Here is a 43,853-nt window from a genome sequence, read left to right as displayed (position 1 = left end):
GGGCCCGGCCGCCCCGCCCCGGACCCACCCACCCCGGACCCACCCGTCCCCGACCGACGCGAGCCGGACTCCCCCGAGGAGGGCGAGGCCCGCGAGCGCGTAGAGCACGTACCGGTCGACGTACCAGGGGTGCACCAGCGAGACCGCGAGCAGCAGGCCAGGCGGCAGCAGCGTGAGCGGCAGGGCCGCGCGTACGAGCTCCCGCGCGGCCCCCCGGGCGAGGAGCAGCGAGGCGGCCGCGAGCACCCCGTACGCCGCCCAGTCCTGCCAGCTCGGCCGCCCTAGCCAGCCCAGCTGCTGCTGCGCCTGCCTCGCGCTGACCAGGGCGAGCGGCAGCAGTCCGGCGACCACCGCGCAGCCCGCGAGGCGCCAGCCGCGCGAGCGCCAGGCGGTGAAGGCGTGCGCGGGCAGGGCCAGTACGGCGAACTCGTGCAGCCAACAGCCCAGCAGCAGCACCGCGGCGTACGCGGCCCAGCGCTCGCGCAGCATCAGGTACGTGGCCCAGATGACGGCAGCGCTGACGAGGGCGTACGAGCGCCCCTCCTGGGCGTACATCTGCACGGGCGGGAGCGCGGCGTAGCCGAGCCCGGCGATGAGCGCGGCCCGCTCCGGCCGCTCCCCGGCCAGCCGGTGCGCGAGGGCGGCCACCCCGGCCGCGGCGAGGGCGGTGGCGGCCACGGACGGCAGCCGCAGGCTCCAGAGGCTGTCGCCGCCGACGGTGAACACCGCGCGCATCAGCAGGTAGTGGAGGCCGTGCACGGCGTCGACCCGGCCGAGCAGTTCCCACAGCTCGCCGGTCGGCCGGTGGGCGACCTGCCAGGTGACGGATTCGTCGCGCCACATGGAGCCGCCCCGCGGGAGGCCCCAGAGGCCGAGTGCGAGGGCGGCGAGCGGCGGCAGCCAGCGCCAGGGGGCGAAGCGGCTGATGTCTGCCTCCGGGTTCTATCCGTGCGGGTGGTGCGGACTCCATACTCGGGGTTCAGCCGGATACCTGCGGGGGTGGGGCGTGCGAGCACGTGGATGGCGAGTCGGTCTGATGGCCGCGACCGCGGCCCTGGCCTTGGTCCCCGCCTTGGGCGGATGTTCGTCGGACGGGCCCAAGGACGGGGCTTCGCCGGGGGCGACGGCGAGTCCGGACTCCGGGGCGAGCGCGACCGCGAGCGCGACCGCGAGCGACGGATCCGGGACGCCCTCGGCGACGACGGCCACGCTGTCCCCGGGCCCCAGCCAGAGCCCGACCGGCCCCGCCCCGAACCCCTCCGCGAGCGCCTCGGCGTCCGTGCCCGCGCCGTCGGGCTCGGAGCCGGACACCGGCGCGACGCTCCTCGCGGTCACGCGCAGCGGCGGGATCGCGGGCAAGACGAGCACCCTGGTCATCAAGGGCGACGGATCGTTCCTGCGGCTCGACTCGAAGGCCGTCACGGTCGACCGCGACAAGCTCTCGCCGGCCGCCCTCGCGAAACTGCGCACCGCCCTGCGGAACGCGGACTTCCCCCATCTGCCCCGGATCTCGATGCCCGACCGGCCGGTCATCGACGCGTTCACCTACGCCTTCCGGCACGACGGCTACGAGGTGGCCGCCGCCCAGACCACGGTGCCGGAGCCGCTGCAGGACGTCCTGGCCGCCCTGCCGGCCTTCGAGCCGCGCTGAAGCCCGTCCCCGCCACCGTGATCTCCCGCAGCCTCCGGTCCAGGTGCCCGCGCAACAGGACCACCACGTCCAGGACCCCGGCGCCCGGCACCCCGGCACCCCGGCACCCCGGCACCCCGGCACCCCGGCACCCCGGCACCCCGGCACCCCGGCACCCCGGGAAGATCCAGTCCCGCCCGCGTTTGTGGCGGAAACCTCACATCCGGAACCCGTCATAGCCGCAGGCCGACCGCTCCTCTACGCTGCACCCCTACCACGCGGGATCTTCAGGGGCGGGACATGGAACAAACGCACACCACCACCCACAACGGCGCCGCCACCCCCGGCGCGCAGCGCCGGGTGCTCGTCGTCGAGGACGACCACACCATCGCCGAGGCCATCGCGGCCCGGCTGCGTGCGGAGGGCTTCCAGGTGCAGACGGCTGCCGACGGCCCGGCCGCCGTCGCCGCGGCCGAGAGCTGGCTGCCGGAGCTGCTGGTCCTGGACATCATGCTGCCGGGCTTCGACGGCCTGGAGGTCTGCCGCCGGGTCCAGGCCCAGCGGCCGGTCCCGGTGCTGATGCTGACGGCCCGGGACGACGAGACCGACCTGCTCGTCGGCCTCGGCGTCGGCGCCGACGACTACATGACGAAGCCCTTCTCGATGCGCGAGCTGGCCGCACGGGTCCACGTGCTCCTGCGGCGGGTGGAGCGGGCCACCCTGGCCGCCCACGCCCCGCGCGGGGCCACCCTGCGCCTGGGCGATCTGGAGATCGACCACGCGCAGCGCCGGGTGCGGGTGCACACCGAGGACGTGCACCTGACGCCGACCGAGTTCGATCTGCTGGTGTGCCTGGCGGGCACGCCGCGGGCGGTGCTCTCGCGCGAGCAGCTCCTCGCCGAGGTGTGGGACTGGGCCGACGCGTCGGGTACCCGTACGGTCGACAGCCACATCAAGGCCCTGCGCCGGAAGATCGGCGCCGAGCGGATCCGTACGGTCCACGGCGTCGGGTACGCCCTGGAGACCCCGGCGCAGCCTTGAGCGGGCACCGGGCACCGGGGCAGCGGCCTCCCGGGGGGCTGCGGCCCTTCTCGCCGTTCTCGATCAAGACGAAGCTGGGCACGCTCGTCGTGGTGTCGGTGTTCATCACCACGGGCCTGCTGATGGTGGCGATGCGCACGGCCACCGAGGTCCGCTTCATCACGGTGTTCTCGGTGATCGCCTCGATGCTGATCACCCAGTTCGTGGCGCACAGCCTGACGGCGCCGCTGGACGACATGACCACCGTGGCGCGGGCGATATCCCACGGCGACTACACCCGCCGGGTGCGCGGGGCCGGCCGCCGCGACGAGCTGGGCGACCTGGCCTCCACGATCAACCTGATGGCGGACGACCTGGAGGCGGTGGACCGGCACCGCAAGGAGCTCGTGGCCAACGTCTCGCACGAGCTGCGCACCCCGATCGCGGCCCTGCGCGCGGTCCTGGAGAACGTGGTGGACGGGGTCTCGGCCGCCGATCCGGAGACCATGCGGACGGCCCTGAAGCAGACGGAGCGGCTCGGCCGGCTGGTGGAGACCCTGCTGGACCTGTCGCGGGTCGACAACGGGGTGGTGCCGTTGCGGGCCCGCCGCTTCGAGGTGTGGCCCTACCTGTCGGGGGTGCTGAAGGAGTCGGGGCTGGCGGCGGCCGGCCGGCCTGGGCTGACCTCGGGTTCGGGCGGGCACACCCGCAACGACGTCCACCTCCACCTGGACGTGTTCCCGGCCGACCTGACGGCGCACGCGGACGCCGAGCGGCTGCACCAGGTGGTGGCGAACCTCATCGACAACGCGGTCAAGCACAGCCCGCCGCACGGCCGGGTCACGGTCCGGGCGCGGGCGGGTGAGGCTCCCGGGGGCCTGGAGCTGGAGGTCCGCGACGAGGGTCCGGGCATCCCGGAGGAGGAGCGCCACCGGGTCTTCGAGCGGTTCAACCGGGGCAGCGCGAGGGGCGGCGACGGCGGGACCGGCCTGGGCCTGGCCATCGCCCGCTGGGCGGTCGGGCTGCACGGAGGGCACATCGGGGTGGCCGAATCGTCACGGGGGTGCCGCATCCTCGTCACGCTTCCGGGCAGCTCACAGGCGCCGGGTTGACGTAGGGTTCGAGTGGGAAGGACATGATCTCGGCCACATTCGCCGGGATCCGTCAGGGGTGCGAAGCCAAGGGGGCCGCAACCACGGTGCCTCCTGCCCGAACCACGCTTGTTTCCCGCCATTCCAAGCGGTGAAACCCGCCGTTCGATGTGACCTGCGCGACGGAAGTCCCGCCCGGTCTGCATCTCACGGCTCGGGAGGCGTAGCCTTTATTCCCGCTGTCCATACCTTGTGAAGCGGAAGAGGGCGGTTGCCGCCGTGTCGCCACAGTCCCCCAGTAACTCGAGCACCACGACCGAAGCAGGAGAAGGCGGGAAGAACCCTGCCCCAGGCTTCGGCGCCAATGAGTGGCTCGTCGACGAGATCTACCAGCAGTACCTCCAGGACCCGAACTCGGTCGACCGGGCCTGGTGGGACTTCTTCGCCGATTACAAGCCGGGCGGCGCCGCCGCTCCGGTGAAGGCGGATAAGCCCACGGATCGGCCCACTCCCCCCACCGCGACGACGGACGGCGCCTCCGCACAGGCCGCCGCCCCCGTCACCGCCGCATCGCCCCAGGCGTCCGACGCCGCCGCCACGGGGGCGGCGAGCGCCACGCCCGCGGCTCCCGGCGCCGAGGCCACCACGCCTGTGTCAGCTCCTGCCCCTGTACCTGCCACCCCCTCTGGTGCCCCTGCTGTGACTGTCACCTCCCAGGCCCCGGCCGCCGCACCGGCCGCGCCTCCCGCCGCAAGCGTCGGCTCCACCGGAGCGGCTCACGCCGCGCCCTCTACCGGGGCTCCGGCTGCCCCGGCCGCCGCCCCCTCCCCCGTAGCCCAGAAGGCCGCGCCCACCACCGAGGCCCCTGCCGGCCCCGAACTGGTGACGCTCCGCGGCCCGGCGGCGGCCGTGGTCAAGAACATGAACGCCTCGCTGGAAGTGCCGACGGCCACGTCCGTCCGCGCCGTGCCGGTGAAGCTGCTGTTCGACAACCGCATCGTCATCAACAACCACCTGAAGCGTGCCCGGGGCGGGAAGATCTCCTTCACCCACCTCATCGGCTACGCGATGGTGCAGGCCATCAAGGCCATGCCGTCGATGAACTACTCCTTCGCGGAGAAGGACGGCAAGCCGACCCTGGTCAAGCCGGAGCACATCAACTTCGGTCTCGCGATCGACCTGGTGAAGCCCAACGGCGACCGCCAGCTCGTCGTCGCGGGCATCAAGAAGGCCGAGACGCTCAACTTCTTCGAGTTCTGGCAGGCCTACGAGGACATCGTCCGCCGGGCCCGCATCGGCAAGCTGACGATGGACGACTTCACGGGCGTCACCGTCTCGCTGACCAACCCCGGCGGCCTGGGCACCGTCCACTCCGTGCCCCGCCTGATGCCCGGACAGTCGGTCATCATGGGCGTCGGCTCGATGGACTACCCGGCCGAGTTCCAGGGCACCTCCCAGGACACCCTGAACAAGCTGGGCATCTCCAAGGTCATGACCCTGACCTCGACCTACGACCACCGGGTCATCCAGGGCGCGGCCTCCGGCGAGTTCCTGCGCGTCGTCGCGAACATGCTGCTCGGCGAGAGCGGCTTCTACGACGACGTCTTCGAAGCGCTGCGCATCCCGTACGAGCCGGTCCGCTGGCTCCGGGACATCGACGCCTCGCACGACGACGACGTCACGAAGGCCGCCCGCGTCTTCGAGCTGATCCACTCCTACCGGGTCCGCGGCCACGTCATGGCCGACACCGACCCGCTGGAGTACAAGCAGCGCAAGCACCCCGACCTCGACATCACCGAGCACGGCCTCACCCTGTGGGACCTGGAGCGCGAGTTCGCGGTCGGCGGCTTCTCCGGCAAGTCGATGATGAAGCTGCGCGACATCCTCGGCGTGCTGCGCGACTCGTACTGCCGCACCACCGGTGTCGAGTTCATGCACATCCAGGACCCGAAGCAGCGCCGCTGGATCCAGGACCGCATCGAGCGTCCGCACTCCAAGCCGGAGCGCGAGGAGCAGCTGCGCATCCTGCGCCGGCTGAACGCCGCGGAGGCCTTCGAGACCTTCCTGCAGACGAAGTACGTCGGCCAGAAGCGCTTCTCGCTGGAGGGCGGCGAGTCCGTCATCCCGCTGCTCGACGCCGTCATCGACTCGGCCGCCGAGGCCCGCCTCGAAGAGGTCGCGATCGGCATGGCCCACCGCGGCCGGCTGAACGTCCTGGCGAACATCGTCGGCAAGTCGTACGCGCAGATCTTCCGCGAGTTCGAGGGCAACCTCGACCCGAAGTCCATGCACGGCTCCGGCGACGTCAAGTACCACCTGGGCGCCAACGGCACCTTCACGGGCCTGGACGGCGAGCAGATCAAGGTCTCGCTCGTCGCGAACCCCTCGCACCTGGAGGCGGTGGACCCGGTCCTGGAGGGCGTGGTCCGCGCCAAGCAGGACATCATCAACAAGGGCGGCACGGACTTCACGGTCCTGCCCGTCGCCCTGCACGGCGACGCGGCCTTCGCGGGCCAGGGTGTGGTCGCCGAGACGCTGAACATGTCGCAGCTGCGCGGCTACCGCACCGGCGGCACCGTGCACGTGGTCATCAACAACCAGGTCGGCTTCACCGCCGCCCCGGAGTCCTCGCGTTCCTCGATGTACGCGACCGACGTGGCCCGCATGATCGAGGCGCCGATCTTCCACGTGAACGGCGACGACCCGGAGGCCGTGGTCCGCATCGCGCGGCTCGCCTTCGAGTTCCGTCAGGCGTTCAACAAGGACGTGGTCATCGACCTCATCTGCTACCGCCGCCGCGGGCACAACGAGTCCGACAACCCGGCGTTCACGCAGCCGCTGATGTACGACCTGATCGACAAGAAGCGTTCGGTGCGCAAGCTGTACACCGAGTCGCTCATCGGTCGCGGCGACATCACGCTGGAAGAGGCGGAGCAGGCGCTCCAGGACTTCCAGGGCCAGCTGGAGAAGGTCTTCGCGGAGGTCCGCGAGGCCGCCACGCAGCCCGCGGACCACGCACTGGTGGCGCCCGCCCAGACCGCGCAGGAGTTCCCGGTCGCCGTGGACACCGCGATCTCCCAGGAGGTCGTCAAGCGGATCGCCGAGGCCCAGGTCAACATCCCGGACACGGTCACCGTCCACCCGCGTCTGCTGCCGCAGCTCCAGCGCCGCGCGGCGATGATCGACGAGGGCACCATCGACTGGGGCATGGGCGAGACGCTGGCCTTCGGCTCGCTGCTGATGGAGGGCACCCCGGTCCGGCTGTCCGGGCAGGATTCCCGCCGCGGCACGTTCGGCCAGCGCCACGCGGTCCTCATCGACCGGGAGACCGGCGAGGACTACACCCCGCTGCTGTACCTGTCGGAGGACCAGGCCCGCTACAACGTCTACGACTCGCTGCTCTCCGAGTACGCGGCCATGGGCTTCGAGTACGGCTACTCGCTGGCCCGCCCGGACGCGCTGGTCCTCTGGGAGGCCCAGTTCGGTGACTTCGTCAACGGCGCGCAGACCGTCGTCGACGAGTTCATCTCCTCGGCCGAGCAGAAGTGGGGCCAGACGTCCGGCGTCACGCTCCTCCTCCCGCACGGTTACGAGGGCCAGGGCCCGGACCACAGCTCGGCCCGCCCGGAGCGGTTCCTGCAGATGTGCGCGCAGGACAACATGACCGTGGCGATGCCCACGCTCCCGTCGAACTACTTCCACCTCCTGCGGTGGCAGGTCCACAACCCGCACCACAAGCCGCTCATCGTCTTCACGCCGAAGTCGATGCTGCGCCTGAAGGCCGCGGCGTCGAAGGCGGAGGAGTTCACGACCGGTTCGTTCCGTCCGGTCATCGGCGACTCCACCGTGGACCCGAACGCGGTCCGCAAGGTCGTGTTCTGCGCGGGCAAGGTCTACTACGACCTGGAGGCCGAGCGGGAGAAGCGCGGCATCACCGACACGGCGATCCTGCGCATCGAGCGGCTGTACCCGCTGCCGGGCGCGGAACTCCAGGCGGAGATCGCCAAGTTCCCGAACGCGGCGAAGTACATCTGGGCCCAGGAGGAGCCGGCGAACCAGGGTGCGTGGCCGTTCATCGCGCTGAACCTGATCGACCACCTCGACCTGGCGGTCGGCGCGGACGTCCCGGCCGGCGAGCGCCTGCGGCGCATCTCCCGCCCGCACGGCTCGTCGCCGGCGGTCGGTTCGGCCAAGCGCCACCAGGCGGAGCAGCAGCTCCTCCTGAACGAGGTCTTCGGAGCCTGACCGCTGCGCCGACCCGAACGGTGTGAAGGCCCGGTCCCTTCGGGGGCCGGGCCTTCCGGCGTCCACCGGAGGTCAGCCGCCCGTGAACGGGGCCAGGTTCGGGTGCGCCGCACACCAGGCCTGCCGGGTGCGTTCCACCGCCTCCCCGGCCACCGCGTGCTGGCCTCCGGGGGGCAGGACCCCGTCCATGGCCCGTTCGGCCGCCACCATCGAGTCCACGAACACCCGGCCCGCGCCGGTGAGTTCCGTACACCCCTGGAGCACCGGGAGCGCCGCCGCCACCTGGGAGCGGATCCGCGCGTGCTGCGCCCAGGCGCCCCTGGCCCCGTAGAGCGCCGCGCGCTGCCAGTAGCCCGCCAGCGCCAGGTGCGCGTACGCACCCCGCAGGAGGCCTTCCAGCGGCCGTGGATCGTCCCTCCAGGGGGCCCAGTACCGCGCGGAGCGGTCGGCGGTGTGCAGGGTGACCGCTTCCGCGAGGGCGGCGAGCTTGCCGTGCTGTACCTCGTGGACGAGGGTCGCGGCGAGCGCGGGCGGCGGCTGGGCCCGCGCCAGTACGGAGCCGGCCGCCGCGGGCAGGGTTCCGCCGGTGGCGCGGGAGCTGCCGGAGAGCGGGACGAGGGAGCGCAGGAGCCGGCCGGTCTCCTCCGCGCGGGCGGTGTCGTAGCGCCGCATCAGGGTGAGGGCGCCGGCCCACTGGGTGTCCCAGCGCTTGTGGCCCTTGGGCGTGAGTCGGCGGGCGGCGTGGTCGGCCGCCGAAGCCCGGTACGGGTCGAGGTCGTCGAGTGCGGTGCGCCCGCCGGGGAGCGCGTGCAGGGCCAGCACGGCCGGGTCCCCGGGGTCCCAGGAGCGCTCGGTGAGGGCGAAGGGGCCGGGGCGGGGCGGGCGCAGCAGCCCGAGGGTGGGCAGGACGAGGCGGCCGTGCAGGGGCCGCAGGGTGACCTTGAAGCAGATCCCGGCCCGCAGCCCCGCGGCGGCGGCGAGCGCCCCCAGGTGCGCCACGTCGGCCGGCGGCCCGTAGGGCGCGCGCAGCCGGCGCAGGGTCTCCTCGGCCCACATCCCGGTGGCCGGATAGTGCACCACGTCGGCCACCGCGCCGGGGTCGCGGCGGCCCGCCTCCTCCAGGAGGGCCCGGTACTCGGCGGCCTCCCCGCCGGGTACGGCGCCCTGGACGGCTTCGAACACCTCGCCCATCAGCTCCAGCCGCCGGGTCCGCCGTATGCCGCGCACCAGTGCGGTCCCCTCGGCGGACGGCTCGGTGGAACCGAGCTCCCGCAGTACGCCGTCGCTCGGCTCCGGGTGCCTCATCGCCTCACCTCCCGCCGTGGACGCTCCATCCCTGCCCGGGGGACGAGCTCCGCGAACGGCGGAAAGCGGTCACGTCCGTGTCCGCCCGCCGGGCGGATTATCCTGGCTGGAAAGACCCGACCACCGCACGGAGCCCGACTTGTACTTCACCGATCGCGGCATCGAGGAGCTGGAGAAGCGGCGCGGCGAGGAGGAGGTCACCTTCGAGTGGCTCGCCGAGCAGCTGCGCACCTTCGTCGACCTGAACCCGGACTTCGAGGTCCCGGTGGAACGCCTCGCCACCTGGCTGGCCCGCCTGGACGACGAGGACGACGACGTCTGAGAGCAGGTCCCGCGCACGACGAAGGGGCCCGACCGCCGATGCGGTCGGGCCCCTTCGTCATCGTCCCCGGGGACAGGGAGGACAAGGGCGCACTCAGGCGGCCTTGGTCTCCCAGAAGATGCGGTCGTTCCCCTGGGGGCCTGGTCTAGGTTTCCGTGACCTGCGGAAATGTCGATGACCAGGCATTTCCTAATGTCAGGATCTTGCAGCAACTAGCAGAAGCTAGGACGGCGCCGGGGGAACTATCAGGCACCGACTCGGAGTCGGTGGTCATGCCCCAGACTCCGCGCGCTTAACCGGCTTCCCACTGAGTGGGAAAAGTCATGACCCACCCCACCCCGGGGACCCCTCCCCTGGTCAGCGGCAACGCGGAACAGGACACTCCGGGCCTGGCGAGAAGGTGCGTGCACGCGACTCGAATTCGAGCGCGCCTCAGCCAGACTTCGAGCCACTGAGCTCCCGCGCTGCTGGCCAGAAAGAGGCAGGGACTCCCGGGTCAGCAGAGCGGGTGATCCCAACGCAGGGCCGGGTAGTCGCCGATCCAGTAGGTGTGGGAGCGCTCGGTCACGCGGAGGTGCACCTCAGTGATACCGGGCTGGCCGATGCCGTCCCATGCGCGGAGCGCCTGCTCGACGTCGTCCCACAGGGAGATGGGCCCGCCCTGACGTACGAGCCACTCGTCGCCGTCCTGCACGAGCTCGGCGAAGCTCTCGCGGTCCGGGTCGAAGAGGTAGACGAGAGCCCCGCCATCGCTGGTCTGGGCCCGCAAGACCTGGGCTGTGGGTGCTGCCAGCTGGGCCAGGAAGGCCGGCATCGGCTCGTTGAGCTCGGTGGGGGCCACGAGGGCCCGCCGCTCATTGTTGGGGTACGCCACCCGGGAGGACAGGTCTCCTGCGATCGGGGTGGCAGCCTGGGAACGCGCCTGCATGAAGTTGGCGTGGGACACGAACCGTCCCTCGGCCGTACCGTCCTGGCCGACCGTGACCTTGGCGAGGCCGGTCCCGGTGAGCAGTGACCCGACGGTGGCGAGGATGATGCCCCCGGGGCGGGTCTGCCGCACCCATGTGTAGGGGATGCGCAGGACACCGCAGGTGGCGATCACCCTGTCGTACGGGGCGCGGCGGGGCAGGCCGAGGAGTCCGTCCCCGGTGACGGTCCAGGTGGAGAAACCGGCAGTCTCCAGGGCCGCGTCGGCGCGGGCAGCGACTCCCGGGTCAACCTCGATGGTGGTGACGTTGTCCTCGCCCAGACGGTGACACATCAGGGCGGTGGAGTACCCCGTTCCGGTGCCGATCTCCAGCACCCGATGTCCGTCCTCGACCTCCAGTTCCTCGATCATCTCCAACACCAGCTGCGGAGCCGTGGACGATGAGGTCGGGATGCCTGGCACCGGGTCGGGGACCTGGTCGGCGGTGAGCTGGTTGTCGAGCTGTGTGACGAGGGACTCGTCGGAGTACGCGGTCCTGGTCCACTCCGCCGAGTCCGTGCCGGCGGTGGTCACCGGCCTCCAGAGCGTGCCAGCGGGCAGGAAGACGCCGGGGTCCAGAAACAGTTCGCGGGGGACGGCCTCGACGGCCTTCCGCCACGCGGGCGTCCGGATGGCGCCTGCGGCTTCGAGCCGGTCGGCGAGGGCCTGCCGCTCGGGGCTGGTATCGATCAAGGGGTTCCTCCTTGGGTGAGCAGGTCGGCGAAAGCGGCCGACATTGGGAGCCCAGTGCGCTCCTCCAGCCAGCCCCATTGGCCGTTCGGGTTCAGTTCCAGGAGCCAGTACGTTCCGGCGCGGTCGACTGCGAGGTCGAAGCTTCCGGACGCGAGGCCGAAGGCGTCGAGGAAGGCGAGTAGCGCCGATTCCAGGGGGGTGGGCAGGGTGATGACCGAGTACGCCAGGGCAGAGTAGTCCCGCCGCCAGTCCAGGAGATCGGACTCGATGCGCACGGCGAAGACGCGGCGGCCCACGATCAGGACGCGGACGTCGCACGCCTTGTCGACGCGTAGCTGGAAGAGGTGCGGGGCGACTCGGACCCGGTCGTCGATTTCGTCTGCGGTGACCTGCTCCGCCCACGACACCACGGGGATGCCGTCGCGCTGGTAGGACGTTGCCCGCAACGTCTTGTGGATCACTGCGGGGTGAGCTGCGACGAACTCGCGCGCCTCGCCCGGGTCGTTGGTGATGAGGGTGGCCGGCACGGCGAGGTCAAGGCGCTCGGCGTGCGCCAGCTGGTGGGGCTTGTAGTCGGCCTCGGCGTTCCTCAGGGGGTGATTCACCCACAGCGGATCAGTGAGGGCGTGCAGGACGCCACCGAGTCCGTATCGCGTCTGCGCGGCGGCGAATCGGGCGTCGTCGGGGCTCAGGTGCGGGAAGGTCGGCCAGGTGGGCCGGCGCCAGTACACGGACCGCACGTCATCCAAGCGGGCGGCTCTCGACGGGGTGAGCATCCGCCCGGCCGCGTGGGCCGGGCGGATGCCGTACCGAGCCGAGACCGTCAGGCTGTCGCCGATGTCGGCGGGGTTGAACCTGACTACCGGCACACTTCGCCGGTTGAGTTCGGTGATGACCATGTCGGCGGTGACATCATCCGCCTCGGTAGCCACCAGGACGGGCCTCTCCTCGGTTGTACGCATTAGTCCTGCTGGTCGTCCTGGTCGCTGCCCTGGTCGGTGGTGCCCGGCCCTCCGTCGGGGCTGGTCTGCGTCGTGGTTCCCGTGGCGCTGCTGGTGCCGTGCTGGCCCATCTCGACCACCTGACCGTTGCGGTCGCGGAAGACGCCGAGCTGAGTGGCGGGGTCGATGGTGACGGAGGCCTGCGGGACCTGCACGATGGTGGTGTAGGGGGCGAGACGGCTGCTTCCCCACGGGGTCACGGGCGCAGAAGACATGATGGACATGGGACTCCGATCGGTAGATGAACCCGGCCCCGGACGGGACCGGGAAGTCAGAGGGTGTCGGCGATGTCGCCGAGCTTGACGCGCGCGGCCAGGAGCAGCGGCGCCATCTGGGCCAGGCGGTCGGCCAGGGCCTCCTCGCCGGGGCCGCAGTCCAGGAAGCGGCTTCGCCGCCAGCACTGGAGCGGGTCGTGGTGGACGGTCCAGGCGGAGCCGCAGAGCCGGCAGTCGGCCATGGGGCCGCCGTACTTGACGGCGATCGGCGCCAGCAGGCCGCACCCGGCGCACCGCATGTATGCGAGGGTGCACACACCCTCGGGGTGGGCCTCGGAGGTCTCGACCGCCAACGTCAGGCGGGAGAGGTCGAAGGCCTCGCGCTCCATACGGTCCGGGTCCTCCCTCATCACCCCGCCTCCCGGAAGATCCCGACGACGAGGGCCGCCGCACCCGCGAGGACGACCAGCACGTAAACCGCCTGACGTGCGCGCTCACCCATGGGACGCCGCCTCCTTGGCCGGGGCCGGCGGGGGGACTTCGGCGGCCTCGGCGAGCCGGGCGGCCCCGACGCGGACGAGGAGCTGGACAACCGCGGTGCGGCAGAAGTACGACCCGGAGGCGGGCAACGCGGCCCAGTAGATCGGCCGGTGCGGGGTGGCTCGGACGAGGCTGGGGCCCGGCACTCCGAGATGCGTGCCGGGGCCCAGACACTCGACGCCCGCCCGGATTCTCCAGCGATCCTTCGTTCCGGGCGCGACGAGGGCGTAGTGGTTCCGGCCCCGCGAGTCGTGGATGACGGCCCCCTCCACGGCCCAGGTGAGGGCGAAGTCAACGACGGCGTCCTCGGCGCTCCCCATGGCCGCGTGGACGATGGCATCGGGGATGCGGACTACCTCAAAGCGGCCGAGTCGCAGGAGGGCAAGCCCGTGGTCCTGCCATTCGTTCTCGGCCTGGTTCGGCTCGGGGTTGCTGGCTGCGAGCCACCTATGGAAGTCGTGGTTCACGGGGTGGCCTCGGGCTGGTGAGCCGCGGACTGGCCGACAAGATGGTCCCGCAGGGTCCGGGCCTCGCGGCGGGTCAGGACGAGCTCGCTCGCGCCCTGGTGGACGTCCACGTCGAACAGGTCGATCGGGACCCGCACTTCCCCGGTCTCGGTGTCCGTCTGGGGCTGTGTGTCGCGCGTCAGTGAGGCGTGCCAGCCTCGAACCATCGTGCACCTCCTGGGTGATGACGTGTCGTCACCGTATGGGTGCACACAGCAAGGTAGGGGGACAGCTTGCCCCCCTACCCCAGGTTGTCCCTGCCTAGGCGGTGGCGATGCCGACGGCCTCCGCGAGGGTGCTGGCTTCGGCTCGCAGCGCGCGCGGAGCCTCTCGCCACAGATCCAGGACCGCCGTGCGGGCGGCCGGGGTGTAGGCCACGGTCTCCGAGCTGATCTCGTGGGCGATCTGCATGACATGCAGCGCGGCCGTACGGTCCCCCCTCTGGATGTGCCCACGGGCCACCTCGACCCAGAGCCGTGAACGTCGCTCGCGCGACGGCATGGCGTCCGGGTCCACCTCGTCGGCGAGCGTCAGGGCCTGGCGGGAGGCGGACAGGTCGGTGGCGACGCTGATCTGGTGGAAGTCCACGTTCGCCCTACCGAACATGGTGGAGGCGTGGACGTAGCCGGGGGCGAGGGACTTGGCGACTTGGTCGCCAGCGTCCCAGTACCGCCAGGCGTCACCGGCACGGCCGGCGCGGGCGGCGGTGACGGCCGCATGCAGCTGGAGCGCGCCGTAGATCCCTCTCCAGTCGGCCGGGGCGCCGTCGAGGTGGGGGCGGAGCAGGGACGCGGCGTCCTGTACGAAGGCCAGGGCCTCGTCGGCGCTCGCGGTGCTGCGGAGGATGTTCCCGAGGCTCCATGCTGCGGCGGCGATGGCGGAAGGGTCGTCAGAGGCCTGCGCGGCGGCCAGAGCCCGGTCCGCGACGACCCAGGCCATTTCGGCGGGGGCGATGTAGGCAGTGGCCTGCCCGGTGAGCCGGTACGTCTCCGCCAGGGCGACGTAAGCCGAGCGGCGCCGATCCCCTTCGAGGGAGCGGACTGCCGTCTCGGCATCCCGGATGAGGGCGGGCAGGCGCGCCCCGACCTGCGTACGGTTCCGGTCGGATTCGTGCCAGAGCCGCCAGGCTTCGTCCACACGGTTTTTGAGTGCGGCGGGGTCCGGCGGCGTCTCTGGGAGGTCCCAGAGCAGCGGCCGGGCCATCACGGCTTCCCAGACGGCGGGCATGGAGGAATGGGCCAGCCGGCCGCCGCCGATGACCGGGGTGGCTACTTCTGCATCGCTGCCCGTAAGGAGCTGGAGGTCGTCGAGCTGGAGCGCGCCGGCCAGACGCATCAAGAGGGCATGCGAGCGGAGCTCACGCTCGCCCGATTCGATCTTCTTGAGCCAGTCCGGTCCACGTCCGCAGAGGCCCGCCAGCACGGGACGGGACATCCCGCGCGATTCACGGAGGAGTCGGATTCGCTCGCCGGTGGTGAGGTTGCTGGGGATGTCCACGAAGTAGTGCCCCTTCTCGAATATGCCGTACCGCCAGCGTACGGCCGCCTGTTGGGGCAGGGGAATGACGAAAGTGCCCCCCTGCTCGGCGGAGGGCCGGGCAGGGGGCGATGGCCAGCCCGTTCGGCCCCTGGGGGAGCATGTCGCCGGGCGTCGGCATCTCAGTCCTCCTCTACGACGATGGGGCGGATCCGGTCCGCACCGGGGGTCAGCTCCCAGGACCATGCGCGGGCCACGACCTCGGCGCCGGCAGGATGGCGGGGGAGCTTTCAATCACGACGCGCACCGTGTCGCCGAGCGCCCAGTCCCGGCCGAGCCGCGGCGCACAGGAGGCGACGGCCTCGACGGACCACACGCTCGACCCGGTCCGCATCAGGGCGAGCGCGCGAGCAGCGTGGGCGGCGAGCTGGTCAGGGTCGGTGATCCCGCTCGCGGGGGTGAAGCGGTAGGTGAAGCGGGGCCAGCCGCTGGCCTCGAGGTCGGCCGCGATCTGGTCGGGGCTCGTGAGACGTGACGCCCCCCTCTCCTTCGCCGCGCGCGGTGACGAGGGGGTGGCTCCGCGGCCGGCCTCGTACGACTCGGCCAGCGCGTACTCCGCGATGCACCCGGGAAGGTCGAACACGGCCTCCGGCTCGGCGAGCTGGAGGCCGACCTTCGCCCGGACCCGTACCGGAAGCGAGAATGGGATCGCGTGCGAGCACTGCCTTGCGGAAGCCGTGTTCGTGCTCGCGTCCGTATCCGCGCTGTCCCGCGTGCCTGCTCGGCCTTCGATCGGCAGTCCGCGCAGCGTCCGCCCTGGTCTGTGTACTCCGGGCATCCACGAGCGAGACGTCATGGAAGGAGTGGGGGCCACAGCCGCGTGATCCACTCCCATCTCCCAAACGTCTCCCAGATGATCTTGGGAGAGCCCAACGGCCCGGCCGCTTGAAGCGGTCGGGCCGTTGTCATTTGCGCTCTGACCAGCAGCGCAGGAAGATCCCTCGGGCGCCCAAGATCAGGCGGCCTTGGTCTCCCAGAAGATGCGGTCGATCTCGGCGATGAGCTCCAGCGCCTTGGCGCCGGTCGCCGGGTCGTTCGACGCCTTGGCGGCCGAGAGGGCCTTCAGGGTGTCGTTGACCAGGGCGTGCAGCTGCGGGTACTTCTCGAAGTGCGGCGGCTTGAAGTAGTCGCTCCACAGCACCGAAACGTGGTGCTTCGCGAGCTCGGCGCGCTGCTCCTTGATGGTGATGGCGCGCGCGCGGAAGTCGGCGTCGTCGTTGGCCTGGTACTTCTCCTGCACGGCCTTGACGGACTCGGCCTCGATGCGGGCCTGGGCAGGGTCGTACACGCCACACGGCAGATCGCAGTGGGCGGAGACCTTCGCCTTGGGGGCGAAGAGGCGGGAAAGCATGGAGTTTGTCCTCCTCGTGATCGTCTTCTCAAGGGGGAGATTACTCCGTGAGGGAGACGATTTCGCGGCCGCCCCCATGGGCTTGGGACAAAAGTCCAGGGCCGTGCCCGGGCCGGTGCGCGAATGTACGGAAGAGTGCGGCAGCATGCGAGGTCGGACAAGGTGCGGGTGAGGAGGTCAGGATGGGCCGGAACACGCCCTCGGGACGGCGGACGCCGTCGCTGTGGTCGTCGCCGTTGAAGCGGATCGGCATCCTCGAGGTGACGGGCCCTTCGATGGCGCCGACGCTCGAACACGGGGACCAGTTGCTGGTCCGGTACGGGGCGCCCGTGCGGCCGGGGCACGTCGTGGTGCTGCGCCACCCGTTCCAGCAAGACCTGCTGGTCGTGAAGCGGGCGGCGGAGCGGCGGCCGGGCGGCTGGTGGGTGCTGGGCGACAACCCGTACAACGAGACGGGCGACAGCACCGACTACGGGACGGTCCCCGACGAGCTGGTCCTGGCGACCGGGGTGGCCCGCTTCAGGCCGCGCCCCCGGCCGGAGCACGTGGTGGAGGATCAGCGTTCGCTGAGGGCCCGCGTCTCCTGGGCGCTCTCGGCGCTGCGTCCGCTGCGGGCGGACTCCTCGGCTTCCAGGCGCTTGCGGGCGCGGTAGGCCGCGACGTTGGCGCGGGTGGCGCACCGGTCGGAGCAGTAGCGCCGGGAGCGGTTGGTGGAGGTGTCCAGGTAGGCGTTGCGGCAGGGCGCCGCCTGACAGAGGCCGAGCCGCCCCGGGCCGTGCTCGGTGAGGTGGAAGGCCAGCCCGAAGGACGCGATCGCGGCGTAGCCCGCGGAGGCGTTGGAGGGGTGGTCGGCGAGGTGGATGTGCCAGTGGGGGCCGCCGTGCTCGCCCACGGTCTCGTGGCCCGACACCTGGGGGCTCACCGGGAACTCCATGAGCAGCGAGTTGAGCAGGTCGACGGCGAGCACGTGGTCGCCGCCGTCGGCCGCCTCGAAGACGGCGCGCAGCCGGCCCCGGACGTTGCGGAAGCGGGTGACGTCGGTGTCGGTGACCCGGCGGGCCATCTGCACGCTGGCGCCGAAGAGCGCGCGTACGGCGTCGACGGAGGTCAGCGAGTCCTTGTTGCGGGCCGGCTCCTCGGTGTTGACCAGGCGCACGGCGTAGTCCGAGTAATGGGCCAGTTCCACTTGTAGTCCTTACGGCTGCGGATTATCGTCTCTGTAACGGCTGAGACTGCTTCTAGGGTATTACGCATGGAGGATTTCGTGGCGCATACGGCACTCACCGACTGGCAGGCCTGGCAGGACAGCTGGGACCGTCAGCAGGAGTGGTACCTGCCCGACCGTGAGGAGCGGTTCCGGGTGATGCTGGACATGGTCGAGGCACTGGTCGGCACCGCGCCCCGGATCCTGGACCTCGCGTGCGGTACCGGAAGTATCACGGACCGCGCCTTCAAGAGGTTCCCGGATTCCACCAGTACGGGCGTCGACCTCGACCCCGCGCTGTTGACGATCGCCCGGGGCCACTTCGCCGGCGACGCGCGCGTCACCTTCGTGACCGCCGACCTCAAGGACCCGAACTGGCGCGCCGCCCTGCCCCACGAGTCCTACGACGCGGTCCTGACGGCCACCGCCCTCCACTGGCTGCACAGCGAGGAGCTCGCCGTCCTCTACGGACAGCTCGCGCCCCTGGTGCGGCCGGGCGGGGTGTTCATGAACGCCGACCACATGCCCGACCCGGCCACGCCCCGGATCAACGCCGCGGAGCGCGCCCACCGGCACGCCGGAATGGACCGGGCGAAGGCGGCCGGAGTGCCCGACTGGCGGGAGTGGTGGGCCCTCGCGGCCGCCGACCCGGTGCTCGCCGAGCCGACCAGGGCCCGCTTCGAGATCTACGGGGAGCACGCGGACGGTGACACCCCGCCCGAGTCCTGGCACGCGGACGCGCTGCGCGCCGCCGGCTTCGCGGAGGCCCGTACCGTCTGGCGCTCGCCGTCGGACGGGCTGGTGCTGGCGGTGAAGTAGCCGGATCCACCGGACGCGGCGGGACCACCACATGCGGCAGGGGCGGTACGGGAGACCCGTACCGCCCCTGCCGCGCGTGAAGCGGTTTACAGCACCTTGGACAGGAAGGCCTTCGTCCGGTCGTGCTGCGGGTTGCCCAGGACCTCGCGGGGGTGGCCGGATTCGACCACGACTCCGCCGTCCATGAAGACGAGGTTGTCGCCGACCTCGCGGGCGAAGCCCATTTCGTGGGTGACCACGATCATGGTCATGCCCGATTCGGCGAGGTCCCGCATGACGTCGAGGACGTCGCCGACGAGCTCCGGGTCGAGCGCCGAGGTGGGCTCGTCGAAGAGCATCAGCTTGGGTTCCATGGCCAGCGCACGGGCGATGGCCACGCGCTGCTGCTGGCCGCCGGAGAGCTGGGTGGGGTAGTTGGATCCCTTGTCGCCGAGGCCGACGCGGTCGAGGAGCTTGACGGCGCGCTCGCGGGCGACGGCCTTGCTCTCGCCCTTGACCATGACGGGGGCTTCCATGACGTTCTCGATGGCCGTCATGTGGGGGAAGAGGTTGAAGCGCTGGAAGACCATGCCGATGTCCCGGCGCTGGGCCGCGACCTCGCTGTCCTTCAGCTCGTAGAGCTTGTCGCCCTTCTGCTTGTACCCCACCAGCTGACCGTCGACCGAGAGCCGGCCGGAGTTGATCCGCTCCAGGTGGTTGATGCAGCGCAGGAAGGTCGACTTGCCGGAGCCGGACGGGCCGACCAGGCAGAAGACCTCACGGGGGGCGACCTCCAGGTCGATCCCGCGCAGGATGTGGGCGGCGCCGTACGACTTGTGGACGCCTTCTGCCTTGACCATCGGCTGGGCGGTCACTTCGCCACCTCCGTACGGCGGAACATGTTCAGGTTGGCCTTCAGCCGCTGGAACGGCGTGGGCGGAAGGCTGCGCAGCGAACCGCGGGCGTAGCGGCGCTCCAGGTAGTACTGGCCGACGCTGAACACGCTGGTCAGAGCCAGGTACCAGATGGACGCGACGAAGTACATCTCGATCACCGCGCCGGCCGTGCTGCCGATGTTGGAGCTGGCCCGCAGGAGTTCGGTGTACTGCACCGCCGAGACCAGGGACGAGGTCTTCAGCATGTTGATGAACTCGTTGCCGGTCGGCGGGATGATCACGCGCATCGCCTGCGGGAGCACCACGCGGCGCATGGTCTGCGTCCGGGTCATGCCGAGCGCGTGCGAGGCCTCGCTCTGGCCCTCGTCGACGGACTGGATGCCGGCCCGGACGATCTCCGCCATGTAGGCGCCCTCGTTCAGGCCGAGGCCCAGGAGGGCGACCATGAACGGCGTCATGACGTCGACGGTCTCGTTCTTGTAGATCGGTCCCAGGTTGATGTACTGGAAGATCAGCGGGAGGCTGAACCACACCAGCAGCTGGACGTAGACCGGGGTACCGCGGAAGAACCAGATGTAGAGCCAGGACACGAAGCTCGTGACCGGGTTGTTCGAGAGCCGCATCACGGCGAAGAGGATGCCGAGCACGAGGCCCAGGGCCATCGACGAGACGCTGATGATGATGGTGTTGCCGAGGCCGCTGATGACCGAGGGGTCGAACAGCTTGTCGCCGACCGTGCCCCAGATGACCTTGCCCTGGGAGAAGGCGTAGACGAGCCACGCCAGCAGCACGGCGACGACCACGGCGCTGATCCAGCGACCGTAGTGCCGTACGGGGATTGCCTTGATCGCCTCGTAGGGGATGCCCGAGGCGCCGGGTCCGGCCGGCGGGGTTGCGGCCGGACCCTTGTCGATCTTGTCAGTCACAATGACTGCCCTTCAGTGGAGCGCTCGGATCACTTGCCTGCGTTGATCGTGGCGGACGGCACGGCGCTGTCCTTCACGTTCCACTTCTCCAGGACCTTGGCGTAGGAGCCGTCCTTGATGATGGCGTCGAGGGCTTCCTTGATGGCATCGCGCAGCTGGGTGTTCTCCTTGGAGACCGCGATGCCGAAGAGGCCGACGTCGGCCTGCGCGCCGCCGACCTCGAAGTCGTTGCCGCCGCCGGAGGTCTTCGCCACGTACGCGGTGACCGGGAAGTCGTTCAGGTCGGCCACGGCGCCGCCGGCCTTGACGCGGGTCTGGGCCTCGGCGTCGGTGTCGAAGGCCTCGATGGTGAGCTTCTTGTCACCGCACTTCTCGGCCTGGGTCTTGAAGGTGTCCTCGTACGTGGTGCCGCGCTGGACGGCGACCGTCTTGCCGCACAGGTCGTCGAGGGACTTGATGTTCTCCGGGTTGCCCTTCTTGACCAGGAGCGAGACGCCGGAGGAGAAGTAGTCGACGAAGTCGACGCCCTTGCCGATCTTGGCGCCCTTGTCGTCCAGGCCTTCCTGGCGCTTCTTGTTGTCCGTGATCGACGACATGGCGACGTCCTGGCGGCCGGTCTCCAGGGAGGTGATCAGGCCGTCGAAGGTGCCGGAGGTGAACTGGAACTTCACACCGAGCTGCTTGCCGAGCGCCTCGGCGATGTCGGGGTCGACACCGACGATCTTGGAGCCCTCGGTGAACTCCATCGGGGCGTAGGCGGCGTCCGTGCCGACCTTGATGACACCGGCGTCCTGGATCTTCTTCGGCAGCTTGGAGAACAGCGGGGCGTCGCTGGTCTTCTCCTTGGTCGCCGAACCGCCTTCGGTCTGGTCGCCACAACCGGTCAGGATGAGGGCGCCGGCGACCGCGATCGCGCCGACCGCGGCGATCCGGGACCGGGCGGCGGTCGTACGGCGGGTGGTGCTTGCGGTCATGAGCTGGTTCCTCCGGCAGTGGGGAAAGAAGCATCCGAGATGGTCGTGCACGCACCATCGAGTGTCGCGACCTTGTGTGATTACGGCATCTTGCCATTCGGACTGAGACATTCAGGGTGCCCGTCAGGTCAAAATCGGATAACGGACACCCCTGCGGACCCAACAGCCCTGCGGATAAGGACCCCCGAGACCGGATTAACCGCTGCGACCAGGCACTTTGGCCGCAGCTTTTGCGGTGCGTCTCGCCCATCGGACCCCAAGGTTTGGACTTTTCACCAAAACCGGGGCAAGCGACCTACGATCGAGGGGGAATCGACTCGTCTGGGTGAGTGTTCTTCGGGTACAACAGATCCTTACACCCCTCATCCGGGGCTCAGGGCGCGCGTGCGGCGCGCCCGCGCGTACGAACCTCCCCTTCGCGGAGACGGGCCTATCAACCGTCGCCGCGGAGTACGGACGCGGTGCCCGCCCACCCCTTAACCAGGAGTGGTCACCCTCAACGATTCAAAGACTTAAGGGGTCAACACAGTGGCAGCGGAGATCGTCAATCCTCGCAGCGACAGCGTGACGGACAACAACCCCGATGCGGTGTTCGCGCTGCACCGGGGCGGCAAGATGGCCATCGTGGCCACCGTGCCGGTCCACAACAAGGACGACCTGTCCCTGGCGTACACGCCCGGCGTTGCGAAGGTCTGCAGCGCCATTGCCGAGCAGCCCGACCTGGTGAACGAGTACACCTGGAAGTCCAACGTGGTCGCCGTCGTCACCGACGGTACGGCCGTGCTCGGACTCGGTGACATCGGGCCGGAAGCCTCCCTCCCCGTGATGGAGGGCAAGGCCATTCTCTTCAAGCAGTTCGGTGGAGTGGACGCGGTTCCGATCGCGCTCGCCACCAAGGACACGGACGAGATCATCGAGACCGTGATCCGCCTCGCGCCGTCCTTCGGCGGCGTGAACCTGGAGGACATCTCCGCTCCCCGGTGCTTCGAGATCGAGCGTCGCCTCCAGGAAGCCCTGGACATCCCGATCTTCCACGACGACCAGCACGGCACGGCCATCGTCACGCTGGCCGCCCTGCGCAACGCCGCGAAGCTCACCGGTCGGACCCTCGCCGACCTGCGCGCCGTGATCTCGGGCTCGGGCGCGGCGGGCATCGCCATCGCCAAGATCCTGGTGGACGCGGGCATCGGCGACGTCTGCGTCACCGACCGCAAGGGCGTCGTCTCCGCGGACCGCTCCGACCTGACGGACGTCAAGGCGGAGATCGCGGGCCTGACGAACAAGACCGGGCAGACGGGCTCCCTGGAGGACGCCCTCGCGGGCGCCGACGTCTTCATCGGCGTCTCCGGCGGTACGGTCCTCGAGTCCGCGGTGGCGACGATGGCGAAGGACTGCTTCGTCTTCGCCATGGCCAACCCGAACCCGGAGGTCCACCCCGACGTCGCGCACAAGTACGCGGCGGTCGTGGCCACGGGCCGTTCGGACTTCCCGAACCAGATCAACAACGTGCTGGCCTTCCCGGGCATCTTCGCGGGTGCGCTGAAGGTCCGCGCGAGCCGGATCACCGAGGGCATGAAGATCGCCGCCGCCGACGCCATCGCCGGCGTCGTGGGCGACGAACTCGCCGCCGACTACGTGATCCCCTCGCCGTTCGACGAGCGCGTGGCGCAGGCCGTCACCGCGGCCGTGGCGGCGGCCGCGAAGGCGGACGGCGTGGCCCGTCTCGCCTGATCGCAGCACTGAGCCTTACGGACGCGGGGCCCGGCCGGATCATTCGGCCGGGCCCCGCGTTCGTTCGGGCCTGGATCCGCGGGCTACTGGACGGTAGCCTCGCGGCCATGTTCGCTGCCTATGCCGCCCGAATCGACCGTGACCAGCCGCTACGAGGCCTTGAGCTGGGCGACCGCCCCGCGCCGCAGGCCCGGCCCGGCTGGGTGACCGTGAACGTCAAGGCCGCCTCGCTCAACCACCACGACCTGTGGTCGCTGCGCGGAGTCGGCCTCGGCGAGGAGAAACTCCCGATGATCCTCGGCTGCGACGCCGCCGGGATCGACCAGGACGGCAACGAGGTCGTCCTGCACTCCGTCATCGGCCAGAGCGGCCACGGCGTCGGCCCCGACGAGCCCCGCTCGATCCTGACCGAGCGCTACCAGGGCACCTTCGCCGAGCAGGTGAGCGTCCCCGCCTGGAACGTCCTGCGCAAACCCGCCGAGCTCTCCTTCGAGGAGGCCGCCTGTCTGCCCACCGCGTGGCTGACCGCGTACCGCATGCTCTTCACCAACGCCGGCGTCCGCCCCGGGGACTCGGTCCTGGTCCAGGGCGCGGGCGGCGGAGTCGCCACCGCCGCGATCGTCCTCGGCAAGGCGGCCGGTCTGCGGGTCTTCGCGACCAGCCGGGACGAGGTCAAGCGCCGGCGCGCGGTCGAGCTCGGCGCCGTGGAGGCGTACGAGCCGGGCGCGAGGCTCCCCCTGCGGGTGGACGCCGTCATCGAGACGGTCGGCGCGGCCACCTGGTCGCACTCGGTCAAGTCCCTGCGGCCCGGCGGCACCCTGGTCATCTCGGGCGCCACCAGCGGGGACCGCCCGGCGCACGCGGAGCTGACCCGGATCTTCTTCCTGGAGCTGAAGGTGGTCGGCTCGACGATGGGCTCGAAGGACGAGCTGGAGGACCTGCTGTCCTTCTGCGCCGCGACCGGGGTCCGGCCGGTGATCGACGAGACGCTGCCGCTGGACCGGGCCCGCGAGGGCTTCGAGAAGCTGGAGTCGGGCGACCTCTTCGGCAAGATCGTCCTCACCGTGTAGCCCGTAGCCCGTAGCCCGTATCCCGTAGCCAGAACCCGCGGCTCGCCACCTCACATCCGCCATCCGCCATCCGCCCGCCCCATCACAGGCGTCAATGTAGGTTGACATTCTCCCGTGCGTCAACCTACATTGACAGCCATGACGAAAGCTACCGATCTCGCCGAGCGGGCCGGTGACCGCGACCCGCGCGTGGGCCTGCGCGCCGTGGCCGCCCTCCGACGGCTGCTCGAACAGCTGGAGGCCGTGCAGGTGCGCAGCGCCCGCGCGCAGGGCTGGTCCTGGCAGGACATCGCGGCCGAGCTGGGCGTCAGCCGGCAGGCCGTACACAAGAAGCACGGGAGGCTCTGATGTTCGAACGCTTCACCCATGACGCCCGCTCCACCGTGACCGGCGCGGTCGCCGAGGCCCAGCGGGCCGGGGCCGCCACCGTCACCGAGGAGCACCTGCTCCTCGCGCTGCTCTCCCAGGGCGCCCTCGATCCCCTGGGCGTGGACCGGGAGGCGGTCGCCGCCGACCTCTCGGCGGCCCGCCGCCGGGGCGGCATGTCCAGGGCGGACGAAGAGGCCCTCGCGGGTCTCGGCATCGACCTCTCGGAGATCGTCTCCCGCATCGAGGAGACCCATGGCGAGGGCGCCCTGTCGGCCCCCTCCACCCGCAAGCGCACCGGCCGCGCCCCCTTCACGCCGGGTGCGAAGAAGGTGCTGGAGCAGTCGCTGCGCATCGCGCTGGGGCGCAAGGACCGGCACATCTCCACCCTCCACCTCCTCCTCTCCCTCCTCTCCCGCCCCGGCACGACCGCGGAGATCCTCACGGACCACGGGGTCACGTACGCCGCGGCCGAGTCGGGCCTGGCGGCCTGAAACCCGACGAGCCCCCCGGCCGACCGCGTTGGCTCGGGGGGCTCGTTGGTTCGGACGGAGCGACGGGCTCGGAGAGCCGGGCCGCTAACGCGGCGGGCGGAGCGTCGCCGCGATGCGGGAGGCCGCCGCCGCGAGGTGGTCGCGGGCTTCGGACAGCTGGTCCCGGGTGACCCCGTGGTCGCGGGCCGCGTCGCGGATGTCGTCGCGGAAGCGGTCCAACAGCCGGTCGAGGTCACGGCCGGGGTCGCCGGTCGGGGGCACGTCCCGGGCCCAGTCCGGGTCGGCGGCCGGGGCGCCGGGAGAACCGGCCGAACCGGCGGAGCTGTCCGAGGTACCCGGGGTGCCTGATGTGCCCGACGTGCCCGTGGCACCCGAAGGAGCCGTGGAACCCGACCCGGCTCCGCCGAGCCAGGCTCCCGCCAGATTGCCCAGGACTCCGCCCGACTTCGCGAGCTGCTCCTGCAGCTGGCCGGCGATGCGCTGGACCTCCTCACGGGCCCGCTCCTGCGCCTCCTTGGCCTGGTGGCGGGCCTGCTGGGCCTCCTCGCGGGCCCGGCGGCTCTCGTCCTTCGCCCGGCGCGCCTGCTCCTTCCACTCCGCCTTCGCCTTGCGGAGCTCCTCCTTGGCCGCCTTCCAGGACTCGTCCTCCACCCGGGTGGCCGACGCGTTCGCCGCGGCCCGCATCTCGCGCCGCAGGTCGCCCGCCGCACCGCTCACGTCGGCGCGGATCTCGGCGGCGAGCTCGGAGACGGAATCGCGGATCTCCAGCTCCAGGTCGGCCAGCTCGCCGACGCGGCCGGCCAGTTCGGCGCGGCCCGCCTCGGTGATCGAGTACACCTTGCGCCCACCTTCGGTGGCGTACGTGACCAGGCCCTCGGCCTCCAGCTTGGACAGGCGCGGGTAGACCGTGCCCGCGGAGGGCGCGTACAGCCCCTGGAACCGCTCCTCCAGCAGCCGGATCACCTCGTACCCGTGGCGGGGGGCCTCGTCGAGCAGCTTGAGGAGGTACAGGCGGAGGCGGCCGTGGGCGAAGACGGGCGGCATGTCAGAGCACCTTCTTGTCGAGCTCGAGGGGGGCGGCCGGGGCCGCCGGGCCGTCCTCGGCCGGGCGGCGCAGCAGCGCGATGGATCCGGAGACGGTGGTGGCGCGCAGGGTCCCGGTACCGGCGCCCAGGGTGCCCGTGATCCGCTTGGCGCCCAGCTGACCGGAGACCCGCAGGTCCTCGAAGGCGTTGGAGACGCCACCGGTGGCGGTGTTGGCCTCGACGCGGGCGTCGGCCGGGTGCGGGAGGCGGATGGCGACCTGTCCGGACACGGAGTTGAGGGAGATGTCCACGGGGCGCTGCCCGGTGCGGCCGTCGAGGGCGAGGTCGATGAGCATGTCGCCGCTGACCGAGTCGGCCCGTACGCTGCCGCCGGCGCCGTCGACGACCGTCAGGTCGCCGGAGACGGAGTGGAATCCGAGCTCACCGGTCACGGACTGGGCCTCGACGCTGCCGGAGACGGTGTGCGCCTTGATGCGGCCGGACAGGCCGACGAGCGTGGCGCCGCCGGAGACGCCGTGGATCTCGGTGCCGCCGTCGATGCCGGAGACGAAGGCGGTGGCGCTGACCGTGGCCAGCTGGACGCGGGTGGCGGCCGGGACCGCGAGCGTCACGGTGGCGCTGCGCTCCCAGGCCTTGCGGCCGGAATCGGAGGTGGCCCAGGCCTTCCATGGCTTGCCCTCGAACCACTTCTTGAAGCCCTGGGAACCGTTCCAGGGCAGGTCGTCGTAGGAGACGGTCAGGACGCCGTCCTCCTGCACCACGTGCAGGGGCGGGCCGTCGACCTCGGCCACCTCCAGACGGGCCGGGCCCTCGTCGGCGGCGACGACGTTGACCGTGCCGCCGACGACGCGGACGCGGACCTCGGTCACGGGCTCCTCGAAGGTGAGCTTCTGCGGTGCGGCGACCGACCACGTCTTCTGCGCTGCCTCTGCCATGGTGCTGACCCTCCTCGGCGTACGTGCACGGACTGCGGACCCGCTGGATCGCGGATGGTGCTCGACGCACGCAACATATCGCGTCTTATGGACAACACGATATATCGCGGTTGGGGGAAGTCAAGCACGTCGAGCCACGCCCTCCGGGGCCCGACGGGTCCGCGCGGATCGGGACGAGCAGGGCCTCACCCGGTTCCGTCAGGCCGTAGTCGACCCGGGGCGGGGCCCGCGCGTACGCGCGGCGCTCCACCAAGCCCGTGGACTCCAGCCCGCGCAGCGCGTCGTTCAGTACCTTCGGGCCGAGCCCGCCGATCCGGTGCAGCAGCGCGCGGCCGCACCGGCTTGGCGCCGGGGTTACGCCGCCAGCAGGGGGCTCGCGTGGAGGCGCAGCCAGGCCCGGTAGGGCGGGGTGCGGAGCGCCGCTTCGCGGTAGGCCGCGCGGAGGTCCTCGTACAGCTCGGCGCAGACCCCCTCGTGCACCCCCGGCCGGGTCGCGAGGAGGAGGCGTACGGCGAGGGGGTCGCCCGAGAGCGGCCGGATCGCCATGTCCTCGCGCGGCCCGGAGGTGGGCTGGCAGGGGGCGACGGCCTCGCCCGAGACGATCAGCGAGGTCGCCGTGTGGTAGTCGGCGTGCAGCAGGGGCGGGTCGAGTCCGGCGCGCGCGAAGACCCTGCGCAGGCCGTCCCATTCGCCGTCCACCGACGGGTCCACTGTCCACCGGTCGGCGGCGAGGTCCCGCAGCTCCACCACGGAACGGGCCGCCGCCGGATGGTCCCGGGCCATGGAAACGAACTGCGGTTCGCGCTCCATGAGCACCCGCAGCCGCAGCCCGGCCGGCACCTGGAGGGGGCTGCCCTCCACCTCGTGCACGAACGCCACGTCGAGCCGGCCCGAAGCCGTCATCCGCAGCAGCGCGTTGGCGGAGACGTCGACCACCAGGTCGGTCTCGGTGTCCGGCAGCCGCCGGTGCAAGCGGCTCAGCCAGCCGGGCAGGGCGCGGCTGGCCGTCGAGCCGATCCGCAGTCGGGGTCCCTGGGACAGCGCCCGCGCCTCCGCGACGAGGGCGGCCATCTCGGCGAGGAGCGGGCGCGCCCGGCCGAGCACGGTGCGTCCGAAGGGGGTCGGCCGGCAGCCGGTGCGCTCGCGCAGGAACAGCTCGCCGTCCAGGGCCCGTTCGATGCGGCGCAGCTGGGTCGTCAGCGAGGGCTGGCTCACGCCGAGTTGCCGGGCGGCCTTGTGCAGGCTGCCGGCGTCGGCGATGGCGCACAGGGCGCGCAGGTGCCTGACCTCAAGCTCCATGTCCAGAGAGTAGGTCGGTGGGCTCCGAGCGCACCAGCCACTGACATACCCCCGAATCCCGCCATTCTCAAGGGAGTTGCCCTGCCGAAAACTGTCCGATAACTCGGCGTTATCGGAGGCTGGCATCATCCGCCGGCCACCCCCGCTCCCGCAGACTCCGGTACCGAACGACCCCCCACACCCCCCGCACCGGATGAGCAGGAGTCCCCACATGCGCCACTCCCGCAAGACCATGATGTCCGCCGCCGCCGTCGGTCTCGGCGTCGCCGCCGCCCTCGGCGGCATCGTCCCCAGCGCGAGCGCCGCCGCCGGTCCCGCCGCCGGCAGCCCGAGCACGTACGCCGCGTACGAGCGCTCGCAGGAGAACCAGGCCGCCAACCGCGCCTTCTACGAAGCGGTCCAGCGCTCGGTGGCCGAGCAGCGCGCCGCGAACCCGGGGCTGCTGGCCGTGACCGTCACGTACAACACCCGCAACGCGCCGACCTTCCGGACGCAGATAGCCCGTTCCACCCAGATCTGGAACGGGTCGGTGACCAACGTCAAGCTGCAGGAGGTGTCCTCGGGCGGGAACTTCTCCTACAACGAGGGCAACGACTCGCGCGGCTCGTACGCGAGCACCGACGGTCACGGCCGGGGGTACATCTTCCTCGACTACCGGCAGAACCAGCAGTACAACTCCACCCGCGTGACCGCGCACGAGACCGGCCACGTGCTCGGCCTGCCGGACCACTACTCGGGTCCGTGCAGCGAGCTGATGTCGGGCGGCGGCCCCGGCACCTCCTGCCAGAACGCCACCCCGAACTCCACCGAGCGCTCGCGCGTCAACCAGCTGTGGGCCAACGGCCTCGTCGCCTCGGGCCTCGACTCCAAGGGCTAAGGGCCAAGGGCTGAGCGCCGGGCGGACTCCGGGGCCCGGACCGGCGGGGTTCAGGCCTCCGGAGGCAGGTACGCCGCGCAGTCCGGGTTCCGGCAGGGACCCGGCACCCACTCCGGGATGAAGATCCCGAGCGCCTTGCGCCGTCTGACGACCGTGTCGACGGGGCTACCGCAGGCCGGGCACGTCCGCTGCTCGTGCCCGGCCCGCGGGGCGACCGTCTCGTGTGCGCGCTGCTGCTCTTCTCCGGCCATACCTCCACGGTAAGCCGGTTTCGCGCGTCCGGCGGGGCGGGACCGGCCGCAGTGCCCCAAGAGATCCGAGAGCCCAAGAGATCCGAGAGAGCCGAGAGGTCCGAGAGAGCCGAGAGGTCACCGCGGCTTGCGCCACATCGGCCACATCAGCGGGCCGTCCGGCAGCCGCACCGGCGTGCCCGTGTGCTCGAAACCGAGCCGCTCGTAGAGCCGGCCGCTCCGTTCACTGCTCGCCTCCAGGTACGCCGGCACCCCCTCGCGGTCGCACCGCTCCAGCACCGGCGCGATCAGCTCCGTCCCCAGCCCCTCCCCTTGCCTGCCCGGCGCGACCGCGATCATCAGCAGGTACTCGTGCTCCTCCGCCGTCGGGTGCACCTCGCCCGTCAGCCGGCCGACCAGCTCGCAGCGCTCGTTGTCCGGGTCGGCCACCGCCCGCATCTTCGCCGGGAGCTCGTCCTCGACGGCCCCGCCCTCCGGATCGCCGGCCGGAATCCGCAGCCACAGCGCCGCGGCCGAGCCGTCCGCCGCGCAGTCGATCCAGCCCTCGGCCAGCGCCACGTCGACGAAGACCCCGAGGAACTTCCCGTGCACCGCCGACCTGTGCTCCGGGTCCGGGAACACCCAGCTGCTCACCGGGTCCTCGTGGAACGCCTCGTCCAGGAGCCGCGCCACCGCGTCCCGGTCGGACTGGTCCGCTCGACGTATCTCCAGAGCCATGGGCCACACCCTTCTCACGTCACTCACGCGTCAACAACCGTGAGTGATCCTAGGGTTGACCCACCGACGCGGTAAGGCCCGTTCCGGTACCGTGCGGTGCCGGAACAGGCCTTCGGGCGCCCCTTCGCGCCCACGCCTTCAGCGCCCACGTCTCTTCAGCGCCACGCCCCTTCAGCGCCTACGCGCTCACTTCGTACGCCGCGTCACGAACTCCGCCAGCGCCAGCAACCCGCCCGCCGCCCCGAGGTCGGGAACCGCCCGCGACAGCTGCTGCACCGCCCGGCCCATCCGGTCGGCGGCGTGGGCCTGCGCCCAGTCCCGCCCGCCGGAGCGCTCCACCGCGTCGGCGGCCCTGCGCACGTCGTCCCCGGTCATGGGACCCGCGTACAGCGCTGCCAGTTCCGCCCCCGCCCCGGTGCCCGAGGTGAGGGCGGCCACGACGGGCAGGGACTTCTTGCGGGCGACCAGATCGGCCCCCGCGGGCTTCCCGGTGTGGCCGGGGTCCCCCCAGATGCCGATCAGGTCGTCGATGAGCTGGAAGGCCAGCCCGGCCTCCCGCCCGAAGGCGTCCATCGCGTCGGCCTCGTCCGGCCCGGCCCCCGCGTACAGGGCGCCGAGCGCGCACGCGCAGCCCAGGAGGGCCCCGGTCTTGGCCATCGCCATGGCCAGGCACTCGTCGAGGGAGACGTACGAGCGCTGCTCGAAGGCGCAGTCCGCCTGCTGGCCCGCGCACAGCTCGATCACGCAGGCCGCCAGCCGGGCCGAGGCCGCCGCCGAGGCGGGGTGCGGGTCCTCGGCGAGCAGCCGCAGGGCGAGCGCCATCATGGCGTCGCCCGTGACGATCGCGTCCGGCGTCCCGAAGACCGTCCAGGCGGTGGCCCGGCCCCGGCGACGGGCGTCCTTGTCGATGACGTCGTCGTGCAGCAGCGTGAAGTTGTGTGCCAGCTCCACGGCCACCGCCGCCCGCACCGCGTCCCCCGCCGGGCCCCCCGCACCCCGCAGGGCCTCGGCGGCGGCGAGGACCAGGGCGGGCCGGACGGCCTTGCCCGGGCTGCCCGAGGCGGGGGTGCCGTCCTCGTTCTCCCAGCCGAAGTGGTACATCGCCACGCGCCGCATCGGGCCGGGCAGGCTCTCGACGGTCCGGCGCAGCTCCGGGTTGACCGTTTCTCTTGTCCGGTCGAGCAGGGCAGCGGCTTCCTGCCCCTCGCCGGCGGCGATCGCCTCGATGGTCGGCACGGTCAGCGCCAGCGCGCGATCTCGACGTTCTCCAGAACACCGAGCGCGTCCGGCACGAGGACCGCGGCGGAGAAGTAGGCGGTGACCAGGTAGGAGATGATCGCCTGCTCGCTGATCCCCATGAACCGTACGGAGGTGCTCGGTTCGATCTCGTCGGGGATGCCGGGCTGGTGCAGTCCGATCACGCCCGACTCGTCCTCGCCGGTGCGCATGCAGAGGATGGACGTCGTACGGGCGTCGCTGATCGGGATCTTGTTGGACGGGAACATCGGGACCCCGCGCCAGGACGGCACGCGGTGGCCGCCGATCTCGACCGACTCCGGGTACAGCCCCCGCTTGTTGCACTCGCGGCCGAAGGCGGCGATGGCCTTGGGGTGCGCGAGGAAGAACTTGGAGCCGCGCCGCATGCTGAGCAGCTGGTCCATGTCGTCGGGGCTGGGCGCGCCGTCGTGGGGCTGGATGCGCTGGTCGTAGTCGGCGTTGTGCAGGAGGCCGAAGTCGCGGTTGTTGAGCATCTCGTGCTCCTGGCGCTCGCGCAGCGCCTCGACCGTGAGCCTGAGCTGCTGCTCGGTCTGGTTCATCGGCTGGTTGTACAGGTCGGCGACGCGGGTGTGGACCCGCAGGACCGTTTGTGCAATGGAGAGTTCGTACTCGCGCGGGCGGGCCTCGTAGTCGACGAAGGTGCCGGGCAGGACGGCCTCGCCCTGGTGGCCCGCGGAGAGGTCGATCGCGGCCTCGCCGTACTTGTTGGTGCGCTGCTCGGGCAGGGCCCGTACGGAGTCCACGTGCGCGCGCAGCGATTCGACCCGGTCGGCGAGGATCTGGAAGTCCTGGCGGGTCAGGACGAGCGCGGTGCCGGCGGTGGCGGCGCGGGCGGTCCACTCCCAGATGGCCTCCTCGTCGACGAGGGAGTCCTCGCCGAAGTAGGCGCCGTCGGCGACGGTCGCCAGGACGGCGTCAGCGCCGTAGGGGCCGGTGCCGATCTGGTCGACGCGGCCGTGGGCGAGCAGGAACACCTTGTCGGCGGGGTTGCCGAAGGAGGTGAGCTCCTGGCCGGCCTCGAAGTCGATCTGGTGGCAGCGGGCGGCGAGCTCGGTGAGGACGTCGAGGTCCTCGTAGTCGCGCAGGAGGGGCAGTTCGCCGAGCTCGGCCGGGATCACCTGCACCTGTGTGCCGGTCTTGATGAACTCCACGCGACCGTCGCCGACCGAGTAGCTCAGCCTCCGGTTGACCCGGTACGTGCCGCCCTGGACGGAGACCCACGGGAGCATCTTCAGGAGCCACCTGGAGGTGATCTCCTGCATCTGCGGCGCGGACTTGGTCGTGGTTGCCAAGTTCCGCGCGGCCGATGTACCGAGACTGCGCTGCGGGGCCTGGGCCGCGGATTCGGAACCTGCCTGGACCGACATTGTTTTTCCCTTTCGATCACTCCATGGATCTGCGGTCGGCAGCCTCGCAGTACGGACCGTGGTGGGACCATTACACAAAAGGGTGGGACTACTCCATCCGTGGACGGGGCACCCTTTGGAGTTCAACTTCCTCACCACGAGACGCTCACGCCACACCTGTTTCAGCCACCCGTGCGGCAACCGGCCTGACGGCGGGGACCGATGGCCGGTTCTCACCAGCGGCGGGCGCTCGCGGGCGCCGTGAACCCAACGGACTCCTCGAACGAACGTCCACATCACGGCGGAGCCCCCGCACACGGTCCGTTCGATCACCATCACGGCGGTCACGCGCTCCGAGGCCCGGCCGCTGCCACCGGTCCCGACGATCGAGCGCCCTCCCCGCCCCCTCTGCGCCCTTGCGGCGGAATGGCGGCCTCCACTAGACCGGTGAGTGACAGATCACTCACGCAGAGTCAAGGAGGCGGCCATGTCCGCACCCATGTCCGCGGACCGGTTCATCAACGCCCTGCGGGCCGAGGGCCTGACCGTCGTCGAGGTCGGCGCCTGGCGCACCCACAACCGCAACCACAAGGGGCCTTGGGGCCCGGTCAACGGGGTGATGATCCATCACACCGTCACGCACGGCACCGCGTACACCGTCCGGCTCTGCCGCGACGGCGACGAGGCCCTCCCCGGCCCGCTCTGCCACGGCGTGATCACCAAGGACGGCCGGGTCCACCTGGTCGGCTACGGCCGCGCCAACCACGCGGGCGCGGGCGACTCCGCGGTCCTGGCCGCGGTGATCGCGGAGAAGCGGCTGCCTCCGGACCAGCACGCGGACACCGACGGCAACCGCCACTTCTACGGCTTCGAGTGCGAGAACCTCGGCAGCGGCGAGGACCCCTGGCCCGCCGTCCAGCTCGACGCGATCGCCCGCGCGGCGGCCGCCCTGTGCCGCGTCCACGGATGGTCCGCCCGCTCGGTGATCGGCCATCTGGAATGGCAGCCGGGCAAGATCGACCCGAAGGGATTCACGATGGACTCGATGCGCGCCCGCGTCGAGGAGCGCTTGAAGTGACAATTGCCTGGTGAACGAGGCTCCCGAAGCGTCCGAGGCGCTGCTCCCCCGCCCGCCGTCCCCGCTGGCCGAAGCGACGGACGGGCGCTTCGCCGAGCACGGCGTACGGCTGCTCCTGAAGCGGGACGACCTGGTCCATCCGGAGCTTGCGGGCAACAAGTGGCGCAAGCTCGCGCCGAACCTGCGGGCGGCCGTCGCGGGCGGGTATCCGCGGCTCGCCACCTTCGGCGGGGCCTACTCGAACCACCTGCGCGCCACGGCCGCGGCCGGCCGCCTGCTCGGCCTGGAGACCGTCGGGATCGTACGGGGCGACGAGCTCGCGGGACGCCCCCTGAACGAGTCCCTGGCCCGGTGCGCCGCGGACGGCATGCGGCTGCACTTCGTCTCCCGCGCGCGGTACCGCCTCAAGGCCGATCCGGCGGCCCTGCCCGGCCTCCTGGAGGCGGCGGGGGCCGACGGGGCGTACGTGGTCCCGGAGGGCGGCAGCAACGCGCTCGCGCTGCACGGCTGCGCCGAGCTCGGGCGCGAGCTGCGCGGCGCCTGCGACGTGGCCGCGGTGGCCTGCGGGACCGGGGGCACGCTGGCCGGGCTGTCGGCGGGACTCGGCGCCGGGCAGCGGGCGGTGGGGGTGCCGGTGGTCGGGGGCGGCTTCCTGGAGGCGGAGATACGTTCCCTCCAGGCGGCGGCGTTCGGCGGTCCGGCCGGCGACTGGTCGCTGGCCGAGGGCTTCGCCCACGGCGGCTACGCCCGCGTCCCCGAGGCGCTGGAGGTCTTCGCGGCGGACTTCGAGTCCCGCCACGGCCTCCCGGTGGAGCGGATCTACGTGGCGAAGCTCCTCTGGGCGCTGCTCGCCCTGACCCGCGCCGGCGCCTTCCCCCGGGGCTCCACCGTGGCGGCGGTGGTCACGGGCCGGCCGTGAGCGCCCCGCCGCTTCGGCGGCCGGCCTACGCCGTCTCCTCGCGGTAGGCCGCCGCCTCCTCCAGGTCGAGGCGGCGCAGCAGCGCGCGGAGCATCTCGTCATCGATGCGGCGCGCGTCGCGCAGCGAGACGAAGACCTCGCGCTCGGAGGCGATCATCTCCCCGGCCAGCCGGCGGTACACGTCGTCCGCGGACTCCCCCGTCACCGAGTTGACCTCCCCGAGCCGCTCCCACACGGCGTTGCGCCTGCGCTCCAGTACGGTCCGCAGCCGGTCGGCGAGCGGCGGCGGGAGGGTGTTCTCCGGGGAGGCCAGCAGCTCCGTCAGCCGCTCGTCCGCCGCCCGGGAGGCCTCGCTCTGGGCCTGGGCCTCCGCCAGGGTCTGCGCGTGCAGGTCCCTCGCGGGCAGCTTCAGCAGCCGGATCAGCGGCGGCAGGGTGAGCCCCTGGACCACCAGCGTGCCGATGACCGTCGTGAAGGTCAGGAACAGGATCAGGTTCCGGTGCGGGACCGTGACCGGCACGGAGAAGGCGATGGCCAGCGAGACCACGCCCCGCATGCCGGCCCATCCGACGATGACGGGGGCCTTCCAGTTCGTCTCGGGCTCCCGCGCCCGGATCCGCCGCGAGAGCCTCGGCAGGAACGTCGCGGGGAACACCCACGCGAAGCGGGCCACCACCACGACCGCGAAGACGGCCACCGCGTAGCCCGCCGCGGCCGCGCCCTCGTACTCCCCGAGCCCCTTGAGGACCACCGGCAGCTGGAGCCCGATGAGCGCGAAGACCACCGATTCGAGGATGAAGGCGACCATCTTCCAGACCGCCGCCTCCTGGAGCCGGGTCGCGAAGTCCACCTGCCAGTTCCGGTGCCCGAGGTACAGCGCGACCACGACCACCGCCAGGACGCCCGAGGCGTGCACCCGTTCGGCGGCCGCGTAGGCCACGAAAGGGATCAGCAGCGACAGCGTGTTCTGGAGCAGGGGTTCGCGCAGCGTCTTGCGCAGCACGTGGATCGGGACCATCAGCAGCAGGCCCACGCCGACCCCGCCCACCGAGGCCAGCAGGAACTCCGCGATCCCGCCCGTCCAGCCGGCGCTCGCCCCGACCGCCGCCGCCAGCGCCACCTTGTAGGCGGTGATCGCGGTGGCGTCGTTGACCAGGGACTCGCCCTGCAGGATGGTCGTGATGCGGTTCGGCAGCCCCAGCTTGCGGGCGATGGCCGTCGCGGCGACCGCGTCGGGCGGCGCGATGACCGCGCCCAGCACCAGCGCCACCGGCAGCGACAGCCCCGGCACCAGCAGGTAGGCCGCGTACCCGACGGCGAGCGTCGCGAAGAGCACGTACCCCACCGAGAGCAGTGCCACGGGCCGCATGTTCGCCCGCAGATCCAGGTACGAGCTGTCCACGGCGGCCGTGTACAGCAGCGGCGGGAGCAGCAGCGGCAGCACGATGTGCGGGTCGAGGCCGTACGGCGGCACGCCCGGGACGTACGCGGCGGCCAGACCGGCGGCGACCAGCAGCAGTGGCGCGGGCACCGGGGTGCGCCGGGCCAGACCGGCGATGATCGCGCAACCCGCGACCAGCGCCACCAGCGGCAATACCTCCATCGAAGATCATCCTTGCTCGACTCGCGTCATCCTCGGGCGCCCGCACCTCAGTACGCTGGCCATCATGAGCGAGTGCAACCACGTTCCCGAACTGCCGCGCCCCGAGCCCACCCCCCTTGCCCAGACCTGCCCCGAATGTCTGGTGCTCGGCAGTCATCCCGTGCAGCTGCGCATGTGCCTGGAGTGCGGGTACGTCGCCTGCTGCGATTCCTCGCCCCACCGGCACGCCACGTCGCACCACCGCGCGACCGGCCACCCGGTCATGCGGAGCTTCGAACCGGGCGAGACCTGGCGGTGGTGTTTTGTCGACGGTTCGATCGTCTGAGGCGGGGTAGGTCAACCCTCCGCCGGTTCCCCTGATTTGGGCCCGCAGACCCCTAGCCACTGTGCGTACCCAAGGGCTTACCATCAGTCACTGGTCGTAGGTACGGCCGCACGGCCAGCTATGTTCGACGGGGCCTCGCGCTCTCCACGAGGGGGGCCGCGACACGATCGCCCGGATCGCGATAGCGTCACCGGCGAACAGAGCTCGTACCACCTTGGAGGTGAGGGTGTCCCAGATCGCAGGCGAGCCCGGGACCCAGGACTTCGTGGAAGTCCGGCTGCCCGCTGCGGGTGCCTACCTGTCGGTGCTGCGGACGGCCACGGCCGGCCTCGCGGCACGTTTGGACTTCACCCTCGACGAGATCGAGGACCTCCGCATCGCGGTGGACGAGGCCTGCGCGATCCTGCTCCAGCAGGCCGTGCCCGGCTCCGTCCTCAGCTGCGTCTTCCGCTTGGTGGACGATTCGCTGGAGGTGACCGTCTCCGCACCGACCACGGACGGCCGTGCGCCGGAGCGCGACACGTTCGCGTGGACGGTCCTCTCGGCCCTGGCCGGCAAGGTCGAGGCCACGGTCGAGGAGGACAAGACGGTGAGCATCAGCCTCTACAAACAGCGCGGCGCGGGACCAGGCCCGGCGTGAGCGGCGGGGAGGTCCCGGTGCGGGGCGGGGATCGGCCCCGGGTACGACACGAGGTCGACGGCGGCATTCCGGAGCAGCAGCACGCCCGGCCGCACCCGGCTGACACGGATGCGGAAGACGGCTTTTCGGACTCGGCGGAGCGACGGGCGGGCCCTATGAGCGACAACCAGCACGACCAAACACTGCCGGTCCAGCCACCGGGGGCCGCTGCCACGGCCCCGGCGGCCCCGGCCGAACACGCACTCGGAGTCCCACCGGCTCCGGTGTTCATCAGTCCGGCACCCCTGCCGGACCCGCGCGACCGCAGTGGCGCGCGGGCCCTGTTCATCGAGCTGCGGGCGCTGCCCGACGGCTCGCCCGAGAAGGCCGAGCTGCGCAACCGTCTCGTACGGATGCACCTGCCGCTGGTCGAGCACCTGGCGCGGCGCTTCCGCAACCGCGGCGAGCCGCTGGACGACCTGACACAGGTCGCCACCATCGGGCTGATCAAGTCGGTGGACCGGTTCGACCCGGACCGGGGGGTTGAGTTCTCCACGTACGCCACGCCCACGGTGGTCGGCGAGATCAAGCGGCACTTCCGCGACAAGGGCTGGGCGGTACGCGTCCCGAGGCGACTGCAGGAGCTGCGGCTCTCGCTGACCACGGCGACGGCGGAGCTGTCCCAGCAGCACGGTCGTTCCCCCACGGTGCACGAGCTGGCCGAGCGGCTGGGGATCTCCGAGGAGGAGGTGCTGGAGGGCCTCGAATCGGCCAACGCCTACAGCACGCTCTCGCTGGACGTCCCGGACACGGACGACGAGTCGCCGGCGGTCGCGGACACCCTGGGATCGGAGGACGAGGCGCTGGAAGGCGTCGAGTACCGCGAGTCCCTCAAACCGCTGCTGGAGGGACTGCCGCCGCGCGAGAAGCGGATCCTGCTGCTGCGGTTCTTCGGCAACATGACCCAGTCGCAGATCGCGCAGGAGGTCGGCATCTCCCAGATGCACGTCTCCCGGCTGCTGGCCCGCACCCTGGCCCAGCTCCGGGAGAAGCTCCTCGTCGAGGAGTGAGGGCCTGCCGCCGCGCGGGCCGGGCCTGCGGGCCTGACGCGCGGGCGGGCTAGCGGGTCCGTTCGCCGGGCCCGATGCCGAGTGCCGCGGTCGCCGTCGGGTTCACCAGGAGTCCCACGACGGCCACCGCGGCCAGCGCCAGGGCCGAGGCGGCGGCGGTCATCGCGCCGCCCGCGGTCCACAGCGTCCACGCCACCGGCATGGCCATCAGCTGGGTGATCAGCGCCGGGCCGCGGCTCCAGCGGCGGCCCAGGCGCAGCCCGCGCGCCGCGGTCAGCGGCAGCGCGGAGAGGAGCAGCAGGGTGATCCCACCCGTCTCCGCCTGCTGCGGGGAGTCGACGCCGCCGGCGATGCCCACGTACAGCATGTAGACGCCGAGGCCGGCCAGGGCCAGGCCCTCAAGCGCGGTGAGCGCGGCGGCCGCGGTCAGCCTGCGGGGCGGCACGGCGGGGCCGTCGGGTGCGGTGGGGTGGGGCTTCGTACTCACCCCAGCAGGGTATCGGGGTGTCCCCCGGGCGCCCCCGGGGGACGGCCAGTATGGGCCGCCCGCGAACGGGTCGGTAGGCTGCGCTCATGCGTGCACTCCTCGTGGCCAACCCAGCAGCGACGACCACCAGCGCCCGCACGCGTGACGTCCTGACCCACGCCCTGGCTAGCGAGATGAAGCTGGAGGCGGTCACCACCGAGTACCGCGGCCACGCCCGGGACCTGGGACGCAGGGCGGCCGAGACCGGTATGGACCTGGTGGTGGCGCTCGGCGGTGACGGCACCGTCAACGAAGTGGTCAACGGGCTGCTGCACGAGGGCCCCGATCCGGACCGGCTCCCGGGCTTCGCGGTGGTCCCCGGCGGTTCCACCAATGTGTTCGCCCGTGCGCTCGGCCTGCCCAACGACGCGGTCGAGGCGACCGGCGCCCTGCTGGACGCGCTGCGCGAGCGGCGCGAGCGGACGGTCGGCCTGGGGCTGGCGGCGGGAACGCCCGGCACCGAGGACGAGTCCGTGCCGGCGCGCTGGTTCACCTTCTGCGCGGGCTTCGGCTTCGACGCGGGCGTCGTCGGGCGGGTCGAACAACAGCGCGAACGGGGCAAGCGTTCGACACACGCCCTCTACGTACGGCAGCTGATGCGCCAGTTCTGGGAAGAGCCGAACCGGAGGCACGGTACGGTCACGCTGGAGCGCCCCGGCGCGGATCCGGTGACGGACCTGGTGCTGTCGATAGTGTGCAACACGTCACCGTGGACGTATCTGGGCAACCGCCCCCTTTACGCCTCGCCCGAGGCGTCGTTCGATACCGCACTTGACGTATTGGCCCTGGACCGTTTGTCAACTCCGGCGGTCGCTCGCTACGCGACACAGCTCCTGACCTCGACTCCTGAGCGCGGCCCGCACGGAAAGCATGCGGTGTCTCTACACGATCTGACCGACTTCACCTTGCATTCAAAGGTGCCGCTTCCCTTCCAGATGGACGGAGACCACCTCGGTCTGCGTACCAGCGTTCGGTTCACAGGCGTACGCCGTGCACTGCGTGTGATTGTGTGAGCGGAAGAGCCCGAAGCCCTTTCACTCGAACGTTTACACGCCGGTCCACCCCCACGAAGTAGGGCTGTGACCTAGTAGACACCGACGAATCAAAAAAAACTTTCCGGAAGGGGTTGTATCCCCGTCCGAGGTTTGCGAATCTCTACATGGCGATCGGGACAGCCCGCAGAACCCGGCACCCACACAGATCGCCAGAACCCCTCCACGAATCTCCGGCCATCCAGGGCGAGCTTTTGACCAAACTGGGCGGCCTCCCTTCCCCCGCGAAGGGATTCGTGAAAGCGTTCACATTCACAAGCAACTTGCCCGCAATACAAGGAGATGGAGCAGCCATGGACTGGCGTCACAACGCCGTTTGCCGCGAGGAAGACCCGGAACTCTTCTTCCCCATCGGCAACACCGGTCCTGCGCTGCTGCAGATCGAGGAAGCCAAGGCCGTCTGCCGCCGTTGCCCCGTCATGGAGCAGTGCCTGCAGTGGGCGCTTGAGTCCGGCCAGGACTCGGGTGTCTGGGGCGGTCTCAGCGAAGACGAGCGCCGCGCGATGAAGCGCCGCGCCGCTCGCAACCGGGCGCGCAACGCCAGCGCCTGATATCGACTTTCGAGCCTCGAGCCGCAGCGCGTAGTACCCCGTATCAGCGCTCAGCAACGTGCTCTTGAGCCCCGGACCGAAAACCATTCGGTCCGGGGCTCAGTGCTGTCCGGGGCACATCGCCCTCGGGGCGCCAGCCCCTCTGCGCTCTTCGGGGCGCTGGCCCTTCCGTGCTCTTCGGGGCCTTCGGAGCCCAGCGCGTCACGGTGAGTGACCGGGCCGGCGCTCCGGCCCGGCCGCGCCCCCGCTACTTGTGCGAGGGCACCGGTATGTCGAGGACGACCTTGGTGCCGCGCGGTTCGGCCGCGACCATGTCGAACCCGCCGCCCAGTTCGCCCTCCACGAGGGTCCGTACGATCTGCAGTCCGAGATTGCCGGCCCGCTTCGGGTCGAATCCCTCGGGCAGGCCGCAGCCGTCGTCGACCACCGAGATCAGCAGCCGGGCATCGCTCCGGCCCGTGCCCGTCCGGGTCGCGGACACCTCCACGGTGCCGCCCTCCCCCTGGGTGAAGGCGTGTTCCAGGGCGTTCTGCAGGATCTCCGTCAGCACCATCGACAGCGGGGTGGCGACCTCCGCGTCCAGGATTCCGAAGCGGCCGGTGCGCCGGCAGGCGACCTTGCCCGGGGAGATCTCGGCGACCATCGCGATCACCCGGTCGGCGATCTCGTCGAACTCGACCCGCTCGTCCAGGTTCTGAGACAGCGTCTCGTGCACGATCGCGATCGAACCGACGCGCCGGACGGCTTCGTTCAGCGCCTCGCGCCCCTGCGGCGAATCCATGCGGCGGGCCTGCAGGCGCAAGAGGGCGGCCACGGTCTGGAGGTTGTTCTTCACCCGGTGGTGGATCTCCCGGATGGTCGCGTCCTTGGTGATCAATTCACGTTCGCGACGGCGCAGTTCGGTGACGTCCCGGCACAGGACCAGGGAACCGATCCGGATTCCCTTGGGCTTGAGCGGGATGGCCCGCAGCTGGATGACCCCGCTGTCGCCCTCGGCCTCCGTCTCGCGCGGGGCCCAGCCGCTGGCGAGTTTGACCAGCGCCTCGTCCACCGGGCCGCGGGAGGGGGCCAGTTCGGAGGTGATGTTGCCCAGGTGCTGGCCGACCAGGTCGGAGGCGAGGCCGAGCCGGTGATAGGCGGAGAGCGCGTTCGGGGACGCGTACGTCACCACCCCGTCGGCGTCGAGCCTGATGAGGCCGTCCCCGACGCGCGGGGAGGCGTCCATGTCCACCTGCTGGCCGGGGAACGGGAAGGAGCCCGCCGCGATCATCTGGGCCAGGTCGGAAGCGGACTGGAGGTAGGTGAGCTCCAGCCGGCTGGGTGTACGCACAGTGAGCAGGTTGGTGTTGCGGGCGATGACGCCCAGCACCCGGCCCTCGCGGCGGACCGGGATCGACTCGACGCGGACCGGCACCTCCTCGCGCCACTCCGGGTCCCCCTCGCGCACGATCCGGCCCTCGTCGAGCGCGGCGTCGAGCAGCGGGCGGCGGCCGCGCGGGACCAGGTGGCCGACCATGTCGTCCTGGTACGAGGTGGGGCCGGTGTTCGGGCGCATCTGCGCGACGGACACGTACCGGCTGCCGTCGAGGGTGGGCACCCACAGCACGAGGTCGGCGAAGGAGAGGTCGGAGAGCAGCTGCCACTCCGAGACCAGCAGGTGGAGCCACTCCAGGTCGGTTTCACTGAGAGCGGTGTGCTGGCGTACGAGGTCGTTCATGGAGGGCACGTGGCGAGCGTACCCCGGGTATGGGCCATGACTTTCCGCAGCGCGATCGTCGGGAGTACCCAGGAGTATCCAGGAGACCCGCCTTCCGCGTAGGCTTGGAGGAAGTGACGGGAACGTGGGCCCCGTCGTTGGATGGACAGAACAGATTGGTCTAGTCCACAATTGCACCAAAGCTTCCGCCCTCCCCGCACAGGAGGACGGATCGAGGTAAGCCGCGCGCTCTGCCCTGACCGCGCGGGACCTCCCCCGGCCGTCGGGCACCGCACACCCGTCGGCCGTAAGTACTCCGGACTACGGTGCCGGTCGGGCTGAGGGTCCTGCCCGGCACCGTAGGCCAGAGGAACCGGGCCATCGCCGCCGCCACTGCGGCCAGGCGCACAGTGCCCCTCCCTGCCGCCGCCTCACCGCCTCCACCGCCCCCGGCCGCTCCCGGCTCGGGCCGTCGCGCGACGGCTGGGACACGCCCTGTGCCGGGCCTTCGCGATCGAGGCCGAGCCCGGCCGTCGCAGGCAGCGCCACGGGGCGCTCCGGACGGCGTACGCGGCCCATCGGCGGGTCACCGAGGGGGGCCGCAAGTGCCCCGTTCCCGGGAGGCCGGGGGCGGAAATCCGGACCACCATGGAGTGTGCGGAGACAGGCCGCGCAAGGCCCTCCTCTGCTAGATTGGTCTATACCACGATCGTCCCTCTCCAGATCGGCAGGCCCCGCGTGGAAGTTGTCATCGTCCCGGACGCCAAGGCAGGCGGCGAACTCATCGCGGAGGCCATGGCCGCTCTGGTCCGCCGCAAGCCCGACGCCCTGCTCGGCGTAGCGACTGGCTCCACCCCGCTGCCCATCTACGAGGCCCTCGCCGCCCGGGTCAAGGCCGGCCAGGTCGACGCCTCGAAGGCCCGCATCTGCCAGCTCGACGAGTACGTCGGGCTGCCCGCTGGACACCCCGAGTCCTACCGCGCCGTCGTCCTGCGCGAGGTCGTCGAGCCGCTGGGCCTTTCCGAGGCCTCCTTCATCGGCCCCGACGGCTCCGCCGCCGACATCGTCGCCGCGTGCGACGCGTACGACCGGGCCCTGGCCGCCGCCGGCGGCGTCGACCTCCAGCTGCTCGGCATCGGCACGGACGGGCACATCGGCTTCAACGAGCCGTGCTCCTCGCTGGCCTCCCGCACCCGCATCAAGACGCTGACGGAGCAGACCCGCGTGGACAACGCGCGCTTCTTCGACAACGACATAGACCAGGTGCCCCACCACGTCATCACCCAGGGCATCGGCACCATCCTCGACGCCCGCCACCTGGTCCTGCTGGCCACCGGCGAGGGCAAGGCCGAGGCCGTCGCGCAGACCGTCGAGGGCCCGCTGTCCGCCCTCGTCCCGGCCTCCGCGCTCCAGCTGCACCGCCACGCCACGGTCGTCGTGGACGAGGCCGCGGCGTCCAAGCTGAAGCTGGCGGACTACTTCCGCCACACCTACGCCAACAAGCCCTCCTGGCAGGGCCTGTGAGCACGTAGGCACCACGACGGCGAAGGCCGGGTCTCCCCCTGGGGAGACCCGGCCTTCGCCGTACCCGGACACGGCGGAGCCGCACGCCCGGCGTCGGGCGCCCGCACCGCACACGGCGGAGCCGGACACCCCCGTGACGGGTGCCCGGCTCCGGCAGTGCTAGTGCTGCTCCGCGGAAGTTCGTGGAGGGGTGTTCAGGCTGCTTTGAGCGGGGTGCCCTCGTAGGTCCAGCGGTAGGGTCTGGCTGTTTCGTTGTGCTT

At 71.3% G+C, this 43,853-nt stretch carries 45 protein-coding genes and 1 pseudogene; 20 read left to right on the top strand and 26 right to left on the bottom strand.

Annotation, left to right across the window (positions count from 1 at the left end; genetic code table 11):
* A pseudogene (locus J7E97_RS11670) lies at positions 1–843 on the bottom strand (glycosyltransferase family 39 protein); the annotation flags it as partial.
* Positions 844–1,036: 193 nt separating this feature from the next.
* Here J7E97_RS11670 and J7E97_RS11665 point away from each other — a divergent pair.
* The 4 genes from J7E97_RS11665 to J7E97_RS11650 all read left to right on the top strand — a co-directional run bounded on the left by J7E97_RS11665 (position 1,037) and on the right by J7E97_RS11650 (position 7,986).
* Complete coding sequence (locus tag J7E97_RS11665) at positions 1,037–1,651, top strand: hypothetical protein (RefSeq protein WP_215025449.1); 615 nt, start codon at positions 1,037–1,039, stop codon at positions 1,649–1,651.
* 279 nt (positions 1,652–1,930) lie between these two features.
* Positions 1,931–2,671, top strand: a complete 741-nt coding sequence (locus tag J7E97_RS11660) for a response regulator transcription factor (protein ID WP_215025446.1) — start codon at positions 1,931–1,933, stop codon at positions 2,669–2,671.
* Positions 2,668–3,762 (top strand): ATP-binding protein, encoded by a 1,095-nt coding sequence (locus J7E97_RS11655; RefSeq protein ID WP_374224134.1) that lies wholly within the window; start codon positions 2,668–2,670, stop codon positions 3,760–3,762. Before J7E97_RS11660 ends, J7E97_RS11655 begins: the two co-directional genes overlap by 4 nt.
* 258 nt (positions 3,763–4,020) lie before the next feature.
* A complete protein-coding gene (locus tag J7E97_RS11650) occupies positions 4,021–7,986 on the top strand; it encodes a multifunctional oxoglutarate decarboxylase/oxoglutarate dehydrogenase thiamine pyrophosphate-binding subunit/dihydrolipoyllysine-residue succinyltransferase subunit (protein WP_215025443.1) in 3,966 nt (1,321 codons plus the stop codon).
* A 72-nt stretch (positions 7,987–8,058) separates the two neighbouring features.
* Here J7E97_RS11650 and J7E97_RS11645 read toward each other — a convergent pair whose 3' ends face one another.
* A complete protein-coding gene (locus J7E97_RS11645; protein ID WP_215025440.1) occupies positions 8,059–9,291 on the bottom strand; it encodes an HEXXH motif-containing putative peptide modification protein in 1,233 nt (410 codons plus the stop codon).
* A gap of 139 nt (positions 9,292–9,430) precedes the next feature.
* On the opposite strand from J7E97_RS11645, the gene J7E97_RS11640 reads away from it, so the two are divergent.
* The gene (locus tag J7E97_RS11640; RefSeq protein WP_215025437.1) at positions 9,431–9,613 is read left to right on the top strand and encodes a DUF6104 family protein; all 183 of its coding nucleotides are present in this window, start codon (positions 9,431–9,433) and stop codon (positions 9,611–9,613) included.
* Positions 9,614–10,109: 496 nt separating this feature from the next.
* Here the strand turns inward: J7E97_RS11640 and tgmC are convergent, their stop codons facing one another.
* The 9 genes from tgmC to sodN form a co-directional block, all read right to left on the bottom strand.
* Entirely contained in the window at positions 10,110–11,273 is a 1,164-nt protein-coding gene (tgmC, locus tag J7E97_RS11635; protein WP_215025434.1) for an ATP-grasp peptide maturase system methyltransferase, read from the bottom strand.
* The gene (gene tgmB, locus J7E97_RS11630; protein ID WP_215025432.1) at positions 11,270–12,235 is read right to left on the bottom strand and encodes an ATP-grasp ribosomal peptide maturase; all 966 of its coding nucleotides are present in this window, start codon (positions 12,233–12,235) and stop codon (positions 11,270–11,272) included. Before tgmB ends, tgmC begins: the two co-directional genes overlap by 4 nt.
* Positions 12,235–12,489 (bottom strand): putative ATP-grasp-modified RiPP, encoded by a 255-nt coding sequence (gene tgmA / locus J7E97_RS11625; RefSeq protein ID WP_374224133.1) that lies wholly within the window; start codon positions 12,487–12,489, stop codon positions 12,235–12,237. The genes tgmB and tgmA overlap by 1 nt, the downstream gene beginning before the upstream one ends.
* A gap of 56 nt (positions 12,490–12,545) precedes the next feature.
* Entirely contained in the window at positions 12,546–12,899 is a 354-nt protein-coding gene (locus tag J7E97_RS11620) for a hypothetical protein (protein WP_215025426.1), read from the bottom strand.
* Positions 12,900–12,983: 84 nt separating this feature from the next.
* Entirely contained in the window at positions 12,984–13,496 is a 513-nt protein-coding gene (locus J7E97_RS11615; protein ID WP_215025422.1) for a hypothetical protein, read from the bottom strand.
* Positions 13,493–13,702 carry a hypothetical protein gene (locus tag J7E97_RS11610; protein WP_215025420.1) on the bottom strand — a complete coding sequence of 70 codons (210 nt, stop codon included), beginning with the start codon at positions 13,700–13,702 and terminating at the stop codon, positions 13,493–13,495. Before J7E97_RS11610 ends, J7E97_RS11615 begins: the two co-directional genes overlap by 4 nt.
* 94 nt (positions 13,703–13,796) lie before the next feature.
* Positions 13,797–15,032, bottom strand: a complete 1,236-nt coding sequence (locus J7E97_RS11605; RefSeq protein WP_215025417.1) for a helix-turn-helix domain-containing protein — start codon at positions 15,030–15,032, stop codon at positions 13,797–13,799.
* Between the two features lie 208 nt (positions 15,033–15,240).
* Positions 15,241–15,867: a hypothetical protein gene (locus tag J7E97_RS11600; RefSeq protein WP_215025414.1), complete on the bottom strand. Its 627-nt coding sequence runs from the start codon at positions 15,865–15,867 to the stop codon at positions 15,241–15,243.
* Positions 15,868–16,026: 159 nt separating this feature from the next.
* Entirely contained in the window at positions 16,027–16,422 is a 396-nt protein-coding gene (gene sodN, locus J7E97_RS11595; RefSeq protein ID WP_215025411.1) for a superoxide dismutase, Ni, read from the bottom strand.
* A 182-nt stretch (positions 16,423–16,604) separates the two neighbouring features.
* On the opposite strand from sodN, the gene sodX reads away from it, so the two are divergent.
* A complete protein-coding gene (sodX, locus tag J7E97_RS11590) occupies positions 16,605–17,075 on the top strand; it encodes a nickel-type superoxide dismutase maturation protease (protein WP_215025409.1) in 471 nt (156 codons plus the stop codon).
* Here sodX and J7E97_RS11585 read toward each other — a convergent pair.
* Positions 16,979–17,608, bottom strand: coding sequence for an ABATE domain-containing protein (locus J7E97_RS11585; RefSeq protein ID WP_215025406.1), 630 nt, complete (start codon positions 17,606–17,608; stop codon positions 16,979–16,981). The two genes, sodX and J7E97_RS11585, sit on opposite strands and share 97 nt — an antisense overlap.
* Positions 17,609–17,674: 66 nt before the next feature.
* Between J7E97_RS11585 and J7E97_RS11580 the strand changes: the two genes are divergently transcribed.
* Positions 17,675–18,445, top strand: coding sequence for a trans-aconitate 2-methyltransferase (locus J7E97_RS11580; RefSeq protein WP_215025404.1), 771 nt, complete (start codon positions 17,675–17,677; stop codon positions 18,443–18,445).
* Positions 18,446–18,531: 86 nt separating this feature from the next.
* Here the strand turns inward: J7E97_RS11580 and J7E97_RS11575 are convergent, their stop codons facing one another.
* Genes J7E97_RS11575 through J7E97_RS11565 form a run of 3 tightly spaced genes read right to left on the bottom strand, consistent with a single transcriptional unit; the run spans position 18,532 to position 21,220 of the window.
* Entirely contained in the window at positions 18,532–19,284 is a 753-nt protein-coding gene (locus tag J7E97_RS11575) for an amino acid ABC transporter ATP-binding protein (protein WP_215025466.1), read from the bottom strand.
* A gap of 11 nt (positions 19,285–19,295) precedes the next feature.
* The gene (locus J7E97_RS11570) at positions 19,296–20,246 is read right to left on the bottom strand and encodes an amino acid ABC transporter permease (protein WP_215025402.1); all 951 of its coding nucleotides are present in this window, start codon (positions 20,244–20,246) and stop codon (positions 19,296–19,298) included.
* A gap of 29 nt (positions 20,247–20,275) precedes the next feature.
* Positions 20,276–21,220: an ABC transporter substrate-binding protein gene (locus tag J7E97_RS11565; RefSeq protein WP_215025400.1), complete on the bottom strand. Its 945-nt coding sequence runs from the start codon at positions 21,218–21,220 to the stop codon at positions 20,276–20,278.
* 528 nt (positions 21,221–21,748) lie between these two features.
* Here J7E97_RS11565 and J7E97_RS11560 point away from each other — a divergent pair.
* The 4 genes from J7E97_RS11560 (at position 21,749) to J7E97_RS11545 (ending at position 24,881) form a co-directional block, all read left to right on the top strand.
* Positions 21,749–22,951 (top strand): NADP-dependent malic enzyme, encoded by a 1,203-nt coding sequence (locus J7E97_RS11560; protein WP_215025398.1) that lies wholly within the window; start codon positions 21,749–21,751, stop codon positions 22,949–22,951.
* A gap of 107 nt (positions 22,952–23,058) precedes the next feature.
* Positions 23,059–24,021: a zinc-binding dehydrogenase gene (locus tag J7E97_RS11555; RefSeq protein ID WP_215025396.1), complete on the top strand. Its 963-nt coding sequence runs from the start codon at positions 23,059–23,061 to the stop codon at positions 24,019–24,021.
* 138 nt (positions 24,022–24,159) lie between these two features.
* Positions 24,160–24,369, top strand: a complete 210-nt coding sequence (locus J7E97_RS11550; protein ID WP_215025393.1) for a helix-turn-helix domain-containing protein — start codon at positions 24,160–24,162, stop codon at positions 24,367–24,369.
* Entirely contained in the window at positions 24,369–24,881 is a 513-nt protein-coding gene (locus J7E97_RS11545) for a Clp protease N-terminal domain-containing protein (protein WP_215025391.1), read from the top strand. The genes J7E97_RS11550 and J7E97_RS11545 overlap by 1 nt, the downstream gene beginning before the upstream one ends.
* An 84-nt stretch (positions 24,882–24,965) precedes the next feature.
* Here J7E97_RS11545 and J7E97_RS11540 read toward each other — a convergent pair whose 3' ends face one another.
* The 4 genes from J7E97_RS11540 to J7E97_RS11525 all read right to left on the bottom strand — a co-directional run bounded on the left by J7E97_RS11540 (position 24,966) and on the right by J7E97_RS11525 (position 28,161).
* A complete protein-coding gene (locus J7E97_RS11540) occupies positions 24,966–25,925 on the bottom strand; it encodes a PadR family transcriptional regulator (RefSeq protein ID WP_215025388.1) in 960 nt (319 codons plus the stop codon).
* A gap of 1 nt (position 25,926) precedes the next feature.
* The gene (locus J7E97_RS11535) at positions 25,927–26,862 is read right to left on the bottom strand and encodes a DUF4097 family beta strand repeat-containing protein (RefSeq protein WP_215025385.1); all 936 of its coding nucleotides are present in this window, start codon (positions 26,860–26,862) and stop codon (positions 25,927–25,929) included.
* 85 nt (positions 26,863–26,947) lie between these two features.
* Positions 26,948–27,175 carry a winged helix-turn-helix transcriptional regulator gene (locus J7E97_RS35725; protein WP_308346459.1) on the bottom strand — a complete coding sequence of 76 codons (228 nt, stop codon included), beginning with the start codon at positions 27,173–27,175 and terminating at the stop codon, positions 26,948–26,950.
* A gap of 41 nt (positions 27,176–27,216) precedes the next feature.
* On the bottom strand, positions 27,217–28,161 hold the full coding sequence (locus J7E97_RS11525; RefSeq protein ID WP_215025382.1) for a LysR family transcriptional regulator: 945 nt from the start codon (positions 28,159–28,161) through the stop codon (positions 27,217–27,219).
* A gap of 211 nt (positions 28,162–28,372) precedes the next feature.
* On the opposite strand from J7E97_RS11525, the gene snpA reads away from it, so the two are divergent.
* Entirely contained in the window at positions 28,373–29,038 is a 666-nt protein-coding gene (snpA, locus tag J7E97_RS11520) for a snapalysin (protein ID WP_215025379.1), read from the top strand.
* Positions 29,039–29,088: 50 nt separating this feature from the next.
* Here snpA and J7E97_RS11515 read toward each other — a convergent pair whose 3' ends face one another.
* From J7E97_RS11515 to J7E97_RS11500, 4 genes are all read right to left on the bottom strand, one after another.
* Positions 29,089–29,289 carry a hypothetical protein gene (locus J7E97_RS11515; protein WP_215025377.1) on the bottom strand — a complete coding sequence of 67 codons (201 nt, stop codon included), beginning with the start codon at positions 29,287–29,289 and terminating at the stop codon, positions 29,089–29,091.
* Positions 29,290–29,406: 117 nt separating this feature from the next.
* Positions 29,407–30,006, bottom strand: a complete 600-nt coding sequence (locus J7E97_RS11510; RefSeq protein ID WP_215025375.1) for a GNAT family N-acetyltransferase — start codon at positions 30,004–30,006, stop codon at positions 29,407–29,409.
* 186 nt (positions 30,007–30,192) lie between these two features.
* The gene (locus J7E97_RS11505) at positions 30,193–31,242 is read right to left on the bottom strand and encodes a family 2 encapsulin nanocompartment cargo protein polyprenyl transferase (protein ID WP_374224132.1); all 1,050 of its coding nucleotides are present in this window, start codon (positions 31,240–31,242) and stop codon (positions 30,193–30,195) included.
* Between the two features lie 2 nt (positions 31,243–31,244).
* Positions 31,245–32,651, bottom strand: a complete 1,407-nt coding sequence (locus J7E97_RS11500) for a family 2B encapsulin nanocompartment shell protein (protein ID WP_215025371.1) — start codon at positions 32,649–32,651, stop codon at positions 31,245–31,247.
* Positions 32,652–33,117: 466 nt separating this feature from the next.
* Here J7E97_RS11500 and J7E97_RS11495 point away from each other — a divergent pair, with 466 nt between their 5' ends.
* Positions 33,118–33,708, top strand: coding sequence for an N-acetylmuramoyl-L-alanine amidase (locus J7E97_RS11495; RefSeq protein WP_215025368.1), 591 nt, complete (start codon positions 33,118–33,120; stop codon positions 33,706–33,708).
* Positions 33,709–33,718: 10 nt separating this feature from the next.
* Complete coding sequence (locus tag J7E97_RS11490) at positions 33,719–34,627, top strand: 1-aminocyclopropane-1-carboxylate deaminase/D-cysteine desulfhydrase (RefSeq protein WP_215025365.1); 909 nt, start codon at positions 33,719–33,721, stop codon at positions 34,625–34,627.
* A 25-nt stretch (positions 34,628–34,652) separates the two neighbouring features.
* Here the strand turns inward: J7E97_RS11490 and J7E97_RS11485 are convergent, their stop codons facing one another.
* Entirely contained in the window at positions 34,653–36,230 is a 1,578-nt protein-coding gene (locus J7E97_RS11485; protein WP_215025364.1) for a Na+/H+ antiporter, read from the bottom strand.
* A gap of 64 nt (positions 36,231–36,294) precedes the next feature.
* Here J7E97_RS11485 and J7E97_RS11480 point away from each other — a divergent pair, with 64 nt between their 5' ends.
* From J7E97_RS11480 to J7E97_RS11470, 3 genes are all read left to right on the top strand, one after another.
* Positions 36,295–36,555 (top strand): UBP-type zinc finger domain-containing protein, encoded by a 261-nt coding sequence (locus J7E97_RS11480; protein WP_215025361.1) that lies wholly within the window; start codon positions 36,295–36,297, stop codon positions 36,553–36,555.
* A gap of 226 nt (positions 36,556–36,781) precedes the next feature.
* The gene (locus tag J7E97_RS11475) at positions 36,782–37,195 is read left to right on the top strand and encodes an anti-sigma regulatory factor (protein WP_112452126.1); all 414 of its coding nucleotides are present in this window, start codon (positions 36,782–36,784) and stop codon (positions 37,193–37,195) included.
* Positions 37,192–38,244, top strand: coding sequence for an RNA polymerase sigma factor SigF (locus tag J7E97_RS11470; RefSeq protein WP_215025358.1), 1,053 nt, complete (start codon positions 37,192–37,194; stop codon positions 38,242–38,244). Before J7E97_RS11475 ends, J7E97_RS11470 begins: the two co-directional genes overlap by 4 nt.
* Before the next feature lie 49 nt (positions 38,245–38,293).
* Here J7E97_RS11470 and J7E97_RS11465 read toward each other — a convergent pair whose 3' ends face one another.
* Entirely contained in the window at positions 38,294–38,731 is a 438-nt protein-coding gene (locus J7E97_RS11465; RefSeq protein WP_215025355.1) for a hypothetical protein, read from the bottom strand.
* Positions 38,732–38,817: 86 nt separating this feature from the next.
* On the opposite strand from J7E97_RS11465, the gene J7E97_RS11460 reads away from it, so the two are divergent.
* A complete protein-coding gene (locus J7E97_RS11460; RefSeq protein ID WP_215025351.1) occupies positions 38,818–39,783 on the top strand; it encodes a diacylglycerol kinase family protein in 966 nt (321 codons plus the stop codon).
* A 332-nt stretch (positions 39,784–40,115) separates the two neighbouring features.
* Complete coding sequence (locus tag J7E97_RS11455) at positions 40,116–40,373, top strand: WhiB family transcriptional regulator (RefSeq protein ID WP_003953983.1); 258 nt, start codon at positions 40,116–40,118, stop codon at positions 40,371–40,373.
* A 247-nt stretch (positions 40,374–40,620) separates the two neighbouring features.
* Here J7E97_RS11455 and J7E97_RS11450 read toward each other — a convergent pair whose 3' ends face one another.
* The gene (locus J7E97_RS11450) at positions 40,621–42,090 is read right to left on the bottom strand and encodes a sensor histidine kinase (RefSeq protein WP_215025456.1); all 1,470 of its coding nucleotides are present in this window, start codon (positions 42,088–42,090) and stop codon (positions 40,621–40,623) included.
* Between the two features lie 717 nt (positions 42,091–42,807).
* Here J7E97_RS11450 and nagB point away from each other — a divergent pair.
* The gene (gene nagB, locus J7E97_RS11445; RefSeq protein WP_215025349.1) at positions 42,808–43,593 is read left to right on the top strand and encodes a glucosamine-6-phosphate deaminase; all 786 of its coding nucleotides are present in this window, start codon (positions 42,808–42,810) and stop codon (positions 43,591–43,593) included.
* Positions 43,594–43,853: the final 260 nt, after the last annotated feature.

It is taken from the genome of Streptomyces sp. ISL-66, from assembly GCF_018614135.1.
Lineage (GTDB): Bacteria > Actinomycetota > Actinomycetes > Streptomycetales > Streptomycetaceae > Streptomyces.
This window is presented reverse-complemented; position numbering and strand designations above follow the sequence as displayed.

Excerpts from the sequence above, each read along its gene's own strand:
- J7E97_RS11665 (WP_215025449.1), top strand. The coding sequence starts at position 1,037 with ATGGCCGCGACCGCGGCCCTGGCCTTGGTCCCCGCCTTGGGCGGATGT.
- J7E97_RS11660 (WP_215025446.1), top strand. The coding sequence starts at position 1,931 with ATGGAACAAACGCACACCACCACCCACAACGGCGCCGCCACCCCCGGC.
- J7E97_RS11645 (WP_215025440.1), bottom strand. The coding sequence starts at position 9,291 with ATGAGGCACCCGGAGCCGAGCGACGGCGTACTGCGGGAGCTCGGTTCC.
- tgmB (WP_215025432.1), bottom strand. The coding sequence starts at position 12,235 with ATGCGTACAACCGAGGAGAGGCCCGTCCTGGTGGCTACCGAGGCGGAT.
- tgmA (WP_374224133.1), bottom strand. The coding sequence starts at position 12,489 with ATGTCTTCTGCGCCCGTGACCCCGTGGGGAAGCAGCCGTCTCGCCCCC.
- J7E97_RS11620 (WP_215025426.1), bottom strand. The coding sequence starts at position 12,899 with ATGAGGGAGGACCCGGACCGTATGGAGCGCGAGGCCTTCGACCTCTCC.
- J7E97_RS11610 (WP_215025420.1), bottom strand. The coding sequence starts at position 13,702 with ATGGTTCGAGGCTGGCACGCCTCACTGACGCGCGACACACAGCCCCAG.
- J7E97_RS11600 (WP_215025414.1), bottom strand. The coding sequence starts at position 15,867 with ATGACGTCTCGCTCGTGGATGCCCGGAGTACACAGACCAGGGCGGACG.
- sodN (WP_215025411.1), bottom strand. The coding sequence starts at position 16,422 with ATGCTTTCCCGCCTCTTCGCCCCCAAGGCGAAGGTCTCCGCCCACTGC.
- sodX (WP_215025409.1), top strand. The coding sequence starts at position 16,605 with ATGGGCCGGAACACGCCCTCGGGACGGCGGACGCCGTCGCTGTGGTCG.
- J7E97_RS11580 (WP_215025404.1), top strand. The coding sequence starts at position 17,675 with ATGGAGGATTTCGTGGCGCATACGGCACTCACCGACTGGCAGGCCTGG.
- J7E97_RS11575 (WP_215025466.1), bottom strand. The coding sequence starts at position 19,284 with ATGGTCAAGGCAGAAGGCGTCCACAAGTCGTACGGCGCCGCCCACATC.
- J7E97_RS11565 (WP_215025400.1), bottom strand. The coding sequence starts at position 21,220 with ATGACCGCAAGCACCACCCGCCGTACGACCGCCGCCCGGTCCCGGATC.
- J7E97_RS11555 (WP_215025396.1), top strand. The coding sequence starts at position 23,059 with ATGTTCGCTGCCTATGCCGCCCGAATCGACCGTGACCAGCCGCTACGA.
- J7E97_RS11550 (WP_215025393.1), top strand. The coding sequence starts at position 24,160 with ATGACGAAAGCTACCGATCTCGCCGAGCGGGCCGGTGACCGCGACCCG.
- J7E97_RS11545 (WP_215025391.1), top strand. The coding sequence starts at position 24,369 with ATGTTCGAACGCTTCACCCATGACGCCCGCTCCACCGTGACCGGCGCG.
- J7E97_RS11540 (WP_215025388.1), bottom strand. The coding sequence starts at position 25,925 with ATGCCGCCCGTCTTCGCCCACGGCCGCCTCCGCCTGTACCTCCTCAAG.
- J7E97_RS11535 (WP_215025385.1), bottom strand. The coding sequence starts at position 26,862 with ATGGCAGAGGCAGCGCAGAAGACGTGGTCGGTCGCCGCACCGCAGAAG.
- J7E97_RS11525 (WP_215025382.1), bottom strand. The coding sequence starts at position 28,161 with ATGGAGCTTGAGGTCAGGCACCTGCGCGCCCTGTGCGCCATCGCCGAC.
- snpA (WP_215025379.1), top strand. The coding sequence starts at position 28,373 with ATGCGCCACTCCCGCAAGACCATGATGTCCGCCGCCGCCGTCGGTCTC.
- J7E97_RS11515 (WP_215025377.1), bottom strand. The coding sequence starts at position 29,289 with ATGGCCGGAGAAGAGCAGCAGCGCGCACACGAGACGGTCGCCCCGCGG.
- J7E97_RS11510 (WP_215025375.1), bottom strand. The coding sequence starts at position 30,006 with ATGGCTCTGGAGATACGTCGAGCGGACCAGTCCGACCGGGACGCGGTG.
- J7E97_RS11500 (WP_215025371.1), bottom strand. The coding sequence starts at position 32,651 with ATGTCGGTCCAGGCAGGTTCCGAATCCGCGGCCCAGGCCCCGCAGCGC.
- J7E97_RS11495 (WP_215025368.1), top strand. The coding sequence starts at position 33,118 with ATGTCCGCACCCATGTCCGCGGACCGGTTCATCAACGCCCTGCGGGCC.
- J7E97_RS11485 (WP_215025364.1), bottom strand. The coding sequence starts at position 36,230 with ATGGAGGTATTGCCGCTGGTGGCGCTGGTCGCGGGTTGCGCGATCATC.
- J7E97_RS11480 (WP_215025361.1), top strand. The coding sequence starts at position 36,295 with ATGAGCGAGTGCAACCACGTTCCCGAACTGCCGCGCCCCGAGCCCACC.
- J7E97_RS11460 (WP_215025351.1), top strand. The coding sequence starts at position 38,818 with ATGCGTGCACTCCTCGTGGCCAACCCAGCAGCGACGACCACCAGCGCC.
- J7E97_RS11455 (WP_003953983.1), top strand. The coding sequence starts at position 40,116 with ATGGACTGGCGTCACAACGCCGTTTGCCGCGAGGAAGACCCGGAACTC.
- J7E97_RS11450 (WP_215025456.1), bottom strand. The coding sequence starts at position 42,090 with ATGAACGACCTCGTACGCCAGCACACCGCTCTCAGTGAAACCGACCTG.